Origin of the sequence: Psychromonas sp. SA13A, from assembly GCF_011378715.1 — a bacterium.
Lineage (GTDB): Bacteria > Pseudomonadota > Gammaproteobacteria > Enterobacterales > Psychromonadaceae > Psychromonas.
Genome location: NZ_WTKU01000026.1, coordinates 1 through 54,187 on the forward strand (window position 1 = coordinate 1; position 54,187 = coordinate 54,187).

43 protein-coding genes and 6 tRNA genes are annotated in these 54,187 nt (G+C 37.5%); 18 read left to right on the forward strand and 31 right to left on the reverse strand.

All coding sequences use genetic code 11. The features are described from left to right. A partial coding sequence (locus tag GQR44_RS17205; protein ID WP_166372925.1) for an IS30 family transposase occupies positions 1-371 on the forward strand: 371 nt, incomplete at its 5' end. A 449-nt stretch (positions 372-820) separates the two neighbouring features. Here the strand turns inward: GQR44_RS17205 and GQR44_RS17210 are convergent. The 5 genes from GQR44_RS17210 to GQR44_RS17230 form a co-directional block, all read right to left on the reverse strand. Further along, positions 821-897: transfer RNA gene (locus GQR44_RS17210), tRNA-Pro, on the reverse strand. Between the two features lie 157 nt (positions 898-1,054). Continuing rightward, positions 1,055-1,139 (reverse strand) — tRNA-Leu (locus GQR44_RS17215). Between the two features lie 37 nt (positions 1,140-1,176). Beyond that, positions 1,177-1,252: transfer RNA gene (locus tag GQR44_RS17220), tRNA-His, on the reverse strand. Between the two features lie 19 nt (positions 1,253-1,271). After that, positions 1,272-1,348: transfer RNA gene (locus tag GQR44_RS17225), tRNA-Arg, on the reverse strand. Positions 1,349-1,396: 48 nt separating this feature from the next. Next, a tRNA-Pro gene (locus GQR44_RS17230) sits at positions 1,397-1,473 on the reverse strand. A gap of 608 nt (positions 1,474-2,081) precedes the next feature. Between GQR44_RS17230 and GQR44_RS17235 the strand changes: the two genes are divergently transcribed. Next, on the forward strand, positions 2,082-3,092 hold the full coding sequence (locus GQR44_RS17235) for a DUF3014 domain-containing protein (protein ID WP_166372926.1): 1,011 nt from the start codon (positions 2,082-2,084) through the stop codon (positions 3,090-3,092). A gap of 206 nt (positions 3,093-3,298) precedes the next feature. On the opposite strand, the gene GQR44_RS17240 is transcribed toward GQR44_RS17235, so the two are convergent. The 4 genes from GQR44_RS17240 to GQR44_RS17255 all read right to left on the reverse strand — a co-directional run bounded on the left by GQR44_RS17240 (position 3,299) and on the right by GQR44_RS17255 (position 9,091). Further along, on the reverse strand, positions 3,299-5,053 hold the full coding sequence (locus GQR44_RS17240; RefSeq protein ID WP_166372965.1) for a sugar phosphorylase: 1,755 nt from the start codon (positions 5,051-5,053) through the stop codon (positions 3,299-3,301). A 122-nt stretch (positions 5,054-5,175) separates the two neighbouring features. Further along, on the reverse strand, positions 5,176-6,399 hold the full coding sequence (locus tag GQR44_RS17245; protein ID WP_166372927.1) for a glycosyl transferase: 1,224 nt from the start codon (positions 6,397-6,399) through the stop codon (positions 5,176-5,178). 16 nt (positions 6,400-6,415) lie between these two features. Further along, positions 6,416-7,402, reverse strand: a complete 987-nt coding sequence (locus tag GQR44_RS17250) for an HAD-IIB family hydrolase (RefSeq protein ID WP_166372928.1) — start codon at positions 7,400-7,402, stop codon at positions 6,416-6,418. Positions 7,403-7,840: 438 nt separating this feature from the next. Continuing rightward, on the reverse strand, positions 7,841-9,091 hold the full coding sequence (locus GQR44_RS17255) for an OmpA family protein (RefSeq protein WP_166372929.1): 1,251 nt from the start codon (positions 9,089-9,091) through the stop codon (positions 7,841-7,843). 414 nt (positions 9,092-9,505) lie between these two features. Here GQR44_RS17255 and pdsR point away from each other — a divergent pair, with 414 nt between their 5' ends. The 4 genes from pdsR to pyrC all read left to right on the forward strand — a co-directional run bounded on the left by pdsR (position 9,506) and on the right by pyrC (position 14,771). Beyond that, complete coding sequence (gene pdsR, locus GQR44_RS17260) at positions 9,506-10,243, forward strand: proteobacterial dedicated sortase system response regulator (RefSeq protein ID WP_166372930.1); 738 nt, start codon at positions 9,506-9,508, stop codon at positions 10,241-10,243. Then, positions 10,234-12,462 carry a proteobacterial dedicated sortase system histidine kinase gene (gene pdsS, locus GQR44_RS17265; RefSeq protein ID WP_166372931.1) on the forward strand — a complete coding sequence of 743 codons (2,229 nt, stop codon included), beginning with the start codon at positions 10,234-10,236 and terminating at the stop codon, positions 12,460-12,462. The genes pdsR and pdsS overlap by 10 nt, the downstream gene beginning before the upstream one ends. A 56-nt stretch (positions 12,463-12,518) precedes the next feature. After that, on the forward strand, positions 12,519-13,472 hold the full coding sequence (locus tag GQR44_RS17270; protein WP_166372932.1) for a coproporphyrinogen III oxidase: 954 nt from the start codon (positions 12,519-12,521) through the stop codon (positions 13,470-13,472). Between the two features lie 267 nt (positions 13,473-13,739). Continuing rightward, the gene (gene pyrC, locus GQR44_RS17275) at positions 13,740-14,771 is read left to right on the forward strand and encodes a dihydroorotase (RefSeq protein WP_166372933.1); all 1,032 of its coding nucleotides are present in this window, start codon (positions 13,740-13,742) and stop codon (positions 14,769-14,771) included. Between the two features lie 223 nt (positions 14,772-14,994). On the opposite strand, the gene GQR44_RS17280 is transcribed toward pyrC, so the two are convergent. The 4 genes from GQR44_RS17280 to GQR44_RS17295 form a co-directional block, all read right to left on the reverse strand. Next, positions 14,995-16,014 carry a biotin/lipoyl-binding protein gene (locus tag GQR44_RS17280; RefSeq protein ID WP_166372934.1) on the reverse strand — a complete coding sequence of 340 codons (1,020 nt, stop codon included), beginning with the start codon at positions 16,012-16,014 and terminating at the stop codon, positions 14,995-14,997. After that, positions 16,014-16,520 carry a DUF3302 domain-containing protein gene (locus tag GQR44_RS17285; RefSeq protein ID WP_166372935.1) on the reverse strand — a complete coding sequence of 169 codons (507 nt, stop codon included), beginning with the start codon at positions 16,518-16,520 and terminating at the stop codon, positions 16,014-16,016. The genes GQR44_RS17280 and GQR44_RS17285 overlap by 1 nt, the downstream gene beginning before the upstream one ends. Before the next feature lie 144 nt (positions 16,521-16,664). Then, positions 16,665-17,264 carry an alkylphosphonate utilization protein gene (locus GQR44_RS17290; protein ID WP_166372936.1) on the reverse strand — a complete coding sequence of 200 codons (600 nt, stop codon included), beginning with the start codon at positions 17,262-17,264 and terminating at the stop codon, positions 16,665-16,667. A gap of 109 nt (positions 17,265-17,373) precedes the next feature. After that, positions 17,374-18,471, reverse strand: a complete 1,098-nt coding sequence (locus GQR44_RS17295; protein ID WP_166372937.1) for a glycosyl hydrolase family 18 protein — start codon at positions 18,469-18,471, stop codon at positions 17,374-17,376. Between the two features lie 118 nt (positions 18,472-18,589). On the opposite strand from GQR44_RS17295, the gene GQR44_RS17300 reads away from it, so the two are divergent. Further along, a complete protein-coding gene (locus GQR44_RS17300; RefSeq protein WP_166372938.1) occupies positions 18,590-19,738 on the forward strand; it encodes a methyltransferase in 1,149 nt (382 codons plus the stop codon). Between the two features lie 115 nt (positions 19,739-19,853). Here GQR44_RS17300 and GQR44_RS17305 read toward each other — a convergent pair whose 3' ends face one another. From GQR44_RS17305 to sdhC, 10 genes are all read right to left on the reverse strand, one after another. Then, positions 19,854-20,336, reverse strand: a complete 483-nt coding sequence (locus GQR44_RS17305) for a hypothetical protein (RefSeq protein ID WP_166372939.1) — start codon at positions 20,334-20,336, stop codon at positions 19,854-19,856. Between the two features lie 395 nt (positions 20,337-20,731). Beyond that, entirely contained in the window at positions 20,732-21,235 is a 504-nt protein-coding gene (locus GQR44_RS17310) for a PEP-CTERM sorting domain-containing protein (protein WP_166372940.1), read from the reverse strand. Between the two features lie 1,208 nt (positions 21,236-22,443). After that, entirely contained in the window at positions 22,444-23,316 is an 873-nt protein-coding gene (gene sucD, locus GQR44_RS17315) for a succinate--CoA ligase subunit alpha (protein WP_166372941.1), read from the reverse strand. Then, positions 23,316-24,482 (reverse strand): ADP-forming succinate--CoA ligase subunit beta, encoded by a 1,167-nt coding sequence (gene sucC / locus GQR44_RS17320; RefSeq protein ID WP_166372942.1) that lies wholly within the window; start codon positions 24,480-24,482, stop codon positions 23,316-23,318. The genes sucD and sucC overlap by 1 nt, the downstream gene beginning before the upstream one ends. Positions 24,483-24,597: 115 nt before the next feature. Continuing rightward, complete coding sequence (gene odhB, locus GQR44_RS17325) at positions 24,598-25,764, reverse strand: 2-oxoglutarate dehydrogenase complex dihydrolipoyllysine-residue succinyltransferase (RefSeq protein WP_205963115.1); 1,167 nt, start codon at positions 25,762-25,764, stop codon at positions 24,598-24,600. Between the two features lie 50 nt (positions 25,765-25,814). Beyond that, on the reverse strand, positions 25,815-28,625 hold the full coding sequence (gene sucA, locus GQR44_RS17330; protein WP_166372943.1) for a 2-oxoglutarate dehydrogenase E1 component: 2,811 nt from the start codon (positions 28,623-28,625) through the stop codon (positions 25,815-25,817). A gap of 51 nt (positions 28,626-28,676) precedes the next feature. Continuing rightward, complete coding sequence (locus tag GQR44_RS17335; RefSeq protein WP_166372944.1) at positions 28,677-29,390, reverse strand: succinate dehydrogenase iron-sulfur subunit; 714 nt, start codon at positions 29,388-29,390, stop codon at positions 28,677-28,679. Positions 29,391-29,404: 14 nt separating this feature from the next. Further along, a complete protein-coding gene (sdhA, locus tag GQR44_RS17340) occupies positions 29,405-31,171 on the reverse strand; it encodes a succinate dehydrogenase flavoprotein subunit (protein WP_166372945.1) in 1,767 nt (588 codons plus the stop codon). Beyond that, on the reverse strand, positions 31,172-31,516 hold the full coding sequence (gene sdhD / locus GQR44_RS17345) for a succinate dehydrogenase, hydrophobic membrane anchor protein (RefSeq protein ID WP_166372946.1): 345 nt from the start codon (positions 31,514-31,516) through the stop codon (positions 31,172-31,174). Continuing rightward, positions 31,510-31,884, reverse strand: coding sequence for a succinate dehydrogenase, cytochrome b556 subunit (gene sdhC, locus GQR44_RS17350; protein ID WP_346774371.1), 375 nt, complete (start codon positions 31,882-31,884; stop codon positions 31,510-31,512). The genes sdhD and sdhC overlap by 7 nt, the downstream gene beginning before the upstream one ends. Before the next feature lie 397 nt (positions 31,885-32,281). On the opposite strand from sdhC, the gene gltA reads away from it, so the two are divergent. Then, positions 32,282-33,559, forward strand: coding sequence for a citrate synthase (gene gltA, locus GQR44_RS17355; RefSeq protein ID WP_166372947.1), 1,278 nt, complete (start codon positions 32,282-32,284; stop codon positions 33,557-33,559). A 139-nt stretch (positions 33,560-33,698) separates the two neighbouring features. Here gltA and GQR44_RS17360 read toward each other — a convergent pair whose 3' ends face one another. Further along, the gene (locus GQR44_RS17360; RefSeq protein WP_166372948.1) at positions 33,699-34,301 is read right to left on the reverse strand and encodes a hypothetical protein; all 603 of its coding nucleotides are present in this window, start codon (positions 34,299-34,301) and stop codon (positions 33,699-33,701) included. Between the two features lie 300 nt (positions 34,302-34,601). On the opposite strand from GQR44_RS17360, the gene aat reads away from it, so the two are divergent. Further along, the gene (gene aat, locus GQR44_RS17365) at positions 34,602-35,312 is read left to right on the forward strand and encodes a leucyl/phenylalanyl-tRNA--protein transferase (protein WP_166372949.1); all 711 of its coding nucleotides are present in this window, start codon (positions 34,602-34,604) and stop codon (positions 35,310-35,312) included. Between the two features lie 281 nt (positions 35,313-35,593). On the opposite strand, the gene GQR44_RS17370 is transcribed toward aat, so the two are convergent. Then, complete coding sequence (locus tag GQR44_RS17370) at positions 35,594-35,998, reverse strand: CBS domain-containing protein (RefSeq protein ID WP_166372950.1); 405 nt, start codon at positions 35,996-35,998, stop codon at positions 35,594-35,596. Between the two features lie 138 nt (positions 35,999-36,136). Between GQR44_RS17370 and GQR44_RS17375 the strand changes: the two genes are divergently transcribed. Beyond that, complete coding sequence (locus GQR44_RS17375; RefSeq protein ID WP_166372951.1) at positions 36,137-36,682, forward strand: DUF2058 domain-containing protein; 546 nt, start codon at positions 36,137-36,139, stop codon at positions 36,680-36,682. Positions 36,683-36,780: 98 nt separating this feature from the next. Further along, the gene (locus GQR44_RS17380) at positions 36,781-39,111 is read left to right on the forward strand and encodes a PilZ domain-containing protein (protein ID WP_166372952.1); all 2,331 of its coding nucleotides are present in this window, start codon (positions 36,781-36,783) and stop codon (positions 39,109-39,111) included. A gap of 213 nt (positions 39,112-39,324) precedes the next feature. Here the strand turns inward: GQR44_RS17380 and serB are convergent, their stop codons facing one another. After that, entirely contained in the window at positions 39,325-40,350 is a 1,026-nt protein-coding gene (serB, locus tag GQR44_RS17385) for a phosphoserine phosphatase SerB (protein ID WP_166372968.1), read from the reverse strand. 109 nt (positions 40,351-40,459) lie between these two features. On the opposite strand from serB, the gene GQR44_RS17390 reads away from it, so the two are divergent. The 6 genes from GQR44_RS17390 (at position 40,460) to GQR44_RS17415 (ending at position 45,709) form a co-directional block, all read left to right on the forward strand. Then, on the forward strand, positions 40,460-41,089 hold the full coding sequence (locus tag GQR44_RS17390; protein WP_166372953.1) for an AhpA/YtjB family protein: 630 nt from the start codon (positions 40,460-40,462) through the stop codon (positions 41,087-41,089). Between the two features lie 138 nt (positions 41,090-41,227). Beyond that, a tRNA-Val gene (locus GQR44_RS17395) sits at positions 41,228-41,303 on the forward strand. Between the two features lie 474 nt (positions 41,304-41,777). Then, positions 41,778-42,794, forward strand: coding sequence for a Fe2+-enterobactin ABC transporter substrate-binding protein (fepB, locus tag GQR44_RS17400; protein ID WP_166372954.1), 1,017 nt, complete (start codon positions 41,778-41,780; stop codon positions 42,792-42,794). Then, complete coding sequence (locus GQR44_RS17405; RefSeq protein ID WP_166372955.1) at positions 42,787-43,827, forward strand: Fe(3+)-siderophore ABC transporter permease; 1,041 nt, start codon at positions 42,787-42,789, stop codon at positions 43,825-43,827. Before fepB ends, GQR44_RS17405 begins: the two co-directional genes overlap by 8 nt. After that, a complete protein-coding gene (locus GQR44_RS17410) occupies positions 43,824-44,858 on the forward strand; it encodes an iron chelate uptake ABC transporter family permease subunit (protein WP_166372956.1) in 1,035 nt (344 codons plus the stop codon). Before GQR44_RS17405 ends, GQR44_RS17410 begins: the two co-directional genes overlap by 4 nt. After that, positions 44,858-45,709, forward strand: a complete 852-nt coding sequence (locus tag GQR44_RS17415) for an ABC transporter ATP-binding protein (RefSeq protein WP_166372957.1) — start codon at positions 44,858-44,860, stop codon at positions 45,707-45,709. The genes GQR44_RS17410 and GQR44_RS17415 overlap by 1 nt, the downstream gene beginning before the upstream one ends. Here GQR44_RS17415 and fes read toward each other — a convergent pair. Beyond that, the gene (gene fes / locus GQR44_RS17420) at positions 45,706-47,022 is read right to left on the reverse strand and encodes an enterochelin esterase (protein WP_166372958.1); all 1,317 of its coding nucleotides are present in this window, start codon (positions 47,020-47,022) and stop codon (positions 45,706-45,708) included. The two genes, GQR44_RS17415 and fes, sit on opposite strands and share 4 nt — an antisense overlap. A gap of 89 nt (positions 47,023-47,111) precedes the next feature. Further along, the gene (locus tag GQR44_RS17425; RefSeq protein ID WP_166372959.1) at positions 47,112-48,155 is read right to left on the reverse strand and encodes an AraC family transcriptional regulator; all 1,044 of its coding nucleotides are present in this window, start codon (positions 48,153-48,155) and stop codon (positions 47,112-47,114) included. A 108-nt stretch (positions 48,156-48,263) separates the two neighbouring features. Here GQR44_RS17425 and GQR44_RS17430 point away from each other — a divergent pair, with 108 nt between their 5' ends. Next, positions 48,264-50,306, forward strand: coding sequence for a TonB-dependent receptor (locus tag GQR44_RS17430; protein ID WP_166372960.1), 2,043 nt, complete (start codon positions 48,264-48,266; stop codon positions 50,304-50,306). Positions 50,307-50,580: 274 nt separating this feature from the next. Here GQR44_RS17430 and GQR44_RS17435 read toward each other — a convergent pair whose 3' ends face one another. The 3 genes from GQR44_RS17435 to GQR44_RS17445 form a co-directional block, all read right to left on the reverse strand. Continuing rightward, the gene (locus GQR44_RS17435) at positions 50,581-51,321 is read right to left on the reverse strand and encodes a DUF1499 domain-containing protein (RefSeq protein WP_166372961.1); all 741 of its coding nucleotides are present in this window, start codon (positions 51,319-51,321) and stop codon (positions 50,581-50,583) included. A 317-nt stretch (positions 51,322-51,638) separates the two neighbouring features. Beyond that, complete coding sequence (locus GQR44_RS17440) at positions 51,639-52,232, reverse strand: MepB family protein (protein WP_166372962.1); 594 nt, start codon at positions 52,230-52,232, stop codon at positions 51,639-51,641. Between the two features lie 147 nt (positions 52,233-52,379). Continuing rightward, a complete protein-coding gene (locus tag GQR44_RS17445; RefSeq protein ID WP_166372963.1) occupies positions 52,380-52,787 on the reverse strand; it encodes a GNAT family N-acetyltransferase in 408 nt (135 codons plus the stop codon). Between the last annotated feature and the right edge of the window lie 1,400 nt (positions 52,788-54,187).

A 54,187-nucleotide genomic window follows, 5' to 3' on the forward strand; every position in this document is an offset into this window, starting at 1 on the left:
TGCGTGTTGATGACAAATCGGCTAAATCAGTGACTGCTGCTACGATTGCTTTATTGCAACCATTCAAAGGTGCGATATTTACGATCACCGCTGATAATGGTAAAGAATTTGCGTATCATGAAGTGATGACCGAATATTTAAACTGTGATGTTTATTTTGCAGATCCTTATTGTTCGTGGCAAAGAGGTTTGAATGAAAATACGAATGGTTTGTTACGACAATATTGGCCGAAATCAACGGACTTTAAAAAAGTATCGCAATCAGAAGTTGAAGATGTAATAGTTAAATTGAATGAAAGGCCAAGAAAGAAACTAAATTACAAAACGCCAGCCAAATTAATGGCTGAACATATGGTAGCTATAGCTGCTTAGTCGTTATGCACTTCAATGTTGAATCCGCCATCTGGTAAAAATGGTAATTACACAGAATTATTTACAGGGTAGATGGCTAAAAAAAACAGTAATCAATCCGCTTTAAATAAACTTGGTCACCAAAATGGACACCATTTGGTCACCGTTTGGTCACCGAGCTAAATTTTAGTGTTTTTTTAGTTATTCAAAGCGACTAAAAGTAGTGTTAAAAAAGAGGGAAATTTGAATAATACTGGTTTAAAACTGGGTTGATATTGTCAAATTAAAGACGAAAAAAAACCGCTTTTGCGTTTAAGCATAAAGCGGTTTTCTTAATGTGGTCGGTGATAGATGGAGCGAATAAGCGACAGCTTAGTGCCTGAGCTATCTTTTTGACTAATTTAGATTTTTTAATAGATTAAGACGAAAAAACCCGTATTACTTTTAAAAAGTAATACGGGTTTCAAATGTGGTCGGTGATAGAGGATTCGAACCTCTGACCCTCTGGTCCCAAACCAGATGCGCTACCAAGCTGCGCTAATCACCGAGTATTTTATTTGTATTTTGTAATAAAAGATTAAACCCTCTGGTCCAACTCTTTTCCAAAACACTGGAGATGCGCTACCAAATTGCGCTAATCACCGATATTGTTAATATCTAATTAGTCAGGAATTGTAATTAACTAATTGATATTACTGTTTAAATGGTGCGGAATGAGAGACTTGAACTCTCACATCTTACGATACTAGAACCTAAATCTAGCGCGTCTACCAATTCCGCCAATTCCGCAACGACTTAAACATTTTTAAACTTAAGATTTAAAAAATGGGGCGAATGACGGGGTTTGAACCCGCGACAACCGGAATCACAATCCGGGGCTCTACCAACTGAGCTACATCCGCCACTAAACTTTTTTAAAAATGGTACGCCCTACAGGATTCGAACCTGTGGCCTACGGCTTAGAAGGCCGTTGCTCTATCCGGCTGAGCTAAGGGCGCAAAAGCAGGATTTATATCTTACAACGATTTCTCATTGTTTTCAAAATGTGGTCGGTGATAGAGGATTCGAACCTCTGACCCTCTGGTCCCAAACCAGATGCGCTACCAAGCTGCGCTAATCACCGAGTATTTATTCGCATTTTGTAATATAAGATCAAACCCTCTGGTCCAACTCTTATTCAAAACACTGGAGATGTGCTAACAAACCACACTTACCACCAAGTATTTATTCGTATTTTGTAATATAGGGTCAAACCCTCTGGTCCAACTCTTATTCAAAACACTGGAGATGAGCTAAAAACTACACTTACCACCGAGTATTTGAGCATTGGATATATTGTAAATAACGCTATCCGCTCTGTTCATTATTAATCAATGTATATGTTATCACATCTTATTAACTGAACTGTTGAAGCAACTCATCTTTGTAAGAACTTAATGCCTGTCAACGAGGCGAGATATTACTGAGTTGGGTTGTGATCGTCAAACTTTATTTGCATATATTTTTCCGCTTGCCGAATAATTAAACGCATTGTCTACAATTAATTCGTTCTTAGTATCATTTTTAGCATTTAATGGTTTGTAACGTCATTTTTTTAAACTTAATTTAAGCTGATTTGATAAGCTATACAAAATATGTTCATGAATTAAATATCATTTTAATCAAACTTGGTACAATATTGTTCAATTGTTATAACTTCAGTCTATCTATTATTAACGGAGCGCACTAAGCATGGCTTACCCCGATACAAAAAAAGAGAAAGCCTATTCATGGCTTAATATTGTGCTTATATTAACTTGCCTCACAATGTTTGGCGCAAGCACCTATTTTTTCGCTTATCCAGATACTGCACCGCAATTGATTCAACGTTTAGGACTGACACCTTATTTCAACGATAAGATGGAGAAATTAGCGGCGTTAAAACAAACTCAGCAACAGGAGGCGATGGCCCAACCAAAACAAGAAACGGTTGTAATTGAAGAAACGCTCGACGTTGAACAGGCAGAAATAGTTCAAAAAGAGGAAGATCTGTTAGTGGCTTCGGCTTTAGGTGAATTACCAAATTCTTCGGCACAATCTACTGAAGTTGTTATTGACCCTAATTTACCTTTGATCGACGAGTCTGATCCCGTGGTATTAGAAGCGATTGAAGAGTTTAGTGAACAGACATTAATTGTTGATAATTTATTAGAGCAAGATCTGTTACGCAGCACGGTGGTATTTATCGATAACTTTAGCCGTGGTGAGTTTCTTGCTAGCTTTAGTCCATTGATGGCGACTGACATACCATTTCGTAAAAAAGAGAGTAACGGTAAAACTTATGTATCTGTCCTTAATTATCATCGCTATGATAACTACACAAAATATGTAAACTCAATTGACAGTGAAAAAATTGTGGCAACCTACCATATGTTGAAACCACTCATTGACCAAACTTATGCAGAGATTTCGTTACCAGGCGCAGACTTTGATGACGTGTTAAATGATGCGATTGAAATGGCGTTAAGCGTGCCCGTTATCAATGGCCCCATCTCATTAAAGTCCCCTTCTGTGATGTACTTATATAATAATCCAACATTAGAAGCATTAAATCATGCACAAAAACTATTACTGAGATTAGGTGGAAAAAATCTTACTATCATACAAGCCAAATTAGTCGAGATTCAGGCACAGTTAATGTCACAATCAACTGACCCCGTTGAATTGAATATACTCAATACACCTGCTAATGAAATAGATTAAAGCAAACTACTTTAACTAAACCAACCAAACCAACTAAAAGAGCCCCTTTCAAACCAGTTTTGAAAGGGGCTCTTTTTTGATACGTTGCCTCACATTGTTTAACTCAGCTGAATTCAGTTATTAAGCTAGATTTTTCATGAAACCACTATTCAAAACGCCACGGTTAATAACCCAAGATTCATAACACTGCTATTCTTAACTGCTAATTATTTATAATGGATATTAGTTATCCAAACTGTTTGATAGGGACTTAATACTATCAACTCTTGTTGCATATCTAGCGGTTCACCCGAAATCAATTCAATCCAGTTATCAGTCATAATCAAATTTAACTCTTGAATTGATAACTCCATGTCGTGGTCAGTAATATTGTTAATACAAAAAATACTCTGTTTTCTGTCTAGGCTTTGTCTCCAAAATCCAAATAATTGCAAACCTAAATGTAGCGTAAACTGAGTTGCATTAGGGTGGAATGCAGGTTGCTTAATGCGAATATCAAGTAACTCTTTAAGTGATGCTAATACAATCGCATGATGGTCGCTCTTATCCGCTAGGTTTTCTTCAAGCTCTTGATAGTCCCAACGATGACGATTGATAGAGCGATTTTGCTGTGTATTAGCGACTTTTTCATAATCGTTCTGCGTGCCTAGCAAGCTGTGAATGTATACGCCAGGAATTCCCTCTAATGCGAACATGACAGCGTGTGCGCAAATAAATCGCTCTAAACCGAAGCTATCAGCTCCTTTTGTTGTGCCTTGCAGTGCATCGAACAATGCGATGTTAATTTCATAGGCTTTTTGCTGCCCTAACGCTGTGCTACGCCATGAGACTTTGCCACCGAACGATTGCATGGTTTCAACTAAGGTAGTGAGCTCATAGTCGTTTAGTAATCCTTCCGCAGGACGTAAGCCAATACCATCATGAGATGCAATGAAATTAAAATAAGCGGTGCCATTTTGGGAAGGAGGCATACTCATCAACCAACGCTTTAGATATAAACAGTTACCGGTGACTAAGCTATTAATTAGTAAAGGCGGTAATGAAAAGTTATAAATAGCGTGTGCTTCATTGGCATTACCAAAATAGGTGAGGTTTTGAGTATTAGGAATATTCGTTTCAGTAATAATAACGGCATCTGCTTCTGCATGCTCTAATAATGTTCTTAATAAACGGATGACCTCATGGGTCTCAGGTAAATTGATTGAACTACTATTCAATTTTTTCCATAAAAATGCGACGGCATCAAACCTAAATATTTTAACGCCTCTATCGAGGTATAAACGGATAATGTCGACAAAACTTTTTAACACTTCAGGGTTTCTAAAATCGAAATCTACTTGATCGTGACTAAAGGTACACCACACATGCTGTGTGCCCTTACCGGTTTCAGTTTTTCTTAATAAATCAGAAGTACGTGGCCTCACCACCGCTGATAAATCATCTTCCGGCGATGCCGTATAGAAAAAGTCATGGCCTATCCCCTCCCCTTTGATGAAGTTATCAAACCATGCACTTCGACTGGAACAATGATTAATCACTAGGTCAGACATTAAACGGCGATCTTTTGCTATTGCTTGTATCTCATCCCAGCCGCCTAAGGACTCATTAACGCTGGAGTAATCAATAACGGAAAATCCGTCGTCCGAGCTATAGGGAAAGAACGGCAAAATATGAACGCTATTAACAGTGTCACCTAAATAATTATCCATAAAGTGTTTTAATGTCACTAACGGTTTTTCATCTGGCTTTAATAATGAATCTCCATAGGTGATCATCACAACATCTTGTTGTGACCAATGACTTTTGTAAGCAACGGGCGTTGAACAAGCTTCATCTAAACGCATTAATTTAATCAATTGTTCACTAAGTTCTTCACAACTAATGTTCAGCTCAACTTCTTTATAAATAATGTTAAGTTGTTGCACTAATTTATTTTTTAACATGGTTAGCGGCGCTTCCATGTCGTTTATTTCATCCATTCATTTCTCCTTGTGCACGCGACCCAATGTTTATTTTAAAAACAGTATTTATTTTGAAGTACTCAAACCTAAACTAACTCTATCTGTAATAATCCCTACTTTATTTATTCACTAAATTCTTGGTGATCTAACTCTACTGCTTCTTTTAATTGTTCTAATACATCGGGCATGGCGCTGATCACTCGACTCCAAGAGGGAATAAAAGGCGTATCCATTGGTTTATCTAAAAATATTTGACCTGCGGTCATGACGTTTTCAGCAAACATTTCAATCGCTTTTTCTTCATTATGAATATCCAAACTTAAACCATTCATCATTGCGTCACCGCGATACATCTCTAAATAATCTAATGCAATACGATAGTAAGTTGCTTTAAGCGTACGAATACTTTCAGTGCTGAATGTTTCACCCTGTGTCGCTAATTTACGGATGAATGCTTTGCTGATATCAATGGACATTTTTGATAAACCGCCTTCTACACTTTCTAAAGAAAGGTCTTGATGCTTATGATCATAGGCATCTGAAATATCCACCTGACAAGTACGATTACTTGCGTAGTTACGGTGCATTTCTGATAATACGCCTATCTCTAATCCCCAATCACTTGGAATGCGTAAATCGCTTAATACATCTTTGCGGAAAGAGAATTCACCCGCTAATGGATAAAGAAAGCTATCAATGAACTCTAAGTACTCATTATGACCAATGGTTTTCTTCAAGGCTTTGACCAAAGGCGTAACTAATAAACGTGACACTCGACCGTTAATTTTACCGTCTGCTACTCGTGAGTAAAAACCTTTGCAGAACTCGTAATTAAAACCAGGATTAGCGACAGGGTAAATTAACCTTGCTAATAAAGAACGATCATAGGTGACAATGTCACAGTCATGTAATGCAACTGATTCGGCTTTACCAGAAGCTAAGGTATAACCCATGCAATACCAAACATTACGCCCTTTACCTAATTCCTTAGGTGCGACTCCCAGTGCTTGCAATTTAGCATCTAGCGCTTTTAACCTTGGTCCCTCGTTCCATAATACACGGTGATGTTGAGGCAATTTTTTAAAGAATTTGAGGGCATGACGGTATTGCTCTTCACTTGCACGGTCTAAGCCGACAACGATTTCAGATAAGTAAGGCACCTCACAAAGGTGATCCACAATATCAGGGAATGCATCCCCTTCTAATTCAGAGAAAAGTGAAGGTAAGATTAACCCCATCGGGCGTGTTGAAGAAAAGGTTTTTAGCTCAGCTTCAAGATCTTCATTACTACGTTGTCTTAAATTGTGCATTGTAGTAACAATGCCATTTTGATAAAAATCAGCCATTATTCAGTTCCTTAATTTAATAAATTTGTGTCGATGATAAAATTTTATTTAAACATTCAGTCCAACCTGCAGGGCCATATAAATGACTTTGGTAAACATGTTCTGTACGCGATAAGGGTGGGAAATCATGCACTGGTGAGCGTACCTGCACAGCAATAGTTGCTTGCTCTAGCATCGCAATATCATTTTTACCATCGCCCATCGCAATACTGATGACTTGCTTATTCGATTCATTGTTTTGCAATAGAGCCTGTTGTAATGGCAATAAAGAGGATGTATTTGCAAGTGTAGTTGAAGACGTTACTGATTGTATAGTTGAAGCATTATCTAAAGATGAAGTTGAAGGAGGTGCTGACACTGTTATTTGAGCATCTTGTTCCTGTAAATCTTGTTGTAAATATAGCTCCGTTAACCATTGTTGTGCCAGACCTTTATCGCAATGTCCACTGATATGTAGAAAACGCCCGCCTTCTAATACGTTGGCGCCTAAGTGACGCATAAGATTACTAAATTCTGTTTTTTGTAGGTCATCTCCCAACCAATTTAAAGGCTCTCCATATTGACGCTGCTTAGCCATTGCTGCATTTTCAATACTTAGTCCTGTCAATTCAGCAAGCTGTTCATTACTCATTTCAGAGAAACCTTGAAACAGGTGTTGGTATGCACTTGCTTCACTATTCAACAATTGCAGCCAATATGATTTCTCTTTAGAAAAAGATTTAACCCAGTACTTCCCCTGCTCGAGTGTATCGGCAGGTTGTTGTTTGAAATAATTAATAGGGATAAAAACGGCAGCACCATTTTCAATAATAAAAGGAGAGGATAAATCCAGCTGTTCCCGTATTAAGGAGATTTCAGGTAGCGTTTTACTACTATTAGGAATGATGTCTATCGCGTTTAACTTCAACGTTGCTATCATTTCTGTGGCATCGTCAGTTTGATAGGTGTAATGATCTAATAATGTTCCATCTAAATCGGTAAAAACCAATATTTTTTTAAGCATTAATTCCCCATTTGTTGAGCAGCACCTGATTGCTAAAACTTACTACTTAATTAACTATAATTATATAGCCTTGGGTAGGGCCAACTAACAAAAAAATCAAATAACCTCTGCTTTTGATGGGGCCAACAGTGAAAATTAAGACACTATTGTTATAATTTATACTCACTATTTCGCCATGCAAGGTGATAATTATAACAACAGCTTATTACAAGCCACTTTCACCCCCTCCCAATAAATAGCATTCATAAACAATGACTTAAATTGTGATAATTTCTTGTTAAATCTAAGTCATCAAATATACAATCATTCTACATGACAAAATAAATTAAAAAAAACAAACTGGCACTTGAAATAACCGTCGCATTGATCAGTTCATGTTTTTTTAACAATCCGTTGATCGTATTTATTTTCGAATCTGATTGATACATGGTATACCCCTTATAATTGATAGCTCAACATAGTAATTAACGGCTCTTCAATGGCCTTAACTTGTGTATTTTGCTGATCCTTTGTGACATTTTTAGTATCCCTTTGTGAAGGTATCATGACGTCATTAAATGAAGCTTGCTGAGATAGTTCACTTTGACTCTTAAGTGCTCTATTTTCAGATGAAATACTGCCTTCTTTATTTGCGTTAAGGTTTTGCTTCTCGTTATGATCATTGTTAAATGATACAAAATCATTTAATACTAATTCAGTATTTACCTGTACGACTTCGTTATTCTGTTTTACTTTGGAAGGAATGAGCACTTGGGAATGAGCAGTCACTTGAGTGTTAGCATAATTAACAGAAGAAACAGCTGCTTCAGTTTCATGAATAATGGCCTGTTGAGTTTCTCTCGCCTGTGCTTTTTTTATCTTGGCTAATTTTATTAATGCTAAGCGTTGTTCCGCTTTATCTGTTTGTCTTTTAACGTTGACTGCTAATTTATCTAGTCCAGGCGCATAGGGGCTGACTTGTACTTTTCTCAAACCTTTATTATAAGTGCTTTCCTTTAACTTCATTGCTTCATACTCACCTAATGTCACCAAAACAAGCTGTTGTTTTTCGACCCCATGCTCAATCAAATAATTAGCCACATTTTCAGCTCTTTTATGTGCAAGGCTTAAATTATAAGATGCCCTTCCAGACTTATCCGTATGGCCTATAACCTGCCACTTTTTCAATTTAGGTTGTTGCTTTATCAGGTCCACTGTATCTAATAAGGCTAATTTATACTCAGGCGCAATCTTTGATGATGATAAAGCAAATAAAACGTTAGTGGTTTCTGTCTTTACTGTCGTAGGTTCAATAACCATGGCTGTTGGACTTGGCTCTGATTTAGTTTTAGCCTTAAACTGATCTTTTGATTGATTCTGCGCTTTAAAATTATCTGCAGCATTATGTTGGGCTACTGTATATGCCTCTTCTAGCAAGTTTTGTTCGGCGATAGCAGCCAGTTCATTGGCATCGGTGGTTAATAAACTGTTATCTGTTGCTCGTTTAAAAAAGATCACTTGTTGTGATCCTTGATCGTTATTATGTGCAGGTACTTTATAACTGCTTAAATAAGTAGAATAAGCTGAAGCCTGTTTAGTGCTTCTATATTCTTCTAACAAAACTAGGCCTCCCGTAACAGCCGAAAGTACGGCCACACCTAACAATGATTTTTTAAGGTGTGATAATGACGTTGATGTTTGTTTTGACATGCCAGACTCCTTTAACATTAAATATTGCAACTTAGGTTGCTGTTTAGATGTCAGTATTACAACAAACTTAAATGGCAAGATTAGGGACAAAAAGTGGCAAACTACTGATCAATAATGTTCAAAAAGTGGCAATGCTATATTTAGCCAAACCTACTGATAAGATTTTTGTATACTTAACCTCAATTCTGGTTAATGAAAGCGGAATTGAGGTTAGTTAAAATCATAAGATTATATTTTTTGGCTATACAGTGCCGTTAGTTATGCGTAGTTCAAGGTGAATTATTGAAGCAATAACGGGTTATTGAGAGATAATTTAACGAATAAATCCACGGAAATAACGGTATTGTATCGCTTTGCTTATCCAGAACTGAGGTTACTTAACCTTCCACCAGCAATAAAGGAATAACACTCAATATGAAACGTATTGCAATAATTGAAGATGACCATGCTATTCGTGAAAACTATATGGACCTAATGCAACGCTACGGTTATCAAGTAGAGGGTTATTCAGGTAGAGAGCAAGCGATGCTTGCCTTCAATAGCCGCTTGCCAGACTTAGCAGTGATTGATGTGGGTTTAGGGCACGAATACGATGGTGGTTTTTTGCTATGTCAGCAGCTAAGACAAATATCAGCGAGTTTACCGATTATCTTTTTAACTGCCCGTGATAATGATTTTGATAGCATTTCCGGATTACGATTAGGGGCCGATGATTATTTAAGTAAAGAAATTGGTTTAGAGCATTTAATGGTGCGTATTAGCGCTTTATTCAGACGTATCGGATTAAGTGAGAGCAATGCACAATCGCAGCATAATATTTTACAGCGTGGTGCATTAACCATTGATAATGACAAAATGCAGATTAGCTGGGAGGGTAACAATTTAGAAGTCACGATCACAGAATTTTGGATTATTCACGCGCTCGCCCACAAATCAGGCGTAGTAAAAAGTCGCCAACAATTAATGAGCGATGCCAACATGGTGGTCGATGACAATACTATTACTTCTCATATTAAAAGGATCCGTAAAAAATTCATGCAAATAGACCCGTTATTTGACGAGATAACCGCTATTTATGGTATGGGTTACCGTTGGGATATAAGTACTGAAACAGGAACACAACATACAGCGCAATCTTCATTATGCAATTAAAGTGGGGTTTACGTGGCAAGGTATTAGCACTCAGTAGTTTATTATTGCTGTTGCCATTATTTGCCTATCAGTTTGTGGTTGAGATGGAGAACTTTTTACGTGAAGGGCAACAACAAACGCTACTCGGTACCAGCAGCGCAATTGCTACTGCTTTACATGAAAGGCCGAGTCTATTTAATGAGCACGCCAGTTTTTTGCCTAATGTCACTAAAGGCCAAGATTTATATGTTCATAATCTTGAGCAAGCCATTCGCTTAGATGCGAATAATGAGGATTGGGGAGTAAATCGAGGGTTTATAAATAGTTATCAAAATGATCAACTTGAAGCACAAAAAGAAAAAACGAACACAAATAATGTACACTTTAATCAATTATTAGGTAAGCGAGACGGTTTCTTATACGCGCATTTTGAAGTCTTTAATCAACATCCAATTACACGAGGAAAAAGGTCAACTCAAGTTACCGACAATGACCATTTAATTATTGCCATGAGTTCGCCCGAAGGCTTGCTGCAACGTTATATTATTTCGGTCGCGAATGACGGCTGGTTTAATGCTTACCGGTATCCGCAACATAGTATTTACGCAACAAACCTAACGCGAGAAAAGTCCATTCAAGGTATCTGGCAATCTACGAAACAGGGTTACAATATTGAGTTACGCATACCACTTACATTATTAGGCGATAAGCTTGGTTTTCAACTCAACACAGCCTCGACATTGAATTCAAAGCAGATAGACAATGCAATCAGCACGTCTAATTTATTAGATATCAGTAAACTCGGCAGCGTATTGATCCCTTCTCCTGAGATAGAGCAAATACTCTTAGCAATGCGTCATACACGTGCAAGGCTTTGGGTGGTTGATAGGCACCAACGTGTTATCGCACAAGCTGGAGATATTCATCAAGCAACAGGGATTTGGCCTGCAGAATCAACTAATGTTCAAGAGGCCAGCTTCTGGACCAAGATTGAAACAAGATTTTTATCACCAATCTATTCACTGTTATTAGAACAACCAGAAAATCATTTTATAGATAAAAACCAACACACCACACAACTTAATAATAACCTCGTAAAACAAGCATTAGCAGGAAAAGCGGCCACCCAATGGCGTTTAAGTAGTGATAAAAAAGTATCTATTCTCAGTGCAACTCACCCAATATTTGTTCATGATAAAGTAGTCGGTGTAGTGATAGCAGAGGAAACTAATAACGGCATCATCACATTACGTAACCAAGCCTTACAAAAGATGTTCAGCGTATTATTAGCTGTTATTTTTGTCGCAGGTGTTCTGCTATTTTTATTCCTCTCCACTGTTATCAACCGAGTTCGTGCTTTGCGTGACCAAAGTGAACAAATACTAGATAAAAATGGGCGTCTGAAGGGCACATTTGTTGCCAGTAAACACAGTGATGAAATTGGCGACCTATCACGCAGCATGGCAGGTATGGTTCAACGCTTGGGTCAATATCATCACTATGTTGAGCAGCTATCTTCTCGATTATCTCATGAGTTAAGAACGCCTGTCGCCGTAGTGCGCTCTTCATTGGAGAACTTATCTTTATTACCCTGCAACGATCAACAACAAAAATACATCGAACGTTCTCAACAAGGTATTCAACGACTCAGCAAAATACTTACTAGCATGAGTGAAGCCAGTCGCATTGAGCAAAGTTTACAACAAGCGGAAAAACAACAAATAGACCTGCGCACATTATTAGACAGTTGTTTGCAAGGATATGAAATGGTGTATCCACAATCCACATTTGAAAAGCACCTTGGTGAGGCCCCTGCCTTAATTAATGCAGATCCTGATTTTTTAGTGCAGATGTTAGACAAAATCATTAGTAATGCGGTTGAATTTTCTATTTCTAAACAAGCGATTGTTATCAGCTTAGAGAAAGTGACGAGTAATTTATCGTACGTTGGCAGTAAAACAGTGAGTAGTAAAACATTAGGTAGCACTCAACAAACTGATCACATCAGTCTAAGTATTACTAATCAAGGTGTATTGTTAAGTTCAGACAATAATCAGGATTTATTTCAATCAATGGTATCTGTGCGCCCTGCTTCTCAACAACATGATACTCACCTAGGTTTAGGTCTTTATATTGCCAAAATGATTTGTGAACACCATCAAGCGACTTTAACTATCGAAAACAATAGCGACTTGACGGGCGTCACCGTAACCATTACCTTGCCCCTTATTCACTCTTAATTGTTATCACTCAACAATAATTGAAACTGACCACTTATATTAATACAGGAATCTTTATGCGCGTATTGGCCACTTCAAAGAAAGCTCAGTTTGCTTTAACAGAACTTAGTCAAGTTCAACAATATTTTGTACAAAAACTACAGAAGCTTTCTACTGGCACTGAATTTAAAAGTGTTGAATGGTTAAGAGATAATGGCACTCATGGTGGAGGTCAACGTTTCGAAGCAACCACTAATATGGTTTTTAATCGCGCTTCTGTTAACGTATCGCAAGTACAATATGAGGATAAGCCTGATAAAGCTTTTTTATCGGCAACCGCTTTATCTACCATTATTCATCCTCAACATCCGCTTGCTCCTTCAATCCATATTCACGTGAGCTGGACGGAACTTAAAAATGGACAACAATACTGGCGTTTAATGGCGGATTTGAATCCTGCCATTGCTGATGCTTCGGATAATTTACTCTTTAACAATATGTTACAACAAGCCAGTGGAGAGTATTTTGAAAGTGGTATTGCACAAGGTGAAGCATATTTCTTCATTCCTGCATTAAATAAACACCGTGGAGTGAGTCATTTTTACTTAGAAGGTTTTACCGGTAATGAGCACACACCTGAATATTTTGGAATTGATTTTGCCACCCAGGCTATCGACTGTTATATCGCTATCTTAAACGATAAATTCAGTCGCTTACCGCCACCTTCAGATCAAGAATTGCAGCAACAATTAGATTATCACACGCTCTATTTTTACCAAGTACTGACCTTGGATAAAGGCACAACTGCAGGGCTGTTAATTCATAGCCAAAATGATGTCGGCACATTAGGCTCTTTACCTGCTTATATTAATCGAGATTTGTTAGCGAGCTGGGTAGCTCACTCGCCATCAGAAAAACAGCCTTTAGTACAATCCTTGGTGGATCTGTTACCGCCACAAAAAAGTGTGCACGTTGACGCTAATATTAAAGCGAATATTGCGCAGGCTATACGACAACATTATACAGCTTGATTTTGAACACTAACCGCTATCACTACTAGTAATAGCTAACAATAATCACTAACAGCTATCTATAAACGTTATTTGTAAGCATTGTGTATAGGTTAATTGAGCATCGAGTTTAAGCTTTTATTAAAAAAACTCGATGCTCAATTTTACTAAAAACATAATACAATCAACGTGATTAATGATAACCACTTAACTAGACCTTTACTTCACCTTTTTATACTTCTAAAATCATCCCCACACTTCCTTCCCCCTTATTATGCGGAGCATTTTATGAGCAGCACACTAACCATTACTCGACCAGACGATTGGCATGTACATTTACGTGATGGAGATGTATTAAAAGATACCGTTCGTGATACTAGTCGTTACATGGGTCGCGCGATTGTTATGCCAAATTTAGTGCCTCCCGTGATGACAACCGACAGTGCATTAGCTTATCGTGAGCGGATTTTAGCGGAGCAACCACAAGCCACCTTTACGCCATTAATGGTTATTTATTTAACCGATAACACCAGTGCCGAAGAGATACAAAAAGCCAAAGCATCAGGCCATGTGTATGCAGCTAAGCTTTACCCAGCTGGCGCGACCACAAACTCTGATTCAGGGGTGACGGATGTTAATAATATCAAAGCAGCGCTACAGGCAATGCAAGATGTTAATATGCCATTATTGGTACATGGTGAAGTAACTGCACACGACGTTGATATTTTTGACCGTGAAGAGGTCTTTTTGAAAGAAGTACTTGCTCCTATCGTGGCAAGTTATCCGAACCTTAAAATAGTGCTTGAACATATTACAACGGCAAATGCCGTAGAGTTTGTTAACCAAGCAAGCGACAATGTGGCAGCGACCATCACTGCGCATCATTTAATGTTTAACCGCAATCATATGTTAGTGGGAGGCATTAAGCCGCATTTTTATTGCCTGCCTATCCTAAAACGCAATACACACCAAGCAGCGCTTGTTAAAGCGGCAACCAGTGGTAGCAAGAAATTCTTTTTAGGGACAGATTCTGCGCCGCATAGCATTGGCGCTAAAGAATCAGCATGTGGATGTGCTGGTTCTTATACTGCATTTGCTGCTTTAGAGTTATATGCCGAAGTATTTGAAGCTGAAAATGCTCTCGATAAACTAGAGGGTTTTGCAAGTTTTAATGGTCCAGATTTTTATCAACTAGCACGGAATACAGATTCCGTGACATTAGAGAAATTATCGTGGGATGTGCCTGCAACATTACAATTTGGTAATGATGTGGTTGTGCCTATTAAAGCTAATGAAACAATGACTTGGAAAGTATTATAATTTTTTCTGATTGGCTGTTAACTATTAACGAGATATTCGCTGATAGTTAATATAACCCTATTCATTTGATTTAGTTTAATTTGAATGGATAATTATTGGTACAGATAAATTCTGTACCAATAATAAATATTTTATAGCGATAACAGGGTAACCGAATCGATTACTCTACTTTTACAAGCAAGCTTTATCATCTCGTATTTTACCTATTTACCTTTACCTGCTATTAGTGGATAGGAAAAACATAAGATGCCCATGATGACATGCGTAATAATACTTTGCGGATGATAGTCAGCTCCTCTAATTCTTCTGAATACACTGCACTTTGTCCATATGCACCTAGCGGTAAAAGATCACGGTATTGTTCAAAATTAGGGTCTTTAATCTCAAATACAACAGAAATTTCACCCACATGAGACGAAATAAGATCAACTGAAGATCTATTAGATTTAACTGCCCCTTCTGCAATATTCGAGACCTTAGCAACTTCAGCGGCAAATACTTTTCCAGGCAAGGCATCAAATATTAACTCTGCGTCATAACCAGCTTTGATTTGTAAAATTTTATTTTGAGGATACCAACTAGCATACTGAAATGAGCTATCTTGAATAAAGAGCATCGCAGGGTTTGTTGGCATGGAGGCAACATGTAAACCAGGAAATACCGATATTTGAGTGACATAACCATCACTGTGTGCTCGAACAATTGTATTTCTTAAGTTATAAGTGGCCTCGCTTAATTGTGTATTTAAATCATCAATTATTGCAGCAGCTTTAGCGCTATCAATATCTACTCGCTTGTCTGCATTTGCAGTTTGTAACTCTCGCCCATTTAACTCTTGTGTACTTAATGTTTGCTTACTTAGCTCTTCTTTACTCAGATCTAGTGCACTTAAATATTGTTGCTTTGCAGTCACGATTTGCGCCGTTAATTGTGCGACTTTATTTTGATAAGGTAACGGATCAATTCTGAATAAAATATCCCCCTTATTAATACGAGTATTCGCAGTTATATCAACTGAGAGAACAGTACCTTGAACGACAGGGACAATCGGTGTAGTTACAAAATATTGTTTACTCGAGTCTGAATAAGGATGAGTATAGTTAATCAATAAAATTAACGAACTCACTAACACCGCTCCACCTACTATAGCGGTAGGAACTGTCCAGCGATTAAATGGAATACCAAACACTCTGAATATAACCACACAAATTGATAGGTAGCTTAACGTTATCAACCAATCCATTATTTATCTCCTTGCTGTTGTTCAAGGTTTAATTTGTCTATATCTTCGAATAATTGTGAGGTTTGTTTATCAAAATCTTCTACCTCATTATCGACTTTAAAATCAATATCATCTTCAGAAGCGATATTTTTCTCAGCTACTGCTTTCACTTTTTCAGAGGATTTGATTGATAAGGCAGTTTCGATCGTTTCAACTCGATGTTGCAGATTGATAAGGTTTTGTAAGTTAATCAATTGAAGGTTGGTTTCTTTGCTTGTAACTGATTCTGTATTGTCAGTTCCGCCCCAACTTCTATTTTGACGGTGTGACGTTGCCCAGATCCATAAAAATGGCCATAGGATATGGAGAGTTAATAAACTGATCCACCCCGCTACTTGTAACGCATCTTGTTGTGGATGATTACGTTCCTTCGCCATTTTATAGGGAATGTCATGTATAGCGACCATTCCATAAAATAAGGTAACGAATATAAATACTAATATTCCTAAAGCGATATATTCAAGCATATTACGTCCTGTAAATGATATTAATTTGTTATTAGTATCGCAGAAATTAGAAAGCCCATCACGTAATTCCTTTAAATATCATAAAGTAATCACATAACGGGCTTAATATTAAAAATGTTCTCTAATATTTAATAACTTAAATCGTTATTTATCTTCGAATAATGGCATTTTCTTCAAGTAAGTTGTTAACAGTACAATACGAACACCGTTAACACGCCCTTCAATATGTTCTGGGTTATCAGTTAACGAAATATTACGCACTGGCGTTCCACGCTTAGCAGTAAAATTACCGCCTTTTACTTCCAAGTCTTTAATTAACGTTACGTTATCACCCGCTAATAACACGACACCGTTTGAATCACGAGTTGGGGCAACATCTTCAATTTCATCGGCAGCAACACCATAGTCAGCCCAAGCTTTTTGCTCATCTTCCATGTACATCATATCTAATAGATCTTGAGCCCAAACTTCACCCGCTTTACTTAAACGTGTTAATAAACGAAATGCAGTTACTTGCACAGCAGGAACTTGGCTCCACATGCTATCGTTAAGGCAACGCCAATGGTTATTATCCATCTCAACTGTTTTTTCGATTTGAGGTAAACAAGTAGAACACACTAACACTGATTTATCTGAGTTAGGTTCTTTAACAGGTGGCACTTCGAAAATAGACAGTTCATTAGTCGATGAACATAATTCACAACATCCATTACTACGTTCTGTTAAAGCTGCATTGATCGGCATAATATGACCTTATAGTTAGTAGGGTAAATAAAGGGCGCTATTATGCGCCCTTTTAACAATAAAAAAAACCAGAAATAGTCTTCAATACTTAACCATAAAGGAGGAATGTTTAATCACAAATTGCATTTGATTGATATATAGACTGCAAATACATTGTATTCAATAGTGAATAGTCAGTATCTTCAACATAATCTTGGTTAATCGCATTGAGAATAACCCCACCTGCGTTGGTTTGTGCATACTCTGTTTTAGCAATCACTGTTGCTATACCATTGTAATTAATATTGTCGTAGGTATTGTCGTTTGGCCCTTCAACATTAATCGCTTCATCAACACACGCGTTATCAAGGTCATCACTCACAATATCATTAAAATCTAATACGGCATCACCTTGCGAGTAAACAGGAATTGCTAATACTATTTTGTTCTTTACCACACAACGATTAGTCCAATAGGTGATCGCATCTTGTGCATCTTCTAAAGAAGAGTGCAGGTCGTCATTGTCAGTTGTATTAAGCGCCATCACATTCACAAAATCAGGGTAACCTAAAGCATCCTCTTGCACACCTTGATCGGTTGCATCATCATCCTCACCGGAGTCGACCACGTAACTAAACAGCACACCTTGGTCGGTAGCCAGATCAGAAACTTCTTTTACTAAATCTTCAAATAGGTCCCCTTCATCATCAGTTGTTGGAAATTGCCAATTAATATCGATGCCGTCTAGGTCATAATCTTTGATCAAATTTTCAACGTTATTGATAAAGTTATTTAAGGCCGTTGTATTTCCTGCGATAGAGTTAAAAGCAGAGTCACTAGCGTTGCCAATAGAGGCCATGGCATAGATACCTGAGTTATGTGCCGTATCAATCAACTCTTCAAATTCATCTAAATCATCCCCAGTGGGTAAAATTAAATCCCCATCAGATTCAACACCAACCTTGTTATAAATAACATGAGTTAGTTTAGTAAAATCGATGTCATCAAGTGTTTCTTCATCACTGATAGACCAGTATGCAATTTGCTTAAAATCAACACTGGTAAAGTCTTCCTCACACACTGCATCCTCATCGCCTTCCCAAATATCATCAAGAAATTCTGACGTCTTATTATCACAAGCAGCTAACGCATAGAGTGGAAGACAGAGCACAAATGCTCTAATGAATTTGTTCGAAAGTAGTTTATGAGACGGTAATGATGTTTTCACAGACGGATTTATCCTTTTTTCATTTGAATACAATTAATAATATCACTTACCTTAATAGGGCAAGCAAGTTAAAATAAGAAAATAAGTATTTTTACACACACCAAATTAGGCAAACGCTATGAATGAAGCATTAATAATTGCAGATCAAACTTTAATATTACATCGCCATCCACGAAGAAAAAACGAAACATTACAAGCTTGGGATTCAGCTGATGAATACTTGATCAACCATTTTAATGAAAATGAATTGAATAAATACATTACTGAAGATGGGCAACTATTAATTATTAACGATGGTTTTGGTGCATTAAGCTGTTACTTTAACGATCTTGAAAGAACTGTAGTTTCAGACTCTTTTATTTCAGTAAGTTCAATAAAACTTAATATGCAACGTAATCAATGTGATCCTGACAATTTATTAATTCAAGATAGTCTGCAGGCATTACCAGATAACGTTAAAGTAGTATTAATAAAAGTACCTAAAACATTGTCTTTTTTAGAGCATCAATTACAGCAATTAAGTACTGTAATTGGTAAAGATACGATTGTAGTCGCAGCGGGTAAAGTCGACACCATTCATAAATCAACACTGGCTTTATTTGAAAAGTATATCGGTACCACTAAAACGTCATTAGCAAAGAAAAAATCGCGTTTGATATTCAGTATCGTTGATCAAACAGACATTCCAGAAGATGATATTGCAATTACTTGGGATATTGAACGTTTTGACTGGAAAATTCATAACCACGCTAACGTTTTCTCACGTAACCATTTAGATATTGGTGGACGTTACCTAATGGATAACTTACCTGAAGGTGATTTTACTAAAGTGGTGGATTTGGGATGTGGTAACGGCGTAGTTGGCATGGCAGCAGCAGTGGCATACCCAGAAGCACAAATCACATTCATTGATGAATCTTATATGGCAGTAGATTCAGCACGTATTAATATGCTGAAAAACTTTGAAGAAGAACGTTCTGATAATACTCGTTTTGTAGTAAACAACGGGTTAGTGGGATTTAAAGCACGTAGTTATGATTTAATTTTATGTAACCCTCCTTTCCATCAACAACATGCAATCACCGACCATATCGCTTGGAGTATGTTTAATGATGCACATTTCTGTTTAGCAGTGAATGGAGAACTAGTGATTGTTGGTAATCGCCATTTAGATTATCAAGATAAATTAGAGCGCATTTTTGGAAACTGTGAATTAATCGCAGAAAACAAAAAGTTCGTTATCCTACGTGCAATTAAAATGGAATAGCAAATATAAACCTCAAGTGTAAATCTTTACACTTGAGGTTACATATCCCCATTAACTATCAAAATGTCCTGTTGATTAATTCAAGCTAGCGACAAATTAACAACTAATTTGCCCTTTAACCCTTTAACCGGGCACAGGAATACACTTCACCATAAGCTTCAGATTTAACGGTTAATGTTGAAGCTGTTAATGCTAATACCTTACCTGACTCGTTAATACTATCTGGCAAAATATCATTAAAATTAAAGAAATTATCTAATTGTGGATGGCTGACATTAGTAAATTTAATATCACTGGATGACATCACAAGCTGATCTCCTTTTAACTGCCATGACGATTTATCGGTTTCATTAAATGTCAATTCAGGCATGCCTGGAATATTCAGTAATAAAGTACCTGACCCACTCGACTTCCCTTGCTTAGCGTAATTGATATTGTAGTTGACCTTTACCTTCATTTTGGTCTTTGGCTCTTCTGCTTGGTGCTGGCAGCGCCAATGACCGATCATGTTATTTTCATTAATCTGACTGACTTCTGCCGCAAAAGTAGGCATTGCAACTGTAAATGTTAATAACGGTAATAATTTTATTAAATTCATTTCTCTATCCCAATTTTTTACAGTGAATATGCAATGCGATGATAGCCTAGAAGCCTATCAGTAGCTACTGTCGCTAATAACGAAAAACTACACTATTAAATCTAAAATTTTACTACTACAAACAAATTATGACAGGAAGTTTATAACCTAAAAGCTGAAGAAATAGTAATACTAACTTTACTTATCTCTATGGGGTTCATCTATTGAAAGGAGTAATGCTAATTCTATTAGATAACGGATCAATCTTGTTGGTAACAATAGCTATTGTTACCAACTAATAGGAAAGATCTATAAGACAAACCTATTCTCTAGAGTTGCATAATAAATTTTGTAACTATCAATAAAAAGCCCCGTAAAACGAGGCTTTCTTAATGTAGAACGAACGACTATAGAATTTATTTTTGTAATTGACGTTGGCGGCGAACAGCTAAACCTGCAATTGCAAGTCCAAATAATAACATAGTCTCAGGCGCAGGCACTTGTACTGTTAAGGTTGACTGACCAATTTTGACACTAGTAAATAAACCTGAATATATAGTTATATCTAATAAACCATCGGCATTAAGCGCAGCCAATGCTTCAACTTCAAGGTTTCCAGCGAACATAGAACCTAAAGTGATTGCCCCCGAATCAAAATCAAATCGTTCGATTTTAAATAAAAGTGTTTCCCAAAAGTCTAGGTTATTAACTTCTATTTCTAAATATGCACTTGTTGCACTACCAAATGTAAATCCATCATCTGTAATATCATGTTGATAACTAACTGAACTGCCAAAACCACTTAAAGATAGATTTGGATCGACAACATCTACAATCGTGCTAGCAAAAGTACTTGCACTAAATAATAGCCCTATCGCTAATCCCATTTTTTTTATGTTTGAAAAATTAAACATGTCCATATTCCACCCCTATTCCATTTAATGTAAGAAAGAAAAAACTTAAGAAAAAAGCATATATATCAGATATATACATAACTGGTATTACACTTGATTTAGCATCAAATATGCCAACTCGAAAATCTATATATTTAACAATGAGATACAGGTTTTCAGGGACCTAATTAATAACAAATGTAAAGAAAATCAACATATTGTTAATTCAGTATCATTAAAGGTGAATAATGAATGAGACAAAACATTCAAAGAAGATAAAATGACATTATAAAATAAAAGACAAAATTTCAAAAAGTCATTTAAATAAACATAAAGGAATACTTTAAAAAACTAACAATTAATTTAGAACATAATATAAAAATATAATGCAAGCTATTGATGTATTTAATAATAATAATTTCTAAAAAAAATAATTACTAACTCATAAGTAATGCAAGATTTTCCGACATATTTTTTGAAATTAATTATTGGATACAGTGAAATCGATTCAAATTACTCAATTATAAATAGATTAAGCAAAGCATTATTAATATCAAATTGAATCTAAGGTTTTCTTTGTTGTATTTCGTAATAAGTAATTACTTTAAGAAGCGACCGTCTATTTTTGCTCAAACTGTACTCGGTTTTCAATGAGATCGACTGTGGTTTAATGATTAAGATGTCATAATTTTAAAATTACTGTTTATTGAAGAAGGCTGGATTCAGATCATAAGTGCATAACTTAAAATTTTTATAAAAAACAGAGAACCACTGGGGCTTGTATTGTGAATAAATATGATAAGAAACTTTATTAGAAGACTATTATCCTGATGATACGTAAGCTGCTATGAAAAGAGCTATATAAAGAGGCATGTAAAGATATAAATAAAATGCAATGTTAGCAGCCATTTAAGCCAAAAACTACGTCAGTCACTCTGTGTAAGACTTTAAAGATATCGACTAGCCCTTTAATGGTTTACAGAAATATTTTACCAGAGCACCTTCATGAAGCTTAAACGCAAGAAATAGAGTTTGAATTTTAGGGACAAAAAAGCCCCGCTATTGAAGGTCAGTTCAAAGCGAGGCTCGTATTGTGAGTCAACACAGTAAGCAATCTTGTTAAGAGATTACCAACCAGTTACTTCACGTAATGCTTTACTGAAATAAACAGCTGCTAGAGATTACCAAACAGTTGCTTCACGTAGTGCTTTACTGAAATAAACAGCTGCTAGAGATTACCAACCAGTTACTTCACGTAGTGCTTTACCGATATCAGCAAGTGATTTAGTCGTTTTCACGCCTGCATCTTCTAATGCTTTAAATTTATCTTCTGCAGTACCTTTACCGCCAGCGATAATCGCACCAGCATGTCCCATACGCTTACCAGCAGGTGCAGTAACACCAGCGATGTAAGAAACAACAGGTTTAGTTACGTTTGCTTTAATAAATGCAGCCGCTTCCTCTTCCGCAGTACCACCGATTTCACCAATCATTACGATTGCTTCAGTTTCTGGATCTTCTTGGAATAATTTTAGAATATCGATGAAGCTAGAACCAGGGATAGGATCACCACCAATACCAACACAAGTTGATTGACCAAAACCTTCGTCTGTAGTTTGTTTAACAGCTTCATAAGTTAATGTACCAGAACGCGATACGATACCTACTTTACCTTTTTTATGAATGTGACCAGGCATAATACCGATTTTACATTCATCAGGTGTGATAACACCAGGACAGTTAGGACCGATCATCACAACACCTTCTTGATCTAGTTTAATTTTAACTGCAACTAAATCTAGTGTTGGAATGCCTTCAGTAATAGTAACGATTAATTTAATACCTGCATCAATCGCTTCTAAAATAGCATCTTTACAAAATGGTGCTGGTACGTAGATAACCGATGCTGTAGCACCCGTTTCTTCTACTGCTTCACGTACTGTATTAAATACAGGTAAGCCTAAATGTACTTGACCGCCTTTACCAGGTGAAACACCACCGACCATTTGTGTACCGTATTCAAGCGCTTGCTCTGAGTGGAAAGTACCTTGACCACCAGTGAAACCCTGACAAATTACTTTAGTGTCTTTATTAATTAAAATACTCATTATTTTCCACCTACCGCTTTAACAGACTGCTGAGCAGCATCTGTTAATGATGTTGCTGCAATAATATTAAGACCTGACTCAGCTAAGATCTTACGACCTAATTCTGCATTGTTACCTTCTAAACGAACGATAACAGGAACAGAAACACCTACTTCAGCTACTGCGCCAATAACACCTTCTGCGATTAAATCACAACGTACAATACCGCCAAAGATATTAACTAAAACAGCTTTAACTTTGTCATCAGAAAGGATGATTTTGAATGCTTCTGTAACACGTTCTTTAGTTGCACCGCCGCCAACATCCAAGAAGTTCGCCGGATTGCCGCCGTGTAGGTTAACCATATCCATAGTACCCATAGCAAGGCCAGCACCATTAACCATACAACCGATGTTGCCATCAAGAGCTACATAGTTAAGTTCCCACTGAGCCGCATGCATTTCACGCGCATCATCTTGTGTTGTATCGTTGATAGCATGAAGTGCTTTTTGACGGTACATTGCATTTGAGTCGATAGTAATTTTGCCATCTAAACAGATTAAATCGTCTGAACCTGTTACAACTAATGGGTTAATTTCTAATAACGCTAAATCTTTATCTTCAAAAATAGTTGCAAGCCCTAAGAAAATCTTAGTGAATTGACCAATTTGTTTACCACATAAACCTAATTTAAATGCTAATTCACGTCCTTGGTACGCTTGTGCGCCAACCAAAGGATCGATCATAACAGTATGGATTAATTCAGGAGTTTCTTCTGCAACTTTCTCAATTTCAACACCACCCTCGGTAGATGCCATGAAAGTAACACGTTGTGAAGCACGGTCGATTACCGCACCTAAATAAAGCTCGTTAGCAATATCACTACAACTTTCTAGTAATAATTTATTAACTGGTTGTCCGTTAGCATCTGTTTGGTAAGTAACAAGATTTTGACCTAACCATTTATGTGCAAACTCACGGATTGCTTCTTTTGAATCAACTAACTGTACGCCACCCGCTTTACCACGACCACCCGCATGTACCTGACACTTAATAACCCATTTATCTCCGCCTAATTTTGACGCAGCATTAACCGCTTCTTCGCCACTATCACAGGCAACACCCTGTGGAACCGGTAAACCGTATTCTTTAAATAGCTGTTTTGCCTGATATTCATGCAAATTCATGTTTGATTTCCATCTGTTTTAGTTAAACTTAATAGCTCGAAAGCCGTGAGTGTAAAAACAATTTTTGTTTCGCTGCTTATAAAAATAAACAGCGAATAAACTTTTTTATTAAAGATTAAACATCTAATAATAAGCGAGTAGGATCTTCAAGAAGCTCTTTGATAGTCACTAAGAAACCTACTGACTCTTTACCATCAATTAAACGATGGTCATAAGACAGTGCAAGGTACATCATCGGTAATATCTCAACTTTCCCGTTAATCGCCATTGGACGATCTTGGATTTTATGCATACCTAAGATAGCCGCTTGTGGAGGATTGATAATTGGCGTTGAAAGTAAAGAACCAAATACACCGCCGTTAGTCACGGTAAAGTTACCACCCATCATTTCGTCAACAGTTAATTTGCCGTCACGACCTTTGATAGCAAGCTCACGAATACCCTTTTCAATGTCAGCAACACTTAATGTATCAGTATCACGTAAAACAGGTGTTACTAGACCACGCGGTGTTGATACAGCAATACTGATATCAAAGAAGTTGTGGTAAACGATATCAGTACCGTCAATTGCAGCATTAACTTCTGGGTAACGTTTAAGTGCTTCAGTTACCGCTTTAATGTAGAAAGACATGAATCCTAAACGGATACCATGTTTTTTCTCAAACACTTCTTGGTATTGCTTACGAAGATCCATGATTGGTTTCATGTTTACTTCATTAAATGTAGTTAACATTGCCGTTGAGTTTTTAGCTTCTAATAAACGTTCTGCAACACGTTTACGTAAACGTGTCATCGGTACGCGCTTGTCGCTACGTGCAGCAACAGCGGCTACGATATCAACCTTAGGCTCAGTTTCTTTTTTGTTTTTAGATGTACGGAAGTTATCTACATCTTCACGCGTAATAACACCGCCTTTACCAGACCCTTTAATATCACGTGCATCGATGCCTTCTTCAAGCATTAAACGACGAACTGATGGGCTTGCATCGGCAGTTGCTGCAGGTGCTTCAGCTGGAGCTGCTTCTTCTTTCGCTGCAGCAGGTGCATCAGCTTCTTCTAACTTAGCTAATAACTGTTTAGAAAGTACGGTTGCGCCTTCGTCTTCAATTATTTCTTTTAAAATGCCTGATGCAGTAGCAGGAACTTCTAACACTACTTTATCAGTTTCGATTTCAACTAACACTTCATCACGCTCAACGAAGTCACCAGGTTGTTTATGCCAAGTTGCTACAGTTGCATCTGCAACTGATTCTGGAAGTTCTGGTACTAGTACTTCAATCATAATTAACGCTTCCTACAATAATAATTTTTATTCAATAAATTTAATTTTGATTACTGTTCATCAAAACCAAGTGCTTCGTTCACTAATGCTTTTTGTTGCTTAACATGCAATGACATATAGCCTACTGCTGTTGATGCAGATGCTGCACGACCAGCGTACTGCAATGTTGCACCCGTTGGCATAACACCACGGAAGTTATGTTGACTACAGTACCAAGCCCCCTGGTTTTGTGGCTCTTCTTGACACCAAATAAAATCAGTTACATGTGCATATTGCTCAAGTAGATCATTGACTTCATCCGTTGGGAATGGGTAAAGCTGCTCTATACGAATAATGGCGACATGATCTAATTTTTCAGCACGGCGTTTTTCTAATAGTTCGTAGTAAACTTTACCGCTACAAAGAATAATACGCGTAACAGCTTCTGGGTCTAGCGCATCAACTTCACCAATTGCATTTAAGAATGTGCCTGATGCTAATTCATCTAAGCTAGAAACCGCTAATGGATGACGTAACAATGATTTAGGTGACATAACAATTAATGGGCGACGCATTGAACGAATGACTTGGCGACGTAACATGTGATAAACCTGAGCAGGTGTTGAAGGAACACATACCTGCATATTATGCTCAGCACATAATTGTAAAAAACGCTCTAAACGAGCTGATGAATGCTCTGGACCTTGACCTTCATAACCATGCGGTAATAAGACAGTTAGACCACACATACGGCCCCACTTCTGTTCACCTGATGATAAGAATTGGTCAAATACAACTTGAGCACCATTTGCAAAGTCACCGAACTGTGCTTCCCAAATACATAAACCTTTAGGTGCACCAGTAGAGTAACCGTATTCAAATGCTAATACCGCTTCTTCAGATAAAACTGAATCATAAACATCAAAATGACCTTGATCATCAGAGATATTTTGAAGAGGTGTATAACGTTTAGCTTCCGATTGCTCATGTAATACAGCATGACGATGGAAGAAGGTACCACGTGCAGAATCTTGACCGACTAAGCGAATATTATATTTAGAATCTAATAATGTTGCATAAGCTAAGTTTTCAGCAAAACCCCAGTCCAATAATTTTTCACCACGCGCCATTGCCTGGCGATCATTGTAGATCTTAGCAATACGTGAATGTTGTTTCTGATCTTCTGGGTAATGACTGATAGATTCAGCTAATTCAACTAAGCGTTGTTTTTGGAAACCCGCTTCGTACGATGCATGCCACTCATGTTTTAGGTAAGGAGACCAATCTATAGAATTGCCTTGCATAGATTGCCACTCTTTAACCACGCACTCACCATTATCTAAAGCGTCACGGTAATCAGCAACAAGCTTTTTAGCAAAACCATCTGCAATCACACCTTCACTTTCTAGTTGTTTGCTGTAGATATCACGTGGAGTAGGATGTTTTTTGATTTTTTGGTACATCAATGGCTGTGTTGCACTTGGCTCATCTGCTTCGTTATGGCCATGACGGCGGTAACAAACTAAATCAATAACAACATCACGTTTGAATTTATTACGGAAGTCGATTGCGATATGTGCCGCTTGCATTACTGCTTCAGGATCATCACCATTAACATGGAAAATTGGTGCTTGGACCATTTTAGCAATATCAGTACAGTAACGAGTTGAGCGAGTATCTTCAGGATTTGAAGTAGTGAAACCAACTTGGTTGTTGATAACGATGCGGATAGTACCACTTACTTTAAATGCACGTGCTTGTGACATATTGAATGTCTCTTGCACAACACCTTGACCAGCAATTGCAGAGTCGCCGTGAATAGTGATAGGTAAAACACTTTCACCAATACTATTTAAACGTTCTTGACGAGCACGAACCGAACCTAAGACTACAGGATTAACGATTTCTAAGTGTGAAGGGTTAAAAGCTAACGATAAATGTACATTGCCTTTAGCAGTTTTAAAATCACTACTAAAACCTTGGTGATATTTAACATCACTTGAACCATCTATATTTGCATGTTTACCTGCAAACTCATTGAACAAATCAGCGGGTTTTTTACCTAATACGTTAACTAATACGTTTAAACGACCACGGTGAGCCATTCCGATAACAACTTCATGTGCACCTTGCTCGCCAGAACGTCTAATGACTTCTTTAAGCATAGGAACAAAAGAATCACCACCTTCTAAAGAGAAACGTTTTGCACCAGGGAATTTAGATCCGATGTAACGTTCAAGGCCTTCTGCTGCAGTTAACTCTTCTAAAAATCGATTTTTAGCTTCGTTGCTGAACGAAGGACGACTTTCACAAGACTCAATTCGGTTTTGGATCCAACGCTTTTCATCAGTGTTCGTGATGTGCATGTATTCCACACCTAACGAGCCACAATAAGTTCGTTTGAGTGATGCAATAAGATCCTTTAATACCATGGTTTCATTGCCAGTAGCAAAAGAACCAACATTAAAGTTAGCATCTAAATCAGAACCAGTTAGTTCATGATAAAAAGGGTCTAACTCTTTAACAGATTCTGTTTTAACTAAACCCAGAGGATCTAAATTTGCAATTTCATGTCCTCGGTTGCGATAAGCACCGATCAGTTGTAAAACTTTGACTTGTTTTGCATCGTTGTGAACAGCACCATCAGGCGGTGTAAAACATTTTGGCGCTTTCGCCGCATGCTTCATCTGTTCACGGATAATTGAATGACGCTCCTCAGGAGCGTCAGTCACACTTGGTAACTCATCAAAGACTTCACGCCAATTAGCGTCCACAGCAAGTGGATCCTCTAAATACAATTCGTAAATGTCTTCGATATAAGTAGAATTTGCCCCGGAAAGATGCGATGAGGCTAACCAAGTTTCCATAACATTAGTTGGCATTAAAATTCCTTATTCTTTATTAATGTTTAATTAATAATATTTATTTAGTAATTAAACCGCGCGTTGTAATAACATAGATTTAATTTTACCAATCGCTTTGGTTGGGTTTAATCCTTTCGGACAAACACTCACGCAGTTCATGATACTGTGACAACGAAAAACACTGAAAGCATCATCTAAATTCGACAAGCGTTCTTCTGTTGCACTATCTCGACTATCGATAAGGAAACGGTATGCAGCTAATAAACCAGCTGGACCGATAAACTTATCAGGGTTCCACCAGAATGAAGGACAAGAGGTTGAACAACAAGCACATAAAATACACTCGTATAAACCATCTAATTTTTCACGCTCTTCTGGAGATTGTTTGAACTCTCCAGCAGGCGGTATAGTGCCATCTGTAATTAAAAATGGCTTTACTTTTTCATACTGAGTATAAAATTGTGTCATATCGATCACTAAATCACGTACCACTGGTAAACCAGGTAGTGGACGAAGCACAATTTTTCCAGCAGAAAGTAAATCAGAAAGAGGTGTAATACACGCCAATCCATTTTTACCATTAATATTTAAACCATCACTACCACACACACCTTCACGGCATGAACGACGGAATGACAATGACTTATCTTGCTCTTTTAATGCAATCAAAGCATCAAGCACCATCATGTCAGAACCTTCAGGTATTTCTAATGACATCTCTTTCATTGAAGGTTTGTCATCAACATCAGGGTTGTAGCGATAAACAGAAAATGTAACATTCATATTATAAAACCTTCTTAGTAAACACGTGCTTTAGGTGGGAAAGCTTCACGTAGTACTGGCGCCATATTAACGTCACGTTTACACATACTTTCTGTTTCAGGATTGAAGATACTATGGTGTAGCCAATTTGCATCATCTCGATCAGGGAAGTCAAAACGACTATGGGCACCACGACTTTCAGTACGGAAGTTTGCCGCTAAAGCAGTTGAAAAAGCAGTTTCCATTAAGTTGTCTAATTCTAAACACTCAATACGGTTAGTATTAAACTCGCTACTCTTATCGCCTAACTTAGCATTGTTCAAACGTTCACGTAAAACGCGTAACTCGGCAAGCCCTTCAGCCATTGCATCACCGTCTCTAAATACTGAGAAGTTGTTTTGCATACATTGTTGTAGGTCTTTACGAATTTGATCAGGACACTCTGTACCTGTGCCTTTTTCCCAGCGATTGAAACGTGCTAAAGAAGCTTCAATATTTTCTTCAGTTGGTGGCTTAGCTGTATTTTCTTTGGTTAATACTTTACCAAGATGTTTACCCGCAGCACGACCAAATACGATTAAATCAAGTAATGAGTTACCACCTAATCGGTTTGCACCATGAACAGATACACTTGCAATTTCACCCACCGCAAATAAACCTTTCACTTCAACATCTTTACCATTTTCATCTAGTTTTAACACTTGACCGTTAACGGTAGTTGGTACGCCACCCATCATGTAATGACAAGTAGGGATGATTGGAATCGGTTCATGTACAGGATCAACATGAGCAAACGTACGTGATAATTCACAGATACCCGGTAAACGCGTTTCTAATACATCTTTACCAAGGTGATCAAGTTTCAATTTAATGTGCGTGCCCCAAGGACCTTCACAACCACGACCTTCACGAATTTCAATCATGATTGAACGAGCAACAACATCACGACCGGCTAAATCTTTAGCATTTGGCGCGTAACGCTCCATGAAACGTTCACCATCTTTATTTAAAAGATAACCACCTTCACCACGACACCCTTCTGTTACCAGAACACCTGCACCAGCAATACCGGTTGGGTGGAACTGCCACATTTCCATATCTTGTACCGGTACACCAGCACGTAATGCCATACCAACACCGTCACCAGTATTAATGTGAGCATTAGTTGTTGAAGCATAAATACGCCCTGCTCCACCAGTTGCGAGTACCGTTGCTTGTGCTCTAAACACACAAACTTCGCCACTTTCAATATCAATAGCAGTACAACCAACAACATCACCATCATCATTTTTCAATAAATCCAGCGCGTACCATTCAGAGAAAATGGTGGTTTTATTTTTAATATTTTGTTGGTAAAGCGTATGCAACAATGCATGACCTGTACGGTCAGCAGCAGCTGCAGTTCTAGCAGCTTGCTCGCCACCAAACTCTTTAGATTGACCACCAAAAGGACGTTGATATACTGAACCGTCTTCGAAACGAGAAAATGGTAAGCCCATATTTTCAAGTTCACGAACAGCATCGGGTCCTTCATTACACATAAACTCGATAGCATCTTGATCACCGATAAAGTCAGAACCTTTAACTGTATCGTACATATGCCATTGCCAGTTATCTGCATGTGCATTACCTAGCGCTACTGTAATACCACCTTGAGCAGATACAGTATGAGAACGCGTTGGAAATACTTTAGTAATCAACGCACAACTTTTGCCTTCTTGCGAAATAGATAATGCCGCGCGCATACCTGCACCACCAGCACCAATAACAATCGCATCAAATTCACGAATAGGTAAACTCACTTAAACACCCCACAAAATTACAAAACCAAAAATAACGTAAGCAAATGCAACTGTTGTTAACACAAACTGTAATGTGCCACGTAATAAAGTACATTTAACGTAATCTGTTAAAACTTGCCAAATACCAATCCATGCATGAACCAGCATTGCCACTAATGCCATTAACGTAAATACTTTTGTTAATGTTAGAGAGAAAAAGCCTGTCCAAACTTGATAAGTAATATCAGCAGATGCAACAAAGCCTACAAGATATAAAATGTAGGCTAATAAAATAACTGCACTGGCGCGTAATAATATGTAATCGTGGACGCCGCTCCGTCCGAAAGTACCTGCAACCTTTACCATACTAAAATCCCCGCTAATATTGATAATACAGCAGTAAGGCCAAAGCCTACTTTTGCACTAAGTGATGCACTGTCCAATTCTTCCCAGTACCCTAAATCTTGAATCATATGCCTAACACCAAATACGGCATGGTAAGCAAGACCTGTTAATGATCCCCAGAAAACAAATTCAACGATAAACAAGTCTAAATAACCTTGTACACTTTGAAAATCTTGAGCTGACGATAACGAACAGTTTAGGAGGGTAAGGAATATTGCTAATGCAATAAAAACGATGATCCCAGAAACACGATGCAGTATTGAGGCTGTAGCAGTAATGGGGAATTTAACCGTGGATAGGTCTAAATTTTTAGGTCTCTCTTTGCGCACAATTTATCTCTTTATGATGGCTAAAAGTTAGGGGTTGTTTTACGGGCTCTATTGTTAGCACAATGTTAATGCATTGTAACATCGAAACGCATTTTTTTGTGATCTAAGCACGGTAAAATTTTCAATTGAGCAATAAATAACTCAATTGAAAATTTTACCCACCCAATCCTTAAGATATCAGAGGCTTGAAAGAAATTATAGCACTTTGGATTATTAAAGATTTTATCGAATATTTGTTGCGATCTTAACCCGCAAAGTTGTAATGTTAGATTTGACAAGGTCAAATTTTGACTGTAAAAATGTGTCACCAAAAAAGCATGTTTATAAAAAGAAGAATACAAAAAGAGTACAAAGAATTATAAAAATATAAATAATTTTTAAAACAAGGGAGAAAATAATGTCGGACAAAGTCGCAATACTTCACTTACCAGGACAAGATCCTGTTGAACTACCTATCTTTAGTGGAACAGCTGGTAATGATGTCATTGATATTCGTAGCTTAGGAAAAACAGGCTACTTCACTTACGACCCTGGTTTCCTTGCAACAGCCTCTTGTGAGTCTGCAATAACGTTCATTGACGGTGATAAAGGAATTTTATTACACCGAGGTTATGCTATCGATGATTTAGCATACAAATCAGATTATTTAGAAGTTTGTTATTTATTACTAAACGGTCAACTACCTACTGAAAAAGAATTTGCCAAGTTCAAACACACTGTACTTCATCATACAATGTTACATGAACAACTCGTCGCATTTTACCGAGGCTTCCGTCGTGACTCTCATCCAATGGCAATTATGGTTGGTGTAGTAGGTGCTTTATCAGCTTTCTACCATGACTCCTTAGATATTACAAATGAGTCATGTCGTGAAATAGCTGCATTCCGTCTTATTTCAAAAATGCCAACTTTAGCGGCAATGAGTTACAAATATTCTATAGGTCAACCCTTCATGTATCCGGATAACACATTATCTTATTCCGGTAATTTCTTGAAGATGATGTTTGGTATTCCATGTGAAGAATATGTTGTTAATCCAGTACTAGAAAGTGCAATGGATAAAATATTAATTCTTCATGCTGACCATGAACAAAATGCATCAACCTCTACAGTTCGTTTAGCAGGTTCATCTGGTGCGAACCCATTCGCATGTATTGCAGCGGGTATTGCTTCTTTATGGGGCCCTGCACATGGCGGCGCTAACGAAGCATGTTTAGAAATGCTAGAAGAAATTGGCACTGTAGATCGTATTCCTGAGTTCGTTGCAAGAGCGAAGGATAAAGATGACCCATTCCGTTTAATGGGCTTTGGACACCGTGTTTATAAAAACCATGATCCACGAGCTACGGTAATGCGTAAAACATGTCATGAAGTATTAGATGATCTAAAAATTGATGACCCACTACTAGATGTTGCAATGGAACTAGAGCGTATTGCGCTTGAAGACCCTTACTTCATCGAGAAAAAACTCTACCCTAATGTAGACTTCTACTCAGGTATTGTTTTACGTGCGATGGGTATTCCACGTACTATGTTTACAGTGATATTCGCTGTTGCTCGTACTATTGGTTGGATTTCACATTGGAAAGAAATGTTAGATCAACCTGGACAAAAAATTGGTCGTCCTCGTCAAATGTACACGGGTGAAGTTGATTTACATTACCCTGACAAATAATACGACCAGTTCATTACACTTAATGGCATGACTTAGTAGCACCACTACAAGTCATACCCATTGGCAAAGTGAATAATAATGAGGGTATACAGTAGTTAACAGGTTTCATAACCTTTAATTATCTGTATACCCTCTTTTTTTAAAGCTGTTTTGACCATTGAAGTAGCTTTTTCTTTGGATACTTCTTCATTATTTCTCGTTGAATTTGTAAACAACAACCATTACTCGAATTATTCAACTTAAGTAATCTGCGTGCATATAACGCCCTCGCAATGTCGTAACTTTTCACTGTAAAATATTTTAGTACGTAGGCTGCCGCATAAGCTTCAATTTTAATTACATCTATTTGCTTATCGTTTTTATTAAAATTAATACTATTTTCAAAGTCATTTACATGTGCAAGCCCATGAATAAGAAAAGTATATTTATAAGCTTCATTTATATAACGAACATCTAAATCAGTGCTGTAGGGAATGATTTCACTTTGAATGAATATGATAGATTTAACTTCATTATTGAATTTATAGAATGTTGTCACACTGCCTTTAATATCATCACAATTACTAATGCTATTAAATGTAATTTTTGAATGTAAAATACCATCAAATTTAATTCGATGTCTTATCATCAAGTCTGGAGATGGGATACTTAAATCAGGTGTTATAACAATAGTCACTTGCCCTTTTTCTTCTTCTTTTTGCTTTCTAACTTCAAACAAGTTTTCGTAATCGATTACACTCATCAATTTGACCTTAATTTTTTAAAATGTGATAAATTTAAATGCTAATTCAATACACGATAACAAATAAAATAGTTAAATGTCTGAAAACCCGATTTATTGAGTAAACAACAGCTAACTGTAAAGTGATTACCTTTTTGATTACCTAAAAAAACAGCTAATAAAAAAGGTAGCCTAAGTACCGTTATGGGTCTTAATCTATTAAAATCATGTAAAATGTCAGACTCTCAAATAATTACCGCCGTTATTTAAAACCTGATTAAGCTAGCTTTAATTACTTTTCCCAAAACATCTAGAGAACTTATGCCAAAACAACTCACCGCATTATCCATTGACTCTATTCAATTCCCCGATCCCAACAATGCGTTAGATGATCCAGAAGGACTACTAGCAATCGGTGGTGACTTATCACCCGAACGACTGCTTAATGCCTATCAACATGCTATTTTCCCTTGGTTTTCCGATGGCGAGCCTATTCTATGGTGGAGTCCTGCTGAAAGAGCCGTGATCCAACCACAGCAAGTACATATAAGTAAAAGCATGGCAAAATTTATTCGCCAAACCTCACTTACGATCACCGTTAACCATCGTTTTAAAGATGTCGTTACAGCCTGTGCACAACCTCGTAAAAAGCAAGCTGAAACGTGGATCAGCCCTGCAATCCAATCGGCCTATTATCAGTTACATTTACGCGGCGTCGCACATTCAGTGGAAGTTTGGGATCAAGGTCAATTAGTGGGTGGATTATATGGGGTCAATGTAGGTGCCATTTTTTGTGGTGAGTCGATGTTCCATCAACAAACAAATGCATCAAAACTTGCTTTTATTGCTTTGAGCCAACATTTTTCACGCTTTCAAGGGCAATTAATAGACTGCCAAATGATGACAGAGCATTTACAAAGTTTAGGGGTAACTGCGAACACTCGGCTAGCGTTCATCAAACAACTCGACCAATATAAAGGAACAACTATTAATTCAACTTGCTGGGATAAACAGACTATTTACCTAAAATAAACGCAATTTATATACGCGTTCAAGTTTTTGTAACTAAAAAATAGAGTTGGACTTAAAACTGACGTTTATGTACAAAGTGTGAAATTAAACTGATGTGAAGTTTAGAGACAAAGGTAATACAAATAAGTTAGATGGTATTATTTAAAAGGTCTTAGGCGCTGCCACACTGTTTGTATTACAGTATCTTTAAGGCTTAATCTAGATTTAAATAAACCTAAAACGTGCCAAATTAGCACGTTTTATATGCACTACAACTGATAAATATTAAATAATCGCTAATATTAGTTTTGTTGTAATTGTGACTTGATTGCACCCAGTACAACTTTTCTAGTGATCAAACCAACATAAATATTATCCTCGTCTAACACAGGATACATTTTCGGTTTTTCGTGGATCATCTTCTGTGCCAAATCTAGAATGCTTAGCGTCGAAGGGATACTCAAAGGTGCATCAGACATAACGTCTTCAACCAATGCAGCATGTTCATGGTAGTAACTCGCTTCAATTAACTTAGCAAGGCAATCCTGCTCAGATAACCAACCTACTACATGTCCCGTCTCATCAATAACAGGCCCGCCGATTAAATTAGATAATAATAATTTATCAACAGCCGCTTCTAAATTCATTCCTTTTGTGAATGCAATGCTTTTACCTGTCATAAACTGCTTAACTTGTAAATTTTTCATTATATTCAGCTCCTTGTATTTGAACATATCCTTTGCCCGACACTTCAATCTAACCCTTTTTTAAAAGAAAGTCGATATTTGAAATAACATTATATGCTAAACTATTTCCTTTATATTTCATTAGCAAAGGGTTTCGATATGGCTTCATTACAAGAGCAATTAATGAATTCAGGTTTAGTTAATAAGCAAAAAGCAAAACAAGCACAAACAGAAAAACGTCGACTAGCAAAACAAAAGAAAAAAAAAGGGACGGTGGTTATTTCAGACGTACAAAAAGCAGTACAAGAAAAAACTGAATTGCAAAGACAAAAAGACCTAGCGGATAACCAAGAAACCCAACAACAATTAGCAATACGCGCTGCACATGGTAAATTAATCCAGATGATTGCTCAGCATTGTGAAAAAGATTACCAAGGTGAACTAGACTACCATTTCACTTATGAAAACAAAGTTAAGCGCATTGCTGTAACACCTTCTATTCAGCAGGGTTTAATCAAAGGCTCTTTTGCCATTTGTGTATTGAATGAAGAATTTTATTTAATCAACAAAGAAGCCGCTGAGAAATTACGCGCTATCGACGAATCAGTACTTGTTGCACTGCATGACCAAACAGATAATTCAACAGAAAATGAAGCAGATGACCCGTATGCTGAATTTGCAATCCCTGATGATTTAATGTGGTAGACAACAAAAATATCCTTAGTAATAAGTGACATATAGAAGGTATCGACCTAGAATAACTTTTCAATAACAAAATTTTTGTAAAAAGAGATACTGCATTTATGGACTTTAAGGCTTATCAATCACAAATCAGAACGTTAATTCCGCTTCGAAATAAAGCGGACTTTAGCACTATGCTGGATAAAGTTTTCTTTGGTGAAAGTACTAGTGATAAATTTCTGATCAAGATGGAATTAAGCCGACTTGCCAAACCCTGTTCTCGGATTATAGACCTGCGTGAAAAGGTAACGGATGAAACGCAACAATCCACGCACCAAGATATTATGCATTACCTCACTCCCTCAGCAGATAAAGAATTAACAGCGGCAATAAAACTATATGGCGAATATACCATTGGGGCTTATGAACAAGTATTGGAGCATGTTCAAAAAGTAAAACAGGAAAAATCAGCAAAACCTGTGGCTAAAATAGCACCTGAAGTAGACCCCAATATTACAGAAAATATTCAATTAGATAATCACAGTAAACAATCTGCTGCACGTATGTTTTTTGTATCAAAGATAACTGTCATACTTGAAGATGGATCTGAGCATCAAGCAAGTACATCAAACATTTCTATTACGGGACTTAAAGTAAAGTTATCAGAAAAGTCGAACTACCTTGATGATCAATTCATTAAGGTTAATTTTACTGCTTTAGGTAATGACTACAAAGATAAAGCGATCACAGGTCAAAAAATAACTTATCGTTTAGTTAAACAACAACAAGAAAAAACGGGTTTTTATCTATATTTAAACCTAGAGGACGATAAACCGGCTTTTGTTACTTTCATAAAATTATTTATTCGCAGTAATCAGCATAAATATAAATTAGATGTGCACTATTATTTCCGCCTAGCGCGAGAAAAACTGATTAGAACCAGTACGTTGATGGGCTTAAGTAGCCTCCCGATTTATCTTAATGCAACCCATAGTTCCGCATTAATATTCTCACTCCGTAATCAAGCAAACAAAGAAATTATAGATGATTGGCGTTGTGATAATAGCAATCAACTGCCTTTTTTATTCTCTGAAAAGCGATTAGCCGCAATGTTAAGTATGGCGAAGCCAACACTAGCAACAACAGTGTATTGCTTTACATATATCAGTGAAGGCGAGGAGTTCTTCTTATCAGCGACCGAAGAAGAATTAAAAAAAGAAAACTTAAAGCATTTATTTATTGAGTATGGTCGTACTAAACCTAATTGGCGTTGCTATCATTTAACACTACAAAATTATGTTTATAAAGCCAAAAAAACATACGGGTTGACAGATATAAAGCCATCAATATTTGATGATATTACGCATGTTGCAACATTAACTGAAATAGCGACTAATGAAATCATTGAAATAGATCATCGTAGTGATGAAAAAAGAGACCTCAATCTATTAAATATTTTTGTGCACCGAGAAAAACAACCAGGCTTTGTTCCTGTATATGATCTGTTTCCCGATGAATTACGCAAAGAAGAACGTTATAGCTTTAACAGTGCAATTAAATTAACAGCTGGGAAAGATATTTGTTCTGGGAAAATAGTCGATTTTTCAACGTCAGGTTTAAAAATACAACTAGGTGCTAAAGAATCCTTAGCAAGACGTAGTTTAATTAAAATTGATTTTATCGACCTACAAAAGCTATCTAAACAATTTACCCTTTCTAACATTGAATACCGTGTGATTTCTTCTGGTCCAAATAATACCTTTCACTTACAGGTAGCAACTCGTGATAGTTATTTAACTATGCACCAGTTCTTTTCAATATTAATTAAAAATAACCCAACACACTTTCAAGTCATCCCACTTAAGGCCAATAAACAACCAGTAACATCGCGTTTAAGGGAAGCTGCAGAGAGTGCGCTGCATCCAGCCTTCTTCTATGTATCAACTCAAAATTGCAAAGCTAAAATTTCGCTATCTTCAATTGCCGACACGTCTAAGGCACTCAAGCAATTGTTTAATATTAACAGTAAAGATTCATATGAAAATAATCATCTCGCCCTATCTAATAGAAGATTATTAGAGCGTATTTTACATACGCCATTAAGAACTGTTTCAACACTTGAAAATCCATTAAATTTTGAATGCACTATCTACGTTCAAAAAATATTAGTCGCCAATAATAAGTGGAAGATCAATAGCTACTTAGATGAGGACTTTAAATCTAAAGAGAGCAAAAGAAAGTTTATTTTAGATAATAAAGAGCTGAAACAACTGCAAATATTGCATTACCGATTAACTTCCATCAAAGCCCCTGATTTAGCAGTAGTTAGCTCAGAAGTAAATATTATATCTTGTTATGCAAAACATCTTAGCCAGCGCATTGAAGAAGAAATACTAAAAATTAATGCCATGATACAAGTTATAGACAGGACTAAGCAGATACTGGGCGATTGAAGTTTGTTGTAGATAATTATCTTTTGATATTTACTTATAGATAGCTAATTATAAATAATTACCCATAAAAAGCTGTCAGCTAAAGATGGCTGTTTAAAGAAGTAGATCGTAAAGGCAGGGATAAACTCATTTTGTTAACCAAGTTAGGCGGAGTATACAAACAATTTGCTCCGCCTATTTAATCTTACAACTAACTAAAAGTTTACTTATTGCTTACTGAGTTTGTAAAGGTAAAGAAGCAATCAGTAAACACAACGCCCCTTCTAGATCTAAGTGATTTAAGGCAACTGCAGCTTTCTCTTGCACAATAGGCTTGGCATGGATAGCAATCCCCATTGCAGAGGCTGCCATCATAACTAAATCATTAGCACCATCACCAATAGCAACTGTTTGATTCATAGGAATATCGAACGATGTCGCTAACTCTTTTAGTGTACGTGCTTTAACATCAGCATTAACAATTTCGCCCGTTACCTGACCCGTTAGCGTATCATCAATAATCTCCAAGGTATTCGCATAAGCAGCATCAAAACCGTGGTCCGCTTTTAATCGATTAGCGAAGTAAGTGAATCCACCAGAAGCAATGGCAACTTTCCACTTAGCCGCTTTTAAACCCGCAATTAAAGCCACTAAACCAGGCATGAGTGGCATATTATCCGCGACTTCTTTAATCACCGACTCAGGTGCTCCTGCTAACTTACCAACACGGGTACGTAAGCTTTCATTAAAATCTAACTCACCTCGCATTGCCGCAGCAGTAACAGCTGAAACTTGGTCACCAACGCCATATAACCGCGCAATTTCATCAATACATTCAATCTGTATCGTAGTTGAATCCATGTCCATCAATACTAGGCCAGGTACCGCAAAATTAGGTAACTGTTCAACTAATGCAACGTCACACTCATGTTCAAGTGCAAACGCACTAACAGCTTCGCTTACAACGCTCGGAAGCGTATTCAGCGTTAGGCGTATAAAATTAACGCCTTCGACTTCACCTAGATTAGATAATACAACCTGCGAAACAGCTTCATTAATGAGTATTGTTTTTAAAGCAATTAAAGCGCGAGTGCTGATATTTTTTCCCATTAACACTAATTCTGCCCGAGCATAAAATTCATTTTCTGGCGTATCATTAATTAAAAATAATGGTTGTCTCGCTTCAACTGAAGATTGCAAATCTACTTTCCATTGCAAAAATGAGATAGAGTGAGCAGGTACTTGAAGTGTTTTAATCATTTCCACTGTAATATGCCTATTGTTTAATTGCCGTAAAAATATTGCTCACAAGATAGCGATTGCTAATTTATAATGCAAGCGTAGATACGATAACTAAGGGTTTAAATGTATGGTTAACAAGCTTTTCTGGATAAAACGTACGTTACAAGTAGTGACCATGTTTGCATTATTTGCAGTGATTGCTTATCAATTTATCACCCTGCAAAATGAATCTAATGCAGTCCGTTTCCAGCAAACAGAGAAATTTTCTTATTCATTAACCAACTTAGCCGCCGCTGAAGCATCTCGCTATTTATCTCAAAAAAACCAAGAAAATTTACAACTACTGATTGATGATCTCAGTGAAGATCCAATTGTGAGAGATGCCATTATCTACGATAAACTGGGGCAAATACTTTACCAATCTAAAGCATCGATACCTTTACCCGTATTATTAAAAATTGGTGGCAAACAAAGTGATGAAGCAGAGGGTGTTATCCCCTACATTGCAGAACTTTATGACGATGGCACTAAGATAGGTTATATCCGTATCGCTTTAGAGCAGGAACGAATTTTAAGTTTAATTCAAAATTATCAGCAACGTGGATTATCGATAATGTCGTTATTAATCTTACTGTCTTTTATCGCAGGCACATTATTGACCGCCATTTTCTACAAAAAAGTAACCAGTATTTACAGACAACTTATTTCAGAAATCCCAAAACTGATTGAACGCACTAAAAAAGAGGCCACTAAATAACCTTAATTGCGTTTAAAATAGACGAACAACAAGCGTAGCGCACAAAAAAACATCAAACAAACTAAAGTTGGTAAAGTTTCATTGACAGTAGTGCCAAGATGTCGCAAAATCACTTCGCTTTCAACAGCTTCTATATAAGCTCGCTTAACTCAGTTGGTAGAGTGCCGCCATGACATGGCGTAGGTCACTGGTTCAAGTCCAGTAGCGAGCACCACTTTTTAGTCTTAATAATCCTCAGTGTTTTAATAAATAAATATTATTTGAACTTGTTCTAATCTATTTTTAAAATTATTGTTTTACTCCCTCTACAATTAATAACACCTTAAAATTATTAACACTTTAAATTATTAAACCCAATTCCCCAATTGTATCAAATCATATTGCTTTCTTTATCGTTCAGCGATAAACCACACGTCATGTGTTGACTGTAAAAAGCCACATCTAACCTCTTCCTAACGATCTATTCAAAGTTTTATTTAGTCGTTTCTTGATAATAATGCAGAATGCAAGATCTTAGTCTATTTGACAATTCAGACTTACCAACAATTACCCAATAATTACCAAATAATTACCCAATAATTTATTTGAATCCAAGTTTTAAAAGACCACAAAAGATAATAATTATCACTTGTATTAAATGAATAAATTTAACGATATAATCATTTTTATTTTATTCAAGGTGTTACACATGATTCGATTACTTGCCCGCCCTTTCTTAATCTTGTTTGCTGGGCTTTTATTAGTAAGTTGTGGTGATGCACAAAAAATTACTTCTGCATTAGCAATCGATCAAGTAGAAAAAGATCCCGCAGGTTGGCCAAGAAGTATCATGACCTCACAGGGCCTATTAACACTTGATAAGCCACCTCGGCGTATTGTATCTACCAGTGTCACCTTATCTGGCACCTTACTCGCGATAGATGCACCTTTAGTCGCTTCTGGAGCAACAATGCCAAACACTAACGTCGCCTCTGTGAAAGGTTTTATGCGTCAATGGGATAGTGTTGCAGAACAACGAGGTGTAAAAGCTCTGTATCAAAGTGAACCTAATGCCGAAGCCATTATTAAAGCCCACCCCGATATTATTATTATTTCAACTACTGGGGCCGATTCGGCAATGCGTTTATATGATCAACTTAAAGATATCGCCCCCACTCTCGTCATTCGCTACGATGATAAAAGTTGGTTGCAACTGGCGCAAATATTTGGAGATCTTTTCGGCTTAGAAGCACAAGCTAAATCAGTCATTGATTCATTCCAACAACAAGCAGCTGAAACTAAAAAAAGCATTAAACTACCAGTACAACCCACTACTGCTATGGTCTATAACCCAGATGGCAGTGGCGCCAGCATTTGGACAAGCCAGTCAGCACAGGGCCGTTTATTGGAAGAGTTAGGCTTTACCCTTGCCGTCATTCCAGATTCAATTAAAGGCGATATTAGTATGGGCGTTCGCGATGACATTATTATCGCGAAAGGTGAACGGTTTCCAGATGCTGTGACAGGAAAGTCCATTTTATTATTTGCTACTGAACAAGCGTCTGAGCAGCTAATACTCGACAATAGTTTTTTGCAAAACAATAAAGCGGTTCAAAACAAGCGAGTGTATGCCGTTGGTAACGATACTTTTAGACTCGATTATTACAGCGCAACCAATCTACTAACGCGATTACAGTCGCTGTTTGGTGACAGTAGCAATGAATAGTGTTCAGACTTATAACGGTTCAACAAGCCGTTATCAATGCTTAGTATTAAGTCACTTTCAATGGCTAATGCTTTGCATAGGATTATTAGCCTTGATCATGGTCGCTAGCTTATGTATTGGTGCAAAAGCTTTATCCATCAGTGATATTTACCATGTTCTATTTTCTGGTCAAGGCGGATTAACACATTCCATCATCTTTGAAGGTCGCTTACCAAGAACATTAAACGGTTTATTTGTAGGAATGGCCTTGGGTACTTCAGGTGCTTTAATACAAGCAATCACAAGGAATCCATTAGCAGACCCTGGCATACTCGGCATCAATTTAGGCGCTAGCTTGGCAGTCGCAATCGCAGTGGTGTTTTTAGGCGTGACACAGTTCAGTGATTTTTTCATTTATGCAGCGCTGGGCTCATTAGTCGCTAGTTTATTGATATTTACCATTGGTAGCCTCAGTGCAGGTAAAGTTGACCCGCTTAAATTAACCTTGGCAGGTATCGCCTTAGGGGCGGTATTCGCAGGTCTTAGTTCAGCATTAATCCTATTTAATCCACTGGCCTTTGACCAAGTACGATTTTGGACAGTCGGTAGTTTAGATATTCGTACCCTATCGGTCCCTTTGTATATTGCCCCAGTTGTTATTGCCGGATGTCTATTAGCCTTGAGTATAACGCCCGCATTAAACGCATTTAGTTTAGGTGATGCGTTAGCTGCGTCGCTGGGAAGTAATCCAATCCGTGTGCAAATAGTTGGTTTAATGACCATTACCTTACTGTGCGGCGCTGCAACTGCTGCCGCAGGCCCAATAGGCTTTGTTAGTTTAATGATGCCTCATATTGCCCGTTGGATGGTCGGCCCAGATCAGCGATGGATAATCCCATTCAGTTTTATCCTCACGCCTAGCTTATTACTTATCGCAGACATTATCGGTCGTTTACTGATAGTCGGGGAACTAAGAGTGTCTATTGTCACCGCTTTTATCGGCGCACCTATTCTTATTTATCTGGTACGTCGAAAAGGAGCAAGTAGTTTATGATCTCCAATTCAATTAATTTTAAGAATATTAATTTACGATCAGTTTTTGCAATACCTTCAGAGATCAGTTTAGCGGTCGCTTTAACAATAACTTTAGGGATAACCTTAATCTTTTTTACCCTGTTCATTGGTGATGATGTTGTAAATAACTTACAAAGTATTTGGCATTTAATCACCGGTGAAGCAGATAAGTATCAATCGATTGTTGTTTGGCAATGGCGAGCTTCAAGATTATTCTCTGCTCTGGTTATTGGCGCTGCACTGGGCATTAGTGGTGCGGTTTTCCAATCATTAGTCAGAAATCCTTTAGGTAGTCCAGATATCACAGGTTTTAATGTCGGCGCGTTCACTGGCGTACTGGTTTCCATCGCCCTATTTGGCAACTTTTACTGGTACAGCGTAATTGGATCCTTAATCGGTGGTTTAGCTGCTGCGATTTTAGTTTATATTTTTGCTTATAAAGATGGACACTCAGGTTTCAGGCTGATCATTGTAGGTATTGCCATTAGCGCCACCTTGACCGCATTTAATCAATGGTTGTCTCTGACCGTTTCATTAGAAACCGCAATGACCGCAGCTCTATGGAGTGCGGGATCATTAAATGGCATGACCTGGGGACGTATATTACCAGCTAGTCTATTAATTTTGTTGTTAGTCGGCTTAGCATTACTATTAAACACACGTATGAAATTATTAGAAATGGGCGATGATATTGCCGCTGCCTTAGGGTTATCAGTGAATAAAACACGCTTGCTATTAATGTTGATCGGGGTGTCGTTAACGGCAGTTCCCACGGCCATTACAGGCCCGATCTCTTTTATATCACTTGCAGCTCCGCAAATAGCACGTCGGCTACATTCACAGCAACATATTACCCTTGTCGGCTCTGCGCTAGTGGGTGCATTCCTGTTAATGACTGCAGACTTTATTGGTCAACATAGTTGGCAAAACGCTACCTTACCAGTAGGACTTGTCACCATTAGCTTAGGTGGCCTTTATCTAGTTTATTTGATTATTCGAGAAGGTAAATAATGACACAAGCATCATCTCAACTAAGCTTTGCAAACACAGCAGAGATACACACCGTACAGTCTGCGCTTGAAACAAAATCAGTAACACTGGCTTACGAGCAAAACGTGATAGCCAAAAACCTATCAGTAGAAATCCCTAACGGTAAATTCACGGTGATTGTCGGGCCAAACGGCTGTGGAAAATCAACCCTATTAAGATCCTTAAGTCGTTTATTACTCCCACAATCGGGGGAAATATTATTAAATGGGGAAAATATACACAGTCAATCTACGCGAGAAGTGGCTAAAAAACTAGGTTTGTTACCGCAATCGGCTATTGCGCCTAACGGTATTAAGGTAATAGATTTAGTCTCCCGCGGCCGATTCCCACACCAAAAGTGGTTTCAACCTTGGTCAGAAGCGGATCAAAAAGCCGTGGAATTAGCAATGCAAGCCACAGGCGTAATGGATTTTGCGCAGCATAATGTGGATCAGTTATCAGGAGGACAACGCCAACGGGTCTGGGTTGCGATGGCATTAGCACAAGAAACATCGTTATTGTTATTAGACGAGCCCACCACCTATTTGGATATTGCGCATCAAATCGAACTAATGGATCTATTTCAAGATCTTAATCGAGTTCAAGGCCATACATTGGTTGCTGTATTGCATGACCTTAATCATGCTTGTCGTTATGCCGACCATTTAATCATGATAAAAGCAGGAAAAGTAATCGCCACGGGTTCACCAAATGAGATTGTCACTGAGGACCTTATTAAACAAGTATTTGGTTTATCCTGTTTAATCTTGCCGGATCCCATTTCAAATACGCCGCTAATTATCCCTCGCGGCAGAGCAGCAAAAACAAGCTAGATCTTACTGGGGAACAGCGCGACTAAACCATTTATCAAAGATGATCGCCATGATAACCAATCGTGGCCACCATCCACTTCTTGATAGATTATATTCGCGCCATTTTGCTTGAATATTTCATAATACAACGCGTTATAAACGCTTAATTCTTTTTCTGCATTGCCTACGGTTTGATAAATATGTAAATCGGCAACACTTATCTCTTTATTTGATACCCGTTCAGCTAAACTATTTTTTGGTAGTACTTTACTCCAATCTGGATTCGCTAATTTAAAGGCATCCGGATCTTGCATTCTTTCAATTTCCGGCCACCAAAACGAGCCAGATAACGAGATCACCTTGGTAAAATAGGCTGCAAAATAGGTTCCTGCGTAGACAGCAGATAACCCACCTAAACTTTGCCCTGCAACAACATATTCTGTGATGGATTTATGCGAGAGTAATAGCTTATCGGCAACTTGAGGTAACAACTCTTGGATGATTGATTGCCAAAATGGTTGATAACAGCTAAGTTCCTGCCAACGTGTTTTGTTATCAATAGCTGGAATTAACAGATAATGTGCTGGTGCAATTTGATTAAGGTTAGTTAAATATTGCAATACAGATAGCATTCCAGAATCTTCGCCCCACTTTTCTCCATCCAATAAAATAACTAAAGGCGCATTGCCACTAGCCGTAGAGAAAAGAGTGCATTGCCGCTCATTATCCAATTGTTCAGCAAACCATGTGAAATTAACATATTCAGCAATAGGCAAGCTCGCAAGCTTACCTTGATCCCATTCATGCCACCCTAACTCTCGTGGTGCACTCGGTAAATGTAGAGGAGAGCTCAGCCCCCAAGCGGACACAATCGTTGGGCCGGTATTTAATGGGTCCTGAACCTGCTGCTTGACCACCTCTAACCACCAGCGGCGTTGTGCATCTCGACTTCCGTCACTTTGTTGTTTAACAAGTCTTGGTAATTGATGTGATTGAATCGGTATAAAAGAATAGCTGCTACGCCACTTTTCATTAACATTTAAACAAGCAAACCATAGATCGCTGTCACCATACCTTGTTAGACAGCTAGGTTGCCAAGTATTGTGGTTAGTCAGGGCACTCACATTTAAGATAACCGCGCTGGTTGTTGACGAGGGCTTGCCACCTTCAGGATCTTGCCATATAAATAAAACCCTACAACCTCCACCCTGTTGCACTTTGATCAAAGGACTTCCATTTTTAACGAGATCATTCCACCATCGAGACGAAGCAATGCTTTTATTGGAGAGATTAAAATAAGTTAATAAACTATCTAATGGCGGTGTGTTGTTCATTAATAACCTTTTGAAATTTGACACAAGTGTTGCTAAACAATCGAATAAACAGTGTAACAAACAATGTAATAAGCAATCATTTAAAGCATCTACGCATGATCGGTTTTAAGGATGAGATCCTGTGGTGGAATACCAAACGCTTTTTTAAATGCACTGGTAAAATTTGAAGGATGGCGATACCCGGCATTATAAGCGGCTCCAGAGATTGTCATTAAACCCGCCTCTAGTTGCTGTTTGGCAATATTTAAACGCCGACGGCGAATGTAACCTAATACACTGATACCCAATGTGCTTTTAAACTTATGCTGCAAGCTAGAAACACTCATTGCCGAAAACTTTGCCAAATGGCTGACCGTCATATCTTGATCTAAGTTGGCTTCAATATAAGACACTAATGTATCAAAAACTCGATCGTAACCTATTGAATCTTCATTTGATGTGGTGTTTTCAACCTGATTTATGACACTAACTGTCTCGTTTAGTTGCATAAGTACTTTAAGCAACAACTGCTGCGTTAAAGATTCAAGGTGCATTTGCTCGATGGCCGTACTTGGCGCGCTGGATTCAATAATATTAGTCGTTAAAGAAAGTATCTCAGTTGTTAATTGCAGTTCAAAATTAGCTAAATGTTGGCTAATAAAATGACTAAAATTATCATCACAACGAATACGATGTTCAATCCATTGCTGCAGTAATATGATGTTAAGTTTAGCAACTTGATTATCTTTAAATAGCGTACGACGAAAGCTAACTGGTCTAGTCAAACTAACAACAACACCTCGTTGTTGTTCAGTAGCATCATAAAAAAAGTTTAAATCATCATAACCAAAGTCTAATTTACCTGCTAATAATATGGTGATACAGAGTGATTTTTTTGCAGTGGCCAGTACTTGAAAATCGACTAATTCCTTAGTCTTTCCCCCATGTAGTATAAAATTATTATTCACTTGATAAGAGATAAGGTCGCCTTTTATTAACGCTAAACTTTGCTTATTTTTACCTGCATTAATGGCGTTAGAGTGACTGTCAGATAAGATAGTTTTTTGCTTTAAATCTCCAATTGTTCGAATAAAAGTACCTTTAGGCAAAGTCTGTTTTAACTTCCCTTTAAACTTCATATTATTTTTTTCCATAACTGAATAGCCGTTTTGCATAACTTATTGTGCTGTGATCTTAACAGTAATTACATTAACATTAATGATAATAAATATCATTACCAATTAATCAAAAGAAACACAATAATGGAACTAGTAAATATGAAGCATTGCAAAATATATGCAGGCATTATGATCGCGTTAACCGGTCAAGTCATGGCAGAAGAACCTTCACACACAGAAATGATCATTGTGACAGGGGAAAAAATGGATAGAGATATCAAGGAGACCACCACAGCAGTAACCCTAATAGAAGGTGAAGATATTGATAAAACGGGTGCCAAAACAGTGAATGACGTGATCATTAAAGCTCCTAACGTAGTCACATCAGGCTTTGGTAGTGTTAATGTTCGAGGAGTTAATGGTAGTGGTGCGGCAACCGGATTCTACGCAATTCGAAGTGGTGCTCGTCAACGTGTTGATACAAATGTCGATGGTGTTTCCGATGCATTTACTGGCTACAACTTTAGTGGTTCAGGAGTGTGGGATGTACAACAAATAGAAGTACTTCGTGGTCCACAATCAACGACACAGGGTGAAAATTCTATTGGTGGTGCTGTTTCAGTTAAAACCAACGATCCTACTTTTGCGCCCGAATATGCAATTCGTGGTGGTGCTGAAATTTACAAAAACGGTAATGTAATGAAAAACGTTGCATTAATGGCATCTGGCCCAATCAATGAACAATTAGCATACCGTTTTGCATTCGACGGTACCGATGGACAAAGCTATATTACCTACGATGGCGATACCATACCTGTCGATCCAGAAGATTCAAGAAACTTAAACTTCCGTGGTAAATTACTATGGAAACCAGCCTTCAATGAAGATCTATCAATCAAATTGACAGCAAACTACCGCAAAGCAGATGGTAACTACTTAAACTGGGCAAACTGGGACGATGGTTCAGGGCATAAAGATGAAACCTTAACGCTAGGTACTAATTATAACGAAGGCCTTGGCCGTAACTTCAGTTACAACACACGCATTCAAGATTCTGATGTTTACAATATTTCTTCTGAAATTAAATATAAATTAAGTAATCAAGTGGCAAGTAGCACCCTGCTGTCATTCAATAGTCAGACAAATATTTTTGACCAATACCCAACCGAACAAACTTATAATTTCAAAGATAAAACTAGAAAAATAGAGAGCCAATTAACTTTCACACCAAGCAATTCTAACGTTGATGGATTTGTAGGTGTAATGGCTGCTGATCGAGAGAATACAGTATCAAGTGAAAGCTTCTCTACGGAAGGTCAAACAGACGAAACACGCTTAGGTCTGTTCGGTGAAATGAACTATTACATTAACGACCAATTCACGCTCACAACTGGTGCACGAGTTCAATACGAAAAACAAGACAGATTATTTACTGCAACTTATGTAACTAATGATATAGATGATGATATTGAAGATGTTTTTGTATTGCCTAAACTTGCTTTAACTTACAGCCCGAACGAAGATACAACCTTTGGCGTTTCAGTACGTCAAGGTTATAACTCAGGTGGCCTTGGTTACTATAACTACGCAGGTGCTTCTGAGGTCTATACTTATGAAAGTGAAACGGTCAATGCCTATGAGCTAAGCGCTAAAACAGCATTAAATAACAGCACTACCATCAACACAGCTATTTTCTACAATGACTACACAGACTACCAAGGTATTTCTGATTACAAAATTACTAACGTAGGTAAAGCACATACAATGGGTTTAGAGGTCGAATTATCTCACTGGTTAACTGACAGCTTAGAAGTACGTCCATCAATTGGTTTGTTAAAAACTAAAGTTGATTCAGACGACAGGTTTGCAGGTAATGAACTATCAAATGCACCAAAACTCAATGCATCATTAGGATTAACGCAATACATTGGCGAAAACCTAACACTCGGTGCCGATGTTACCTACGTCAGTGAATACTACTCTGACCTTGATAATACTGAAGATTACAAAGCTGGTAATTATGCAATCATAGGTACAAGTGTTGATTATACTGTTGGCGATCTATTAATCAGTGGTTACATCACTAACTTAACAGATGAAGATGTTGTGTATTTAATTAACGGTGGTTACCGTGCATCGGTAGGCCAAAGCCGTACTGTCGGTTTAAACTTAACTTACCGTATGTAATCGGTAATGATAAAAAAACCTTGTAGCCTTTACACTAAAGTAGGCTAACAGCGCTAGCATTAAAAAAGGTGGATCAGCAATGATTCACCTTTTTTATTCATACAACCAGCATTTAACTAAACCCATTAAGTCTGAGGGTAAAATTTATAACGCTGAAGAGATGCATGCTAACCTGCAAGATTGAGCAACCTTCCTCGAACAAAAATATATATCTCTATTTTTCCTCATATTAGCCACTCATTCAGCTACTTATTTCACCTGACAATAACTTGCATTAAAAATCCTCAATAAACTGACGAATTCGTTTGGCATTTTGTCCCCGATCACCGCGACCAACTCGAGAGTGAGATCTAATATCTATAATACTACTGTTGCCGTTTTCACGAATTCGAATAACAATATCGTCTTTAAAACCAAAAAAAGCTGTTGTATCAACGGCTTCAATAATCCCACTAGCATCATCCTCTGCGATTAATTCCCACCCAGAGTCGCTAACTATTTTAAGACCACGTTGAAAAGCAGCTTGGCTACTAAGTTTTGATTGGATAGGCGCAATATCTGGGAATGCATCTGCTTGCCTTTCCACAGCCGATTCACCAGGATAATCCAAAGTATTGCTATCACTAGGTCGAACTCCTGCAACTGCATCGAATTGAGGCGGATCTAAAGTGTCCGTTGAAATATCATTAAGCGCAGGCCCTGCAGGCGAATCATATTCAGAAGGTTGACTAGTTACTGCTACAAAAACGAGTGCAGAAAGCATTAATGCTGCAATCCCACTCATCAAACTCGAAATCAGTTCTCTACGAATCAATGAAAATATAAAAATTACAGCAGAAAAAATAGCGACACCTGCACTTATCTGAACAGTCAATCGTGTTAATCCTGCGGCATCCCTAAACCCCATCGTTCCACCTTTTACACTGAACATGCACCAAGCAACGACTGAGATGCAAGCAATACTAGCGACGAGTGCAAGAGCTGCCCATTTTTTCGGTTTTTTTAATAATGACATTAAAAATCTTTCCTTTTTAAAAAAATCACATTAGAGATCTATTTAACTTCACTTTATTTATAAATCACAAAAAATTTTACTTTAAACATTTTATGACTCAAATTAGGTCGAGCTTACAGAGGAGTAGGTTAAGGCGAGGTTAATAAAGAAAGGGAGTATGTAACAACATATCGTGAAGAACTATCGCCTCAAAACCACAGAGATTAACATTAATTTTCAAAGGAAAAATCTGACTATCATTCCCAGCTCCCGCCTCCCAAAAAAAGCGATATAAAGAGAAACAACCTTAATCAATTGTTAGGTGTGAGTGACGTACTTTATATTTGAAGCAGCTTTTTCAATTCACAGGGGTTTATTAAACCATTTTCATCAATATCTAGAAAAAATGGAATTTGCCAGCGTTGGGTTTTCTTACCTGACTCAGAAAACACCTTAGTACCAACATCCCCTCTATCTTCGCTCCACGGTGGAAATACTCTGAAGCCAGTTTTTCCTTTATTTTTTACTGAAGCTAAAATCCCTTTTTCAATTAAAAGATAAACAGGAAAGATAAACATTCCATATTTGGATCTATGCTCAATCCCTTCCGAAATATTCGAATGGCTCTCTACATGTATAAATAAATAATCAAGATCATCAGATGTTAATGGTATAGGTTTAGGTTTATTACTTGTTAAATCCTCTAAAGGAGGACGTTGCCAAACAGCCAAAAAAGCACCCGGTCTATCTGAGGTAATTTTGCCTTTGCGATAAACAATACGTCGATCATTAAGATGAAAGTTTAACGCTTCATATTTAGCGCTTTCAGGTAAGGGATCTAGCTCGACCTTTCGAGTGATTTTATAACCTACTGGCACAAACTCTTTAATTAATAAAAACGTTAACTCGTCGAGATAATTTTTGTTTCTCAAAAAAAACACCTTTAAAAATTTAATCTTATTAAGCCATTAAAATGAAGTTAGCTCATACATCTCACACAGTATTAAGTGGTGAGTTACAGTTGACTAAAATGTATAGCAAAGAGAACGACACTTGTTATTTTGCGTTGAAGCAACTTTTCAGGCATTAATACAACGCATTAATTTAATGCCACCGACATCAGTCGAAAAATCAAAACTCGAATAGAACGATTCCATTTCAGGTAAGCAATATAACTCGAAATGCTTTACCTTTTTTAACTTTTCATGGTTTTTAATAAGACTCATTATTTTTTGCCCTACCCCATTGCCACGACAACTATTACTTACAATCACATCAAAGATAATTGCCTTGTAAATAAAGTCGCTAATAATACGAGTAAAGCCAATTAAGTTACTGTCATCGTCGAGTATTCCAATACAAATTTGAGAGCCTTTTACACAATCTATTGTATCTTCTAGCGAGCGATCTTTAGCCCACCAGACTTCTTTATATAATTGATGAACTTGCTTTGTATGCTCATCTGAAAACTCGTAGATAATCGTCATATCTTATAGATTCCTAATGCACTATTACGATGCAAAAAATTGTTTGCCAAAATTTGTGAAGAGAAACAATGCTAGACAGCCAACGTCGAACAATGCTAGACAGCCAAAACTTTTACAATTAAAAAATGAGTTAATGATGCACAAAGTTGAGTGAAATATGGTCAAAAAACTGTAGATTCTCGTCAACAGATGAAAGTTGAAGATAAATTTCTGAGTATAAAATAGATTTTATAATGTTTTAGACAGATAAATATTTTAGCTTTCGCTAATAGCTTATAAAGAAAGAAAAAGAGCAATAAATTAATGCATATTTCGTCGTAATTCGTTTTTACTGGCAATCCAACGCTTACCGGTATGCGCTGCAAATGCGGCTAATTCATCTAACGAGCCTACCGCACCTTGGTAGTCTTTTCCAAAACTACTCGCTAGCGATAACCAACTTTCACTATCAAGTCCAAGTGTGTTAAGCAATTTAGGGTGATGGCTAACAATTGCACCGCGTTTATCATCTCGTAAAATACGACCGCTCCAATCGACCAACTCGATATAATCAAGCAGTGAGAATGGTATCCCCTTCTGACTACTTACAAGAGATTGAGCTTCATGCTCATCACCTATAAAGCCCAATAAGGGCTTTTTCTTAAAACTTAACCCGACCAAAGAAGACTCTTTGTTGTTTTCCTCTTTAAAAGCAACACCATGTATGCGCTCATAAGCAGANTACAAGAGATTGAGCTTCATGCTCATCACCTATAAAGCCCAATAATGGCTTTTTCTTAAAACTTAACCCGACCAAAGAAGACTCTTTATTGTTTTCATCTTTAAAAGCAACACCATGTATGCGCTCATAAGCAGATGTATATTCTGACGTTTCAACACTATTATTCATTTTGGCACGAATTGGATTAAGGTCGACATAAGCCATACAAGTTAACAACGCATCTTCATCTAATAGCGCTTGCGATTTAAAGCGTCCTTCCCAGAATCTTCCTGAGCAGTTATCTTCTTTATTGGCTTTACGTGCAATGAACTCATTGATACAACGCATAAACCAAGAGATATCTGCTAAGCGCTCTCGCCAGTCCTTGATGATATTAAGTGCAGTCAGGTTTTCTGCAGTCGATACCGTTTGTTGTGTTAACCAACGTTGGATGAGCGTTGGCATTGAATACAAGCATCCCCATCGCTGGCAAACCTGTTCATCACTAAGCAATTGATTTTCTTGCTCATCGATGTGCAGCACCAAATGATAGTGGTTCGACATAATGGCATAAGCACAAATATTAATACTGAAAATAGAGGCAAGATGATGCATGCGTTCAACCATCCATTTCCGACGATGTTCGAATGATTGGCTCGTGTATTTATCCTCGCCGCACAAGTAAGCACGGCGAACACAA

Bases quoted from the DNA above. Each gene is read 5' to 3' on its own strand.
- GQR44_RS17235 (WP_166372926.1), top strand. From the start codon at position 2,082: ATGGCTTACCCCGATACAAAAAAAGAGAAAGCCTATTCATGGCTTAAT.
- GQR44_RS17240 (WP_166372965.1), bottom strand. From the start codon at position 5,053: ATGGAAGCGCCGCTAACCATGTTAAAAAATAAATTAGTGCAACAACTT.
- GQR44_RS17245 (WP_166372927.1), bottom strand. From the start codon at position 6,399: ATGGCTGATTTTTATCAAAATGGCATTGTTACTACAATGCACAATTTA.
- GQR44_RS17250 (WP_166372928.1), bottom strand. From the start codon at position 7,402: ATGCTTAAAAAAATATTGGTTTTTACCGATTTAGATGGAACATTATTA.
- GQR44_RS17255 (WP_166372929.1), bottom strand. From the start codon at position 9,091: ATGTCAAAACAAACATCAACGTCATTATCACACCTTAAAAAATCATTG.
- pdsR (WP_166372930.1), top strand. From the start codon at position 9,506: ATGAAACGTATTGCAATAATTGAAGATGACCATGCTATTCGTGAAAAC.
- pdsS (WP_166372931.1), top strand. From the start codon at position 10,234: ATGCAATTAAAGTGGGGTTTACGTGGCAAGGTATTAGCACTCAGTAGT.
- GQR44_RS17270 (WP_166372932.1), top strand. From the start codon at position 12,519: ATGCGCGTATTGGCCACTTCAAAGAAAGCTCAGTTTGCTTTAACAGAA.
- pyrC (WP_166372933.1), top strand. From the start codon at position 13,740: ATGAGCAGCACACTAACCATTACTCGACCAGACGATTGGCATGTACAT.
- GQR44_RS17280 (WP_166372934.1), bottom strand. From the start codon at position 16,014: ATGGATTGGTTGATAACGTTAAGCTACCTATCAATTTGTGTGGTTATA.
- GQR44_RS17285 (WP_166372935.1), bottom strand. From the start codon at position 16,520: ATGCTTGAATATATCGCTTTAGGAATATTAGTATTTATATTCGTTACC.
- GQR44_RS17290 (WP_166372936.1), bottom strand. From the start codon at position 17,264: ATGCCGATCAATGCAGCTTTAACAGAACGTAGTAATGGATGTTGTGAA.
- GQR44_RS17300 (WP_166372938.1), top strand. From the start codon at position 18,590: ATGAATGAAGCATTAATAATTGCAGATCAAACTTTAATATTACATCGC.
- GQR44_RS17305 (WP_166372939.1), bottom strand. From the start codon at position 20,336: ATGAATTTAATAAAATTATTACCGTTATTAACATTTACAGTTGCAATG.
- GQR44_RS17310 (WP_166372940.1), bottom strand. From the start codon at position 21,235: ATGGACATGTTTAATTTTTCAAACATAAAAAAAATGGGATTAGCGATA.
- sucD (WP_166372941.1), bottom strand. From the start codon at position 23,316: ATGAGTATTTTAATTAATAAAGACACTAAAGTAATTTGTCAGGGTTTC.
- sucC (WP_166372942.1), bottom strand. From the start codon at position 24,482: ATGAATTTGCATGAATATCAGGCAAAACAGCTATTTAAAGAATACGGT.
- odhB (WP_205963115.1), bottom strand. From the start codon at position 25,764: ATGATTGAAGTACTAGTACCAGAACTTCCAGAATCAGTTGCAGATGCA.
- sucA (WP_166372943.1), bottom strand. From the start codon at position 28,625: ATGCCAACTAATGTTATGGAAACTTGGTTAGCCTCATCGCATCTTTCC.
- GQR44_RS17335 (WP_166372944.1), bottom strand. From the start codon at position 29,390: ATGAATGTTACATTTTCTGTTTATCGCTACAACCCTGATGTTGATGAC.
- sdhD (WP_166372946.1), bottom strand. From the start codon at position 31,516: ATGGTAAAGGTTGCAGGTACTTTCGGACGGAGCGGCGTCCACGATTAC.
- gltA (WP_166372947.1), top strand. From the start codon at position 32,282: ATGTCGGACAAAGTCGCAATACTTCACTTACCAGGACAAGATCCTGTT.
- GQR44_RS17360 (WP_166372948.1), bottom strand. From the start codon at position 34,301: ATGAGTGTAATCGATTACGAAAACTTGTTTGAAGTTAGAAAGCAAAAA.
- aat (WP_166372949.1), top strand. From the start codon at position 34,602: ATGCCAAAACAACTCACCGCATTATCCATTGACTCTATTCAATTCCCC.
- GQR44_RS17370 (WP_166372950.1), bottom strand. From the start codon at position 35,998: ATGAAAAATTTACAAGTTAAGCAGTTTATGACAGGTAAAAGCATTGCA.
- GQR44_RS17375 (WP_166372951.1), top strand. From the start codon at position 36,137: ATGGCTTCATTACAAGAGCAATTAATGAATTCAGGTTTAGTTAATAAG.
- GQR44_RS17380 (WP_166372952.1), top strand. From the start codon at position 36,781: ATGGACTTTAAGGCTTATCAATCACAAATCAGAACGTTAATTCCGCTT.
- serB (WP_166372968.1), bottom strand. From the start codon at position 40,350: ATGATTAAAACACTTCAAGTACCTGCTCACTCTATCTCATTTTTGCAA.
- GQR44_RS17390 (WP_166372953.1), top strand. From the start codon at position 40,460: ATGGTTAACAAGCTTTTCTGGATAAAACGTACGTTACAAGTAGTGACC.
- fepB (WP_166372954.1), top strand. From the start codon at position 41,778: ATGATTCGATTACTTGCCCGCCCTTTCTTAATCTTGTTTGCTGGGCTT.
- GQR44_RS17405 (WP_166372955.1), top strand. From the start codon at position 42,787: ATGAATAGTGTTCAGACTTATAACGGTTCAACAAGCCGTTATCAATGC.
- GQR44_RS17410 (WP_166372956.1), top strand. From the start codon at position 43,824: ATGATCTCCAATTCAATTAATTTTAAGAATATTAATTTACGATCAGTT.
- GQR44_RS17415 (WP_166372957.1), top strand. From the start codon at position 44,858: ATGACACAAGCATCATCTCAACTAAGCTTTGCAAACACAGCAGAGATA.
- fes (WP_166372958.1), bottom strand. From the start codon at position 47,022: ATGAACAACACACCGCCATTAGATAGTTTATTAACTTATTTTAATCTC.
- GQR44_RS17425 (WP_166372959.1), bottom strand. From the start codon at position 48,155: ATGGAAAAAAATAATATGAAGTTTAAAGGGAAGTTAAAACAGACTTTG.
- GQR44_RS17430 (WP_166372960.1), top strand. From the start codon at position 48,264: ATGGAACTAGTAAATATGAAGCATTGCAAAATATATGCAGGCATTATG.
- GQR44_RS17435 (WP_166372961.1), bottom strand. From the start codon at position 51,321: ATGTCATTATTAAAAAAACCGAAAAAATGGGCAGCTCTTGCACTCGTC.
- GQR44_RS17445 (WP_166372963.1), bottom strand. From the start codon at position 52,787: ATGACGATTATCTACGAGTTTTCAGATGAGCATACAAAGCAAGTTCAT.